Here is a 57,671-nt window from a genome sequence, read left to right on the forward strand (position 1 = left end):
TAAAGAGGTTGCGATTGTTAATATTGTAGTTTTCATGATGATTAATATTTTGATTGTCAATTATTTGTGTTTCTATTTCATTAAATACACAGATAAGACGCCCCCATTTTTAAAACGTTACAGCGGTTTCGGGCAAATTAGATGTACACCCGATTTTTATCGGTAAACAGCGGAATTACATCGGTGAAAAGCGAAAGAATTTTTGATTCTAAATGTGCAGATTTCAGTTGTGCAGATGAAAATAAAAGGAACTGCGGGATACAACGCACAGTTCTATGTATCTGACATCGAATGATTAAAACAAAAAACGCCGCCACCCTATTAAAGGTAACGACGCTCCAGAAAACAATTGAGGTCAGTTCAATTTACCACGGAAGTTCTTCGCCAAGGTGGATAAACCTGCCGTTAGGGCCGTCCTCGCCAATAAGTGCCAGTTCAACACTGGTTTTAGCACCATCGGGAACAGTCATTGGAGCATGTTCAACACTGCCCAATTCGGTTTGCACCCAGCCCGGATGTGCAGAATTCACTTTAATGTTTGTGCCTTTCAATTCATCGGCCAATAATACAGTGAATACATTCAGGGCTGTTTTTGATGCGGCGTATGATAAACGTTTAAAATCAGCTATCGGACTGCCTTCAGTTGCGTGCAATGTCAATGATCCTAATATGCTCGACAGGTTAACTATGCGACCAGCTTCGCTCTTTTTTAGCAATGGAAGCAGCTCATTAGTTAAGTATACAACGCTGAACAGGTTGGTATTAAAGATGTATTCAAACTCATCGGCAGTTGTTGCTGCTGTCTTTTTAACAAAAAGGTCATCTTCTTTAGGACCCACACCTGCGTTATTTACCAGGATATCCAGTTTACCGAATTTTTCTTCGATATAAGCAGCAACCGCTTTGCGTTCATCGGCATTGGTAACATCCAACTGAACACCGTATGCTTCAACACCTTGTACGGCTAATTGAGCAGCAGTTTCTTCAGCAACATTTAGTTTGCGGGCAGCTATTATTACGGCTACACCTTTTTCGCCTAATTGTTTAGCGGTTTCAAATCCTATTCCGCGGTTTGCGCCTGTTATTAAGGCTATTTTTTTAGTTAACATGATATTTTCTATTTATAGTTTGAATGAATGATGATTAATTAGTTTGCAGCAACATGGTCATGGTCGGTACTGGTTGACACTTCGATCCATTGATCAATTTCTTTGCTTGTTTTTTCGGCATTGGCTTTATACATACCTACAGCATCTTTGCCAATAGGCAGGTGCAACGGAGGGTTTTCATTATGGGCGATATCAACTACCACCCGGGCCAGCTTCTTAGGGTCGCCAGGTTGATTGCCATGTAACTGATCGGCAACAGCCCTCATCGGGCCAACAGTAGTTGCGTAATCAGCAATGATATTTTTTGAAGCGCTGTATGATTCGGCACTCAAAAACTCGGTACTGAACAAACCTGGTTCAACTACGGTTACTTTGATATTAAGCGGTTCAAGTTCGGCAGCAAGGCCTTTTGAAATACCTTCTACCGCAAACTTGGTTGAACCATACAAAGCCCAGCCAGGGATAGCGTCAAAACCGAATAATGAAGATACATTGATGATATGACCAGACCTTTGAGCACGCAGATGAGGCAATGCCGCGCGCACTACGTTCAATAAGCCAAATACATTGGTTTCATATTGTGCTTTTACTTCGGCATCGGTAGCTTCTTCAATAGCGGTCACAATACCATACCCCGCGTTGTTGATCACCACATCAATTTTACCGAAGCGTAATAAGCCTTCGGCTACAGCTGCTTTAACCTGTGCCTCGTTGGTCACATCCATGGTTACCACCAGCAGGTTAGGATCATTATTCAATGAGCTTGCAAGCTGATCGGCTTTGTTACGTACGGTTGCTATTACTTTATCGCCTGCTGCCAGTGCCGTTTTAACTATCTCTAAACCGAAGCCTTTTGAAGCACCGGTAACTAATATTATTTTTTGAGTTTTCATGGTTGTTATCTGTTATATTGCGCTTTGTATTTTAGACTTTTTAGTCTTTTTTAAGCTTTAAAAAAAGGCCGTTTCCGGCTTTATGCATTTGTTTTATAATTAAAATAGACCTAAAAGTCTTTTTTCAATCAAAAAAAATTATTTTACCTCGTATTGCTTTAATTCATTTTTGAGCATATGTACCAGGCTGTTCATATATTTACTGCTTCCGGTAACCCTTGATACCAGCATCCCTCCTTCCAGCGAAGAAAACATCTTGAGCGCATAATCGGCAGCATTTATCCCGGCAGCTATTTCACCATCGGCAATGCCTTTGTTTATAATCTCGGTAAAGACCCTTTGCCCCTCTTCAATCTGGATTTTAAGCCGTTGTTTAAGTATAGGGTTATTATCGTCGGCCTCTACACCGAAATTAAGTATCGGACAGCCGCCATCAATAAATGAATTTATCGGATCTTTATAAAGATCAATAAAAGCGAAGATCTTTTTTATAGCTGTTTTTTCCTTGCTTACAACAGTTGTTACTTTATCGTTCAGTTTATCGAGCAGGTAATTGACCATTACTTTGGCAATTTCCTCCTTGCTTTCAAAGTGTCCGTAAAGGCCACCCTTCGCCATTTTTGTAGCAGCCAGGATATCGTCAATGGTGGTACCGGCAATACCTTTCTCATTAAAGATCGGCGCTGCCGTCTCTATAATGAATTGCCTGGTTCTTTCTGCTTTGCCCATTGCTATTTCTGTTTGACGAATCAAAACTAGACTAAAAAGTCGAAAACGAAGATTGTATTTTGTTTGATGACATTAGGATGAAAGAAGGGTTTATAATGATATTAATAAGCTATGTCATTGCGAGGAGCCAGCCGGGGTAGTGCCTTGGGGCGACGCGGCAATCTCGTAGCTCATGCAAATCGGATATGCATTGGCTACGAGATTGCCGCGCTGCGCTCGCAATGACATGGTTTTATGTTCCCTTTAGCTCGCGCTCGCTTGAAACCTACCGCGTACCCACATCTTTTAATTATTATCATTAATAAAAGGAGATGTCTTTTCGAACGAACCGGTGAGGGAATGTGCGGAGGTGGTGAGGAGAAATCTTATACGCCAAGTTTGCGAACTATACATTGCCGCTTATAGCGCGTATAAGATTTCTCTTTCGCCCCAATGCTTAGGCCTACCCAGCTCTATCGAAATGACAATTTTTATTAAAAACTTATGGGTACACGATAGGTTTGCAACGAGTGCGTAACCCGCCTTTGCGTTTACAACGCAAACGTCAAGCAAAAAAGCCGCCCCCTTCGGGGCGGCTACACTATATATAATTGACTCAAAAAAATGGCTGTTATAAAGTAGCAAACTCATCAACTCGTGGCTTGGTTTCCTTGTTCAAAGTTTCGGTGGCGTGGGCGTATGCTAAGCCGTTGCTGTTTACATTTGAAGTTGCATTACGGGTTAAGCTATATTCATTGGTGTTGCCTTTCAGTTCGGCTTTTGCGTTACCGCTCAGGGTGATGCTTGCGCTGTAAGTATCCAGATTAAGACTGGCAGATGCATTGTTGTTCAATTTAACATCAAGCTCAATGCCCGAAATGCTGCCGAATGATTTGATCTCTGCATTATCGTAAGCATTGATGGCACTTAACTGATTTGCGGTTACCCAAACCACCAACTTTTCGTTTTTGTATGATGAAATACGCAATACACCTTTTTTTGACTGAACCAACGCGTTTTCAGAATAGTAACGATTGTAAACTTTCACCTCATCGGCAGGGCCGCTTGATACATAAAGTTCAACATTACCGTAAACTTCAATTTTGTTGATTTTGCTGATGTCGGTTAAAACGATGCCTGCATCATTTTTAACAGTATTTGCAGATGCGATGTTTGCGAAGCCAAGTACCATAAACAGTACGGTAGCGATGGCGATTGATGTAGTTTTCATGGTATTAATATTTTGATTGTCAAGTGATTATTATTTTATTTCATTGAATACATAGATATGACGATCTCAATAAAAAAACGTTACAGCAGATTTGGCCTAATTAGCTGGAGAGCAGGTTTTTGTCGGTAAGCAGGTGATTTTTCCCGGTGAAATGAGGGAGATTTTTTTTGTGGAATGAAGATAAACTAAGTAATTGTCATCCTGAGCGATAGCGAAGGATCTTCTTCAATAACCAAAGCCGCTATACAGGGCGAAGAAGATGCTTCGTTCCTACCCATGACATAATAAATGAAGGATGTTCCCGTCAGCAGGTAAGCTTCGGGTGAAAGCGGGCAGAACAATGGTGGCCTTGTGCGCAAGAAGGGGCATAGCAAGTTTTTGCAGAAGCATAGGGAGCGCGGCGGAGCAAAATAATTGCAGCCCGTGGTTCTGCCCGGTTTGCAGGGCAAAGGCTTGTGCGGCAAAGAAGCCTATCTGCTGACTTGAGTTACTCACAGTTGTTTTTCAGGGATGGTGTTCGTTATCTCGCTATCGCTCGGTCTTGGATACTTTTGTGTCAAGACAAAAGTATCTGGCCCCGCGCGGCCAAGAGCGCGACGATGTAAGTCTATAGAATAAAGTCTCTTACCTGCCTGTCGGGTTTAAACACTCAGCATGACAAACGTCTCTTTGATTTTTATGGGTAGCCCGTTGAAGCAACCTATTAACTCAAATAATAAGCCTCGCCGTCAGTTTTGATCTTTCCTGCATCAAGGAGCAGGCGTACAGCTTCCATCTTTTCCTTTTCGGTGCCGATATTGATCCCGGTAATCAGTCCGCCAATGTCTGGGTTGGAGATGCTAAGCAGTTGTACAATTTCGGTGGTGATATTATCGAAGATCTCGTCCTGGTTTACCTTGCGTTTTTCTTCCAGACAAACATCGCATACGCCGCACTTACGGCCATCAGGTTCATCGAAATAGGCCAGCAGCATCTGGCTCCGGCAACGTTTATGAATGGCGTAGGCAAAAACAGCTTCCATTTTCTGGCGGTAAACCTCCTTGCGTTGCTCAATATATTTCCTGTCGATGATGAGGTGACTGCCCTGTACCCGTGGTTTTAAATAAGTAACCTGGGGTTTATCAGTTTGCTGCATATAGCTGATCAGCCCATATTGCTGTAGTTGCAGCATCCCCTCAATAACCTGCTGAACGCTCAAGCCTGTACGCCTTGCTATATCAAATTCCTTAATGCGCACGTAATTTTCAAATGCGCCTCCGTATGAGCGAAGCAGGGTTTTAATAAAAGGGTCCCAACCAGCATTTTGGATCTGGAAATTATATAGCTGTTCATTAACCACCTCAAACTGAAAACGTGAAGGCAAAAATACACTCTCGTTAAAAGACAGGTACTCATCGCGCTCTAAAAATTTAAGGGCATTAAGGGTTTTAATAGCATCAAATTTATAGCGACTGCAAAACTCACCAAGGTCCAGGTCAAAGCTTAGCCCCTCGCCCGCTTCATAAGCCACCTGGTAATAATTGGCCAGGTTATGATACACCTGCTTAATTTCTTCAACCGATGGAAAATTAAGCTCGTACATCTTTTCCTGTTTCAGCTTGTCGGCAGGGTTATACAGCAGCACCCCAAAGGCCTTGTTGCCATCGCGCCCGCCCCGCCCGGCTTCCTGATAGTAAGCTTCCAAACTTTCGGGAATATCCTTGTGGATCACAAACCTTACATCCGGCTTGTCTATCCCCATACCAAACGCATTGGTAGCTACTATAACCTGTACCCGGTTGTTTTTCCAGGCCTCCTGCTTTTCAGAACGCTGATCAACCGAAAGACCTGCATTATAATAATCGGCCCTTATACCATTATCGCTCAGAAATTTCGCTATCTCAAAAGTTTCCTTCCGGCTGCGTACATATACAATACCGCTTCCCTTAACCCCCTTGACAATATTCAGCATTTTACGAAACTTATCTTCCTCATGCTGTACCACGTAGCTGATGTTGCGCCGTTCAAAACTTTGCTGGTAAACTACCGGATTTTTGAATTTTAGTTTTTCCTGGATATCGGCCTTAACATCGGCAGTAGCTGTAGCAGTAAGGGCAAGCACCGGCACATTCGGGTGCAGTTCCCTCAAATCAGCAATATGCAAATATGGCGGCCTGAAATCGTAGCCCCACTGCGAGATACAATGCGCCTCGTCAATTGCAAACAGGTTCACTTTCATGTACTTCACCCGTTCGCGAACCAGTTCGCTCAGCAGGCGCTCGGGCGACAGGTACAAAAACTTTACCGAACCGTAAATACAATTATCAAGCGCCAGGTCTATCTCGCGGCGGCCCATGCCCGATACTATCGAAATGGCATTGATCCCTTTGGCTTTCAGGTTCTCAACCTGATCTTTCATGAGGGCGATCAATGGTGATATCACGATGCAGATCCCTTCTTTAGCCAATGCAGGTACCTGGAAACAGACTGATTTTCCGCCACCTGTAGGTAACAACGCCAACGTATCATTCCCTAATAAAACAGATTGGATGATCTCGGCCTGCATAGGCCTGAAAGTATCATGGTTCCAGTACTGTTTTAATATTTCGTCGATGGTCATGGGCGTGTGCTGACCTCAAAACTATTAAATTTAAGGGAAATTTGGGCGGGATTGAGTTGAATTGTCCGCCCGTCATTGCGAGGAACGAAGCAATCCGCGATTTGCAGAACCGCCCTGTATAGTTTGGGATTGCTTCGTTCCTCGCAATGACGCGTTGGAGATACCATTTAATCAAAACCCCATCAACCATTTATAAAACCCTGGCCAGTCACCGTTCCATTGCTTTTCGTTGTGTGATGCGCCTTTGATCACTGTTACAGGCGCATTGGAAGCCCTTATCCCTTTGGCCTTCACGATATCGGCCATTTTTTGCATATCTGCTACCATGCTTTCGCTTTCGGCGTCGCCGCAAACAAAATAAAAACGGCTTTTTTTATTTACTACAGCCTGTTGCGCCTGGTCATAAATTTGCGGCGCTATCCAGAATGCTGGCGAAAATATACCTGCATTTCCAAACACTTCGGGATATTTAAGTGCGGCATACATGGAGATAAGGCCGCCCATAGAGCTGCCTGCAATCGTAGTGTGCGCTGCATCAGTTTGGGTGCGGTAATGGGTATCTATATATGGCTTAAGCCTTTTAATCAAAAATTGCACATAATCATCTCCCCTGCCTTCGCCATATTTTGAGCTATACGGATCATACTCTGTTATGCGGTACTCGCCGCCATGATCAATCCCTACTATGATGCTTTCTTGTTGGGTCGGTATTTTATCCATGAGCTCATCAATACCCCATTCGCCGTAGCCGGAGGTATACTCATCAAAAAGGTTTTGCCCGTCGTGCATATAAATTACCGGGTATTGCTTCCTGCCTGTATCATACCCGGCGGGCAGGCAGATCCAAACACGGCGTTGCCTGCCTAATTGCGGTATCTCAAAGTTTTCACTGATGATATGTACACGGGCGGTAGCGGTATGTTTCTTTTCGGGCTGGGTAAAATTATCCTGCCAGCCTGCTATATCAAGTTTGACACTGGTATCGCTTTTTATGATCAGGCTGCGGTTGTCAATAGCCTTCCCTGCAGCATCGCATTCAACTGTGTTCCAGCTGCCACGGGTTACTTTAAAATGAACGATACTGGCGGGGAGTTGTTTGTCTAACACGTAAACTCCTACCTCATTTTTAATCAGTTCCCAGGTCTTATCGGCAGGGTTCCAGCCATTAAAATCGCCTGCCAGAAACAGGTGTTCCAGAGGGCTTTTCGGAGCCGAAATTTTGCCGGTAAAAAATGAGATTTTCACCTGGCTAAAAAGCAAAAAATTTTGGCCAAAAAGCAAAAACGCGCAGAAAATTATTTTTTTCATCATGATAAAAAGGCTAAAACCGGGAACGTTTCCGGGAACGTTCCCGGAAATTGATTGCATAAAAGTAAAATCAGGTATTGTGTAAATATGACACTTAGGTATTTCCCAAATATGTCTTTAAATCCAAATTTCGCATAAAAACAATAATTTTTCTTCATCATTTCGATAAATTTTAATATTTCGTTAAAGTTAAAAAAGCCTTAATTAAACGCTTTAAAATTATCTTTTATATAAAATTTGCAATTGATATTTGTAAATGTAAATTAGTCGCATGCTGTTTCGGCCACAATAATAAACCAATTATAGCCGGCAAAATAAGCCTTTTTTTATCCATAAAAATCAATAAGTAAATGAGAAAAAATTACTCAAAAAAGTATGTTCTTCTTTGTGCTTTCCTGATGATGTCGTTCATGGCGTTTTCACAAACCGGGAGTATTAAAGGAAAGGTATCTGATGAAACCAACCAGCCCCTCCCCGGTGCCACGGTTACTATCGATGGTACCACTATTGGTTCAACTACCGACCCTAATGGTAACTACGCCATTAACAATGTTAAAGCCGGCACTTATACGCTGAGCATAAAATTTATCGGTTATATTACCCTAAAGAAAACGGTAACAGTTAACGGTGCTTTAATCGAAAACTTTACCGTACAGCCCGAAAGCAAAAGCCTTAATGAGGTAGTGGTTATCGGTTACGGTACGCAACGCAAAAAAGACCTGTCGGGTTCTATTACCAACGTAACAGCCAAAGATTTTCAAAAAGGTGTTATTACTACTCCCGAGCAATTAATTGCCGGTAAGGTTGCCGGTGTTTCCGTTATATCCAACAGTGGTGCACCAGGCTCAGGCAGCAAGATCCGTATTCGTGGCGGTGCTTCCTTGTCTGCCAGCAACGACCCGCTGATCGTTATTGACGGCGTACCGCTGGATAACGCCCGCAATGCTGATGGTACTTCAAAAATATCCGGCGTTGCCGACCCTTTAAGTTTGATAAACCCTAACGACATTGAGTCGTTTTCAGTGTTGAAAGATGCATCAGCTACTGCCATTTATGGTAACAGGGCGTCAAACGGCGTTATTTTAATCACTACTAAAAAAGGGAAAAAAGGTAAACCAACTGTCGACTTCAGCTCACAATTTTCGGTATCAAAATTAGGCAAGGAAGTTAGCGTTTTAACCGCCGACCAACTCCGTGATTATGTTAAAGCTAACGGCACCACTGCTCAGCAAGCTTTATTGGGCACTGCAAACACCGACTGGCAAAAACAGATATACCAAACAGCGCAAACTACTGATAACAATATCAGCGTATCAGGCGCTACAAAAGTACTGCCATACCGTATTTCAGCAGGCTATCTTAACCAGGAAGGTGTTTTAAAAACAGGTTCACTGAAGCGCTTTACCGGTGCAATTAATTTAAGCCCAAGCTTTTTTACCGATCACCTTAAAGTTAACTTAAATGTTAAAGGCGCAAACGTAAAACAACGGTTTGCAAATGAAGGCGCTATTGGTGCTGCAGTTAGCTTTAACCCTACCCTGCCGGTGTATTCAGGCAGCAACCGTTTCGGCGGTTACTATGAATGGCTTGACCCATCATCGGTTAACGGTCTTAAATCACTTGCACCTTTAAACCCGCTTGGTTTGCTGGAACAGCGTGATGATAAAAGTAATGTTTATCGCAGTATTGGTAACTTAACATTAGATTATAAATTCCACTTCCTGCCAGAGTTACACGCCAATGTAAATCTTGGTTATGATGTATCAAACGGCCGCGGTACTGTATTTGTAAGCGATAGCGCTGCTTCGGGCTACAAAAGATACAAGGACGCTAACGGTGTTTTCCATGGTGGTACAAATACGCAATACAAGCAACTGCAATCAAACAAAATATTTGAAGGCTACTTAAGCTATGCCAAGGATATTAAAGATATCAAAAGCCATATCGATGCGATAGCAGGTTATTCATACCAGGATTTCCTGACCACAAGCTACAATTTCCCGGATGTTACTGCCGATGGCACCATTGTATCAAAACCAATATATCCATATGATAAGCCAGAAAACAGGTTGATTTCGGTATATGGCCGTTTAAACTATATTTTCGATGATAAGTACATTTTAACCGGTACTATACGCCGCGATGGCTCGTCAAGGTTTGCACCGGATAGAAGGTATGGCACTTTCCCATCTGCTGCATTTGCGTGGAAAATGATCAACGAAGATTTTCTTAAAGGCTCAAAAACAGTATCCGACTTAAAATTACGCCTCGGTTGGGGTAAAACCGGCCAGCAGGATATTGGTGAAAATTACAGCTATATTTCATACTACAACCTGAGCAATAATACGGCTCAGTATCAATTAGGTAATACTTTTTATAACTTGTATCGCCCGGGTGGCTATTATCCTAACAGGAAATGGGAAGAAACCACCGCGGCCAACATTGGTTTTGACTTCGGCTTCATTGATAACCGCATTACAGGTACTATCGATTATTATCATCGGAAAACTTCAGCCCTGCTTAACAATATATCTCAACCGGCTGGTTCAAACTTCTCTAACGAGATCGTGGCTAATATCGGTAATGCTACCAGCAGTGGTTTTGAGTTTAATATCAACGCAGATATTATCAGGAGTACAGAACTTACCTGGAGCGTTGGCCTTAACGCAACTTACAACCAAAACAAGATCACCAAACTCACCATTGCTCCAGACCCTAACTATGCAGGTGCTCCTGTAGGGGGGATATCTGGTGGTACAGGTCAAAACATTCAAATTAATTCGGTTAACTACCCGCGTTACTCTTTTTATGTATATCAACAAGTATACGGCCCGGACGGCAAGCCGCTTGACGGCGTATTTGTTGACCGCAACAATGATGGGATAATCAACAATCAGGATCTTTACCAATACAAAAGCCCCGACCCTAAAGGCTACTTTGGTTTAACATCAAATGTAAACTACAAACAATGGTCGGCAGGTTTTACTGCAAGGGCAAGTGTGGGTAACTATGCATACAACAACGTATTTTCAAGCACAGGTACCCAACGAAGCATCATTAATCCTATCGGTGTGATCAATAACGGTTCTACCAATGTACTGCAAAGCGGTCTTACCGGTAGCAGTGATAAAAATGTACTTTCAGACTACTACATTCAAAATGCATCGTTTATCCGCATGGATAATATAAACGTGGGTTACAATTTTGGCAAGGTATTCAAAAATGCCGGAGTTTTAAGATTAAGCGCCAACGTACAAAATGTGTTTGTAATTACTAAATACAAAGGTGTTGACCCTGAAATAGGCACAGGTATCGATAACAACCTGTATCCAAGGCCGCGTACCTATGTTTTAGGGCTTAATTTATCACTATAACCTTATAGCTGATCATTTTAAAAGAAATCAACATGAAAAGAAATTCAATAAAACTTATAATAATTGGCGGCTTATTGGCAGCAGGCTCAATGTCGTCGTGCAATAAAAAGCTCAACTTAATTCCCACAAACGATCTGACATCGGCTCAGGTGTATAACTCTCCCGAAGGTTATAAACAGGCATTTGCCAAAGTGTATGGTGCATATGCTTTAACCGGCAACTCCGGCCCTGCAGGGAACGGCGACGTACAGGGTATCGACGAAGGAACATCTGACTTTTATCGTTTGATGTGGTGTGCGCAGGAATTACCTACTGATGAAGCTGTTGTTGGATGGGGTGATCCCGGTCTGCCTGACTTTCATAATATGTCATGGTCGTCAAGTAACCTGTTCCTTAAAGGTATTTATTACAGGGCAGTTTACCAGATAACGCTTGCTAACGATTTTATTCGTCAGTCAACAGATGCTAACCTCAGCAGCAGAGGCATTTCAGGTGCTGATGCCACCAATATAAAAATGTACGCTGCAGAGGCACGTTTCTTAAGGGCCTATCAGTATTCCATATTAATGGACCTTTTTGCTAATCCTCCGTTTGTTACCGAAAATGACGCACTGGGTTCAACCCTGCCAAAACAAATAAGCCGCAAGGATCTATTCAGTTACATTGAAAGTGAGCTTAAAGCGATTGATGGAACTTTAGCCAAACCACGGGCAAACGAATATGGCCGTGCCGATCAGGCTGCAGAATGGGCACTGTTGGCAAGGATCTATCTGAATGCCGAAGTTTATACCGGTACAGCACATTATGGCGACGCTATCACCTACTCGAAAAAAGTTATTGATAATGGCGGTTATAAGCTAATTAGCGACTACACAAAACTAATGCGTGCCGATAATAACCTCAATACCGATGAGTTTATTTTAACCATTAACTATGATGGTTTGCGCACACAAAGCTACGGCGGAGCAACCTTCATGACCCACGCTCCGGTAGGCGGCTCTATGCCGGCCGGTGAGTATGGTATCAGCGGCGGATGGGCTGGTTTACGTACCACTAAAGCTTTGGTAAACCTGTTTCCGAATGGTGCAGCAAGTGCCGATAAACGTGCGCAGTTTTACACCAATGGCCAGGCGCTTGAAATATCGGATATCAGCACATTTACGGATGGTTATGCCATTTCAAAATTCAAGAATGTAAAAATAGCCGATGGTAAACCAGGTTCAAGCCTTGATTATGCAGATATGGACCTTCCTATTTTCAGGCTTGCAGAACAATACCTGATATACGCTGAAGCGACAACAAGAGGTGGTACCGGGGGCGATCTGAGCCTTGCTGTGAACTACATCAACAAGCTGCGTGAAAGGGCCTATGGCAACACAAGCGGTGATGTAACCAGCATTACCACCGACCAGATCCTTGATGAAAGAGGACGCGAACTATACTGGGAAGGCTTCCGCCGTACAGACCTGATCCGCTATAAGAAATTTGTTGAGGATACTTACTTGTGGCCGTTTAAAGGAGGCGCTAAAGGAGGTAAAAGCGTTGAAAGCTACCGCACTATTTATCCGTTACCGACAAGTGATGTTGCTGCCAACCCTAACCTAAAACAAAACGCGGGCTATTAAAAAATACACGGGAGGTGCAGACACTATCTACCCTCCCGTTTAACGATATTTCAAATTCAATTTCAGAAAAAAACATGAAAAAATCATTTACGAAATTCCTGGCCCTGGGCGGTATTGCTGTGATGATGCTGGCATCCTGTAAAAAGGACGAAACAAAGGTTGTAGCCGACCCATCAAAAGCCAAAGGATCATTTACTGCAAGTACTACAACCCCGGCCCTGAGTAAGGCAAACCTTGATGGCGAAGCGGTGGCCTTCACCATCAAATCTCCTGATTATGGGTTTAAAGCGGCTATATCAAACAGCATTCAATTCAGTACCACTGATGATTTCTCAAGCCCTAAAGAGGTTTCTATAGATTTAAAAGCGACCGCAAAATCCTTCAATGTGCTTGACTTTAACAACATTTTGTTGGGCATGAACCTTCCAACCGGCGTTTCAACAACAGTAAAAGCAAGGTTAAAAACCCAGTTTACCGGATCGGCGGTTGCACCAACTTATTCAAGTGTGGTTTCGCTTACCGTAACCCCCTTCCCGTTAACCTCATTTATTTATCTTGGCGGTGCCTATGAAGACTGGGCTGTACCAAGTCCTAATGTTGACAGTTTGCTATCTGCAACAAGCAATGGCATCTATACCGGTATCATTAATTTCCCTGCGGGTAAACTTGATTTTAAAGTTTTACCAACCAACAAAAACTACGACGGCAATTATGGTTCGGACGGACCGGGCAAAATAACTCAGGGCACTGGTAACCCTCCAAACATTACCGCACCTGCTGCCGGCTTGACATGGGTTACAGTTGATATGAACGCCAAAACGATAAGCTTTGAAGCTGTAAAATATTATTACAGCCTTATCGGCAACGCAACTCCGGGTGTGGCCTGGAATACCGATACCGACCTCAAGTATGATAATGGTAACCAGGTTTGGCAAACTACTGTGCTCATGGTACCAGGTGAATTTAAAGTTCGCCGTAATCATGATTGGGGCACAAGCTACGGCATTCCAAAAGTAGGTGCAGACGGCGCTACACTTGCATCATCTGATAATGATAACATCCCGGTAGCTACGGCAGGCACTTACCATGTAACCTTCGCGTTAAATGCCGCCGACAATACTAAAGCTACATACACATTGGTAAAAAAATAACAGAGTTGATTGATTGATTTATGCAGCCCCGCACGGTGAAAACCTGCGGGGCTTTTTTGACCGTTGATTTTTTGAAGATGATTGCGCTGATTACGTTGATTTGATAAATTGATTTACCGCCTAAACACAACGCAGGAAAATCAACGAAATCATAAAATCATTCCTCACTATGAACGCCCAGTCAGCGGTCAAAAAAAGCGATGAGGTCATCCCCCATCGCTTTCCTGTTTTATATTTTCTATAAGCTATGATCCCATTAAACATGAACCATATCTGAACTTAGCGGTTCGCTATATCCACGTATTCTTTGCTGGTGGCACCAACGTAGATCTGGCGTGGGCGGCCGATAGGCTCTTTGTTTTCTTTCATTTCTTTCCACTGGGCTATCCATCCAGGCAAACGGCCTAATGCAAATAATACAGTAAACATATCGGTTGGGAAACCTAATGCACGATAAATGATACCTGAGTAAAAATCAACGTTCGGGTAAAGTTTGCGCTCAACAAAGTATGGATCTTTCAGGGCAACTTCTTCCAGTTTCTTAGCTATTTCCAATACTTCATCATTGATGCCCAGCTTTTCTAAAATATCATCACATGCTTTTTTGATGATCTTTGCACGCGGATCAAAGTTTTTATAAACACGGTGACCGAAGCCCATTAAGCGGAAAGGATCATTTTTATCTTTAGCCTTTGCAATCCATTTATCAGTATCGCCCCCGTCTTCCTTGATCTTCTCCAGCATTTCAATCACAGCCTGGTTAGCACCGCCATGCAGCGGGCCCCAAAGTGCCGAGATACCTGCGGATACCGAAGCATAAATGTTAGAATCAGAAGAGCCAACAATACGTACGGTAGATGCTGAACAGTTTTGTTCATGATCGGCATGTAAGATCAGCAATTTGTTCATCGCGTCAATCACAACCGGATCGATAGTTACGTCTTCTGTGCGCTGACCAAAGGTCATGTACAGGAAGTTAGTAACATAGTCATATTTATTTTTAGGATAGATAACCGGGTGGCCTAATGATTTTTTATAGATCCATGAAACCACGGTAGCCATCTTGGCAAGCATTTTAATAATGCTTTGATTAAGTTCTTCGGTGGTTTGAGAAGGCTTTAGCGATTCCGGATAAAAAGCAGATAACGCTGACACCAATGACGACAGTTGCCCCATCGGATGCGATTTTGACGGGAAGCCATCAAAAAACTTTTTCATATCCTCGTGCACCAATGTATGGCGGCTTAGCTCGTACTGAAACGCCTTCAGTTGGTCGGCAGTAGGCAATTCACCATAGATCAGCAAATAAGCAACTTCAATAAATGATGATTTTTCGGCTAATTGCTCAATGGGATAACCACGATATTTAAGGATTCCCTGTTCCCCATCTAAAAAAGTAATGGCGCTTTTGGTAGCGCCTGTATTTTTATACCCGATATCAAGTGTTACATAACCTGTTTGGTCGCGAAGCTTAGAAATATCGATTGCCTTTTCACCTTCAGTGCCCTCAATAACCGGGAGCTCAAATGTTTTATCACCAATTTTTAGTTGTGCTGTTTCCGCCATAGAAATTTGTATCTGCAACAAATGTAAATAAATCTGCGTATTAATAACCGCTAATATAATTTACTGTTTGTAAAAATTTACCGGCAAATTTATTATTTTACGACCTGTATTTTTGCTTATACACGTTAATAATTGATTAAAAAATTACTGCCAACCATGTCGCTAAAAGGTAACTCATTGGTAATGATCCAAAACGAAGCTACCGTTTACCGGCTCTTACTTATAGGTTTATTTATTGCAAGCCCCTCATTACATTATCTTTGCTCCAACAATTCTTATGATCCTTTTTGGTTAAGAGGTATAAACTGTTTTTTTTGTGCCCTTGCCTTGTTTTTTTCTTTCATAAACAACAAAACTTTTTATAAAGCGGGCATCGTTGCTACAATATCATCCTTCCTGATTGTAAACAACTGCATTTTACTCAGCAAAAACGAATTTCAACATGTGTATCTGTTTAGCGCTATAACTATTTTTATTGCCCTGACCTTATTTTGCAAAAAACGCAGGGAATTTATAATTATCAGCCAGGCTAACCTTGCAGTTATCGTAATAGCCTATTTTACAGCACCCCGGCTTGCTATTTCGCCTGCTGTGCTAATGGTACTTATCCTGTTTTTTACATTAATAGCCTATGTTTCGTTTTTGGTAGTTATGGCTTACCAGTACCAGCTCAACAGCGCTGTTGAGAGTGTGATGAGGCTTAACCAAAGCCTTATGGTTAATGATGCAAAGCTACGTGAAAGCCAAAACCATCTTAATGCATTGATCAACTCACTTAATGACATTATTTTTGAATTTGATGAAACCAAAACCTGTATCAACGTTTGGTTTAATGAAATAACCGAACGTGCTGTTGACCCACGGATAGCAGTTGGAAAAACACTTGATCTTGTTGTGGGGCCGCAAAAGGCCGAAAAATATGATAAGGCCTTAAATTATGTTATAGAAACCCACAAACCGATATCTATAGAGTTTTTATCTGATTACGATAGCGGGCATTCATTTACAGCCAATTTTACCCCCATCTTTGATATTACAACAGGCTATACAGGCCGAATTTCGGCTTCCGTAATTGATATAACAGAACAAAAGAAATATGAACAGGCCCTGAAAGAAAATGAAGGGTTATTGCTGGAAGCCCAAAACATTGCAAAAATTGGAAACTGGTGGTATGATCATGAAAGCAAGGAAACCTTTTGGTCGGCCAATCTGAATGGCTTGCTCGGGATTGAAAATATCCCCGCCGGTATGAACCGCTTTCAATATTACATAAGCCTGGTACATCCCGACGACAGACAATATGTTTTTGAATATCTTGCATCTATCCGTACCACAACACAAAACAAAATTGAGCATAAATTCATTACGCCGGCTGGGCACCTAAAATATATCCGGATACAAAGGGGCGAAAAGGCATTAAAATCAGGTACAGGTTCAAGTAAGCGTACTTTTGGTATTATTCAGGATATTACCGAAGCCCGCCTGGCCGATAAAGCAGTAAAGTTAAGCCAGCTTGAGCTTATGGAGGCCCAGGCCATTGCTAAAATCGGCAACTGGAAATATGATGTTGTTACGGGCAACCTAAGCTGGTCGGACGAGCTAAACAATATCTACGAGCTTGGCGATGACACTTCGTTATACCGGAAAACATTCGTAAACCTGCTGCTTAAGTATGTTCATCCAAATGATAAGCTTATCATCAGGAAACTGTTGCAAAGTGATGCCAACACCATGGATTCATCACACGAATATCGTGTAATAACTCCTCAGGGTAATTTAAAATATCTGAGTATCATAGCCGGGAAACGTTTGTACAATGAAGATGGCAGCGTACGCAAAATCATTGGCACACTGCAGGATATAACAGCGCGTAAACAGGCCGAGCTTGACTATAGAAGCGCCGAAAACAAATACAAATCGGTACTTGAAAAAATCAACATGGTGGCCATTACGGTTGACGGAAATGGGCTGATAACCTTTTGTAATAACTATTTGGCCAAGCTTATTGGTTATAAACAGCACGAGCTGATAGGCATGAACTGGATGGATAACTTTATACCTGAAGATCTGAAGGACTTTTTAAAGGGATGGTTTGCCAACAAAACTATTTTACCGCACTATATAAACCCCATTATTTGCCGTAACGGCGAACAGCGCACCATTAGCTGGCAAAACACCGTTTTTTATAATGAAAATGGCGATATAAAGGAAACTACCAGCATTGGCGAAGATATTACCGATCAGGAAAAAGCACGCCTGGACCTGATCTGGGCGAAAGAAATGGCCGAAAAATCGTCAAAGTTCAAGTCGGATTTTCTATCCATCATGAGCCATGAGATCCGTACGCCAATGAACGCAGTTATTGGCACAACCAACCTGCTGCTTGACGAAAACCCGCGTCCCGAACAGATAGAATACCTCAATACGCTTAAATTTTCGGGCGAAAACCTGCTGGCTATCATTAATGATATCTTAGATTATAACAAGATCGAAGCCGGGAAACTGGAGCTAAACAAGTCCAGATTCAACATTCATCACCTTATCCATAAAATAAAGCAGTCTTTTGCCCCCCGGGCTATTGAAAAGCAACTGATACTTGAGGTAATAACAGATGACGATATCCCGGAAGATTTAATAGGCGACGCCATGCGGCTGAGCCAGGTACTTAATAACTTAATCGGCAATGCTATCAAATTTACGCATACTGGTAAGGTTATTATCCGGCTTGATAAAGATGCTTTAACCTCAAACTCGGTTAGTATCAAATTTGCAGTTACCGACACAGGCATCGGTATTGCTCCCGAAAGCTTTAACATCGTTTTTGATCCTTTCATGCAGGACCAGCAGGTGATCAATAATGATTACGGCGGCACCGGTTTAGGCCTTGCTATTACTAAAAGGCTGGTTGAACTACATAACAGCACCATTGCCGTACTCAGCGAACTGGGTAAAGGCACCACTTTTACCTTTACCATAAACTTTGGTATCGCGCCGGAAATCCCCACTTCAAAACCGGCTACCGTCCTGGTAAATAACACAGTTAATAACCTGCAGGGTATGAATATCTTAGTGGTGGACGACAATAAAATGAACTTGATGATAGCCGGCAAATTTTTAAAACGCTGGAATGCACGCGTTCAGGAAGCATTAAACGGGCAAATAGCTGTCGACCTTGTTAACCACAACTCGTATGACCTGATTATAATGGACCTGCAAATGCCCGTTATGGACGGCTTTGAAGCAACCGCAGTAATCAAACAGGTACAGCCCGACCTGCCAATCATAGCACTCACGGCAGATGCTATGCCCGAAACTTATCAAAAGGCATTGGCGGCCGGCATGGTCGACTATCTGACTAAACCTTTTGTTCCGGAAATACTGTACAGCAAACTGGCCAAGTATATCAGGCAATCGGCTTGAGTTCGGATTTCGGATTTTCGATTTCGGATTTTTTATTTTTGAATTTTGAATTTTGAATATCGAATTTCACTACTATCGCAGCTATTCAAAGTCTCTGACTTCGAATCAACTCTGCATGGAGTTTGTAACTCCAGCTTTACACGCTTAAATAGGATATCCGTAGACTTTGTCTACGGGCTGCGAGGCAATAAGCATTCCCTATCGCTTTAAATATCACGAAATCCTAAAATCATAAAAATCAGGGTTCAAAATAAAAAAGCGACAGGAATCACCTATCGCTTTAAAATATCATCAACGAAATCAGCGTAATCAAAAAGGATCAGCGGTCTTAGTTAATCTGTTCCTTCACCATGCCGCACTCTTTCATATGTTCGGGAAAATACGGATTTACAATTGGTTTGGTAGATGACAGCCAATAACCACCTTTACCTTCATCGGCCATAGGGCAAAAATCAACATAAATTGGTGCCGATTTAAATTTAGCCCCTTTTACCAAAGCAATAACATCTTTACTTAAAACCAGGAAAGCACTGCGCTGCGCTTTGATATCCTTAGCGCTGCTTATTTGATTTGCAACAGCAGCAGTTTCACTGCAACCTTTGATTCCCGAAAGTTTAGCTTCCAATGCTTTAGCAGCAGTTTTAACACCTTCGGTATCCGATTTAATAAATTCATCTTTTAAAGCGATATAAGCCGTAAAAACATCGCTTGTATTGGCAGTATCGGCAACTTGCGCTTCAGCTGGTTTAGCAGCAGCCGTTGTGTCTGCTTTGGCAGCTTCCTGCTGTTTTGCCGGTTGATTGCAGGCAGTGGCGGCTATTACCGCTAAAAAACAAAATCCTTTAATTATTTTCATATTACAATTAGTTTGTGCGGATAGCTTCAACCGGATCCAGCCTTGAGGCCGAATATGCGGGGATGATACCGGCTATTACCCCTATTATAATTGAATAGCTTAAGCCCCTTGTAACATTAGCTGCGTCAAGTATCACCTGTACATCCAACGCAGCCTTTACTGCAAACGTACCAAGATACACAAAAAACAACCCGATGATCCCGCCAACAAAACAGAGCAATACCGATTCAATTAAGAACTGCAATAATATGAAATAGTTTTTAGCACCTAATGATTTTTGTATACCGATAATGTTGGTACGTTCCTTTACCGATACGAACATGATATTGGCAATACCAAAGCCACCAACTAGAATTGAAAACCCACCAATAATGGCACCGGCAATATTAACAACTTTAAAAAGATCGTCGAGCTGCTGGGTGATCATGGTTGTGCGGTTCAATGAAAAATTATCGTCGGCTCCTGGCCTCAACCTCCTGATAGAACGCATCAGGCCTTTGATCTCGCTCTCCACGTCATCTGTAGGGATACCTTTTTTACCCCGTACAATAATTGAAGGGTTATATTTTGAGCTTTGAATATCAATTAAATTGCGTGCAAAATTCATGGGAAGCAACACCTCTTTATCTGTCGATATCCCCAGCATATCTTTACCCTGTTTTGAAAACACACCTACAACGGTAACATATCGCCCCATCACTTTGATCTGCTTGCCAATTGCATCGCCGTCGGGGAATAAATTTTGAGCTATGTCATAACCTATATTGGTTATAGGGGCGCCGGTTTTTGATTCCATTTCGGTGAAATACCTACCGCTTTCAAAATCAAAGTTCCAGGTTTTGTCATGATCCTGCGATGCAGCGTCAACCTGTGCACCTTCAACCGTGTTGCTTTTATACTTTATAGTGCGGTTGTCAATATTAATTTCGTAAGATAATGCTTCGGCAGTGGTGATTCGGCGCGTAAGCTCATTAAAATCACGCAGATCAGATTCGGGCCTTTGCAGGTACTTCCACCACGGAAAATCGCTGCCGCCTACCCATGGCCACTTTTGCACATATATACTGTTATTACCCAGCTTATTAACACTGTTTTGCAAATTATTACGCAAAGTATCAACAGCCGATTGTACAGCTATAATAGTGAATATACCAATGGTTACCCCAAGCAATGACAGCAACGTACGTGTCTTGTTCTGGCGCAGGGCATCGCCGGCAAACAAAAAACTTTCCCTTAAAAGTTTTAAAAAAAGCATATAACTTATTTTGGTATTACTTGTTAATCAATCCTAATTGCACGGTTAAAGCGTGGAGGTAATGGTAATATAACGGGCGTTTTTATTACTGATACGTTAAACCGCCTGTCAATATTTTTTTAGACAACAGCATATGATTTAAGTTACAGTATTTTTCAATTAATATAACGGTAGTGTAATTAAACTTCTTCTTAAAAAAATCTGTTAAATTAACAAAAAAATTCGTACATTTGCGCCCTTGAAAATTCATAAAAACAAGCATGAAATTATCTCAATTTAAATTCAACTTACCTGAATCCCTTATCGCCCATACACCCTCTGCCACCCGCGATGAATCACGTTTAATGGTTTTACACAAAGATTCGGGCAAAATTGAGCATAAAATATTTAAAGACGTGCTGGATTACTTTCAGGACAAGGATGTAATGATCCTTAATAACACTAAAGTTTTCCCTGCCCGTTTATATGGCAACAAAGAAAAAACCGGTGCTACTATCGAAGTATTTTTGCTGCGCGAACTGAATAAAGAACTGCGTTTATGGGATGTACTGGTTGATCCGGCCCGTAAAATACGCGTAGGTAATAAATTATATTTTGGCGACGACGATTTGCTGATTGCCGAAGTTGTTGACAACACTACCTCACGTGGCCGTACCATTCGCTTTTTGTTTGACGGTACCGACGAAGAATTCCGTCGCAACGTTGAAATCTTAGGCGAAACACCGTTGCCTAAATACATTAAACGTAAAGCCACTGCCGAAGACAAAGAGCGTTACCAAACCATTTTCGCTAAACACGAAGGTGCTGTTGCTGCCCCTACTGCCGGCTTACACTTTAGCCGCGAGCTAATGAAACGCCTTGAATTAAAAGGCGTTGATTTTGCCGAAGTAACGCTGCACGTTGGTTTAGGTACCTTCCGCCCGGTTGAGGTTGAAGATTTAACCAAGCACAAAATGGATTCAGAACAGTTCATTATTGAGCAAAGACAAGCTGATATTGTAAACCGCGGCATTGAGCGTAAATCACGCATTTGTGCTGTGGGTACCACTTCAATGCGTACCATCGAATCGGCCGTGTCTGCAAACAAAACGTTGAAAGCAGCTAACGATTGGACAAGCAAGTTCATCTTCCCTCCGTACGATTTTAGTATTGCCAACTCAATGATCACCAACTTCCATACACCAGAATCAACACTGTTGATGATGATTGCGGCCTTTGGCGGTTATGAAAACGTAATGAACGCATACGAAATAGCAGTGAAAGAAAAATACCGCTTTTACAGCTACGGCGACGCGATGCTGATCATCTAATCTTTTTAGATTTAAGATATGAGATTTGAGATATGGGACCATGGTTTCATATCTCATTTTTTTTGTAGTAGTTTTGATCATTAGCCTGTTTGTAAAATGAACGTTCATGTCCGCTCAGGGTCTCTCGCAGAGGACCCTGAGGTTCTCATATCGTTTTAAACATCTAACAGGATATTTAGAACAACGGATATGCATGGTACATACCTCAGGGTCCGCTGCGAGAGACCCTGATGGGACGTTAAAATAAACATTTCATATCCCTTCCGGCTCCTCTGCGAGAGACTCTGATGGGACATTAAAAGCTATGTCATTGCGAGGAGCCGAAAGGACTTGTGCAGGGAAGCGACGTGGCAATCGCACGTGTGGCTCGTTGCCTTACTCTGTATAGCATGCAACTGCCGCGCTACCGCTCGCAATGACATAGTTGTAAAGTCTTTAATTTTCAGTAAAAAATAAATGCCCGCTAATCTCCAATCTCTAACCACTAATCTCCCCAACTACGTCATCATAGTAGCAGGTGGTTCGGGCAGCCGGATGCAATCAAGCCTGCCAAAACAATTTTTATTACTTAACGGCAAACCTGTGCTAATGCACACTATTGCCGCTTTTCAACAAGCACAAGCCAGGCCTGGCATCATATTAGTTTTACCTGCAGCTTATCACGTTTACTGGCAGCAGTTAATACAGGAACATTCTTTCACCATCCCTCACCAACTGGTTACCGGAGGCGAAACCCGGTTCCATTCGGTTAAGAACGGACTTAACCTGATCACTGACACAGAAGCCCTAATTGCTGTACAGGACGCCGTACGACCGCTTATTTCGCCTGATATTATCGACGAAGCCTACCGGTGCGCCGCCGAATATGGAACAGCCGTAGTAGCCGTTAAAAGCCGTGATTCGATACGTCAGGTAAAAGGAGGCAAATCAGTAAGCCTCATCAGGGACGAGATTTACCTGGTGCAAACACCACAAACGTTTAAAGCCTCCCTGCTAAGGAAGGCTTATGAACAGCCGTTTGATACCAAATTTACAGATGATGCCAGTGTTGTTGAGCAATATGGTGCCGAAATAAAACTCACCGAAGGCGATCACAGCAATATTAAAATAACCTTCCCCGAAGATATTGCCATTGCCGAACTCCTCTTAAGCAAAAAGCCACAACTATAAGAGTTGCGGCTTTTTTGATTTGCGATACAAGGTTAAATTCTTTAAGCCCTCCTGATCACGCCTAAAAGCAACGCTATAATGGCTATAACTAATAATACGTGAATTAAACCAGGTGCAGAGTATGCAAAAAATCCTATAGCCCATCCTATCACAAGGATAACAGCAATAATGTACAATAAACCTCTCATGTTGTAATGTTTTAGTTAAGTAAATGTGAAGTCACCTATACTAAAATCATTCCAAAAAGTAGTGGTCAATAAAAAAACCCTTATTGCTAAGGGTTTCATTATCGTGTTTAATACTCGTCTTCGTTAAAGAAGAAGTCGTCTTTAGTCGGATAATCCGGCCAGATCTCTTCAATATTTTCGTACGGTTCACCATCGTCTTCAAGTGCCTGAAGGTTTTCAATAACCTCAACAGGAGCGCCTGAACGGATAGCATAATCAATTAATTCATCTTTTGTTGCGGGCCATGGTGCATCTTCCAGGTGCGATGCCAGTTCAAGTGTCCAATACATCGTTTTTATTTATATTTATAATTATCAGTAAAATTTACTTTTTCGCAAAAGTATAACATTTTCAATTTGAATATCAATATTTTTTTTCAATTTTTTAAACCCGTGGTATCCACTGATTTTCAGTTACTTTATTAACGTTTGCAATTTTGCGGGCCAAAGTGAACAGGTAATCGCTCAACCTGTTCAGATAAATATTCACTTTTTCGTCAACTGTACTCTCTTCGGCAAGCTGAACAGTTATCCTTTCGGCGCGGCGGCAAACACATCTTGCAATATGGCAAAATGAAATTACATTACTTCCACCGGGCAAAATAAAATGTTTGAGCGGCGGTAAACTTTCATTCATAGTGTCCATTTCTGTTTCCAATGCTTCCACATCGCTTATGTGCAAGTCGGGAATAACCATACGTGACCGCTCGGGGTCGGCTGCAAGTGATGATCCAATTGTAAACAATCTGTCCTGTATCTGCTTCAATACCTCCTTATCATGTGCGTCAATATCCTGATCGCGAATTAACCCAATATACGAGTTAAGTTCATCAACGGTTCCATAACTTTCAATCCGGATATGGTGCTTGGGCACGCGGGTACCACCAATTAATGAAGTAAACCCCTTGTCGCCCGTTTTAGTATATATTTTCATACTTAATTTAATAATAAATCACAACAATTTGGTTACACAAAAAACATGTGCTGTCCGTCAGCAAATTAAATCCGGCACACAAAATCTTTTTTTCACGATTGGTGTTATTCCAAAGCTATCATCTTAAAATTTGTATTTTAAAGCATTTAGCATATTTTTTGCTAATGAAGTGTAATTTTTAAAATGTTAGCTTAAACTTGCATTAATAACATCATCTAATATACTTAGTGTTAAATCCATGAAATCAATCATATTATCATCTAAGCTTCTTTGCCTTTCACTTGTAATCCTGCTCTCAACCGGTTTTAGCTGCGGCGGCAATAGCAGCACAAAAGCGCCTGCTCAAAAAGCTACAGCCGCCCCTGCCAAAGTGAGTATGGCCAGTTTACTGAGCGAAAAACAATTTAATGACCTTTTTCCGCAGCGCGACAAGTTTTATACTTACGCCGCCTTCATTAAAGCTGCCGATGAGCTGGGCATGATCACGGTAAAAGTAACACGACGGGCAACATCTGTTTACCAACTGGAGCGCACAGATAAAAAAACCGGTAAAAGTACCGTGGTACGCCAGGATGTTGATTGGAACGAAGAATGGGCCAAAGCTAAACCCGACAGTACATATACCATTGACTACGGCGATTTTTGCACAGAATATAGTGCCGACGTGAATAAAAAAGAGCTTGCTGCTTTTTTTGCGCACATTGCCCACGAAACCCGTCACGGCATGAATGCATCTTATACCGACGGGCTGATGCTGATTCATGAAAGCAATACCAGCCTGCCCTATGTTGCCGAAAGCGACGAATACCCACCGGTTGCCGGTAAAAAATACTACGGCCGCGGACCAATGCAGCTCAGTTACAATGGCAATTATGGTTACGCTTCGGATTGCATTTTGGGCGACGATAAAATATTGCTCCAAAGCCCCGAGTTAGTAGAAACTGACCCGGTAATTGCCTTTAAAACCGCCATATATTTTTGGATGACACCGCAAACCCATAAACCATCGGCACATGATGTAATGACTGGCAAATGGCAACCCAATGCCGAAGATAAAGCAGCAGGCCGCACCCCGGGCTTTGGCATGACCATTAATATCGTAAATGGCGAAGTTGAATGTAACAAAGGCGAAAACATGTACAACATGAACGACAGGATTGGCTTTTACCAGTTTTTTCTGAAGAAACTGGGGGTTAGCGACGCTAATTGTGTTTGCTCATGCGGTAAAATGAAGCCCTATCGTTATTAACAGTTTTTTGATTTTTGTTGCTAAAAAGTTATTATTGTATTAATCTTTAATACCAAACTTTATAAAAGTGTCATCATCATTTGATACCGCGCAAATCATCACACCGGCAACTGAGATACCTGCTGTACTTACAAACCTGATGCAAAGGTTCAGAGTAGAGCAAACCGGGCATATCGATTTTCATTTAGAGCAGTTCAGCATATTTAAAAATTACAGCGAGGTGAGCGTAGCAGGCTCATATGCCGTAAAAAATAAAAATAACGACAGCTATATACTTTTAACCGATGCAATACCCAAACATGCCGATCATGGTAAAACCATTAACACCCAACAACATATTTGGGCGTTGGCATATTTGAAACACGATTTTGGCCGTGTACTTATCAGGCGCGAAACCCTTGTTGATAAAATCAAAGAGCTGATACACCCCGTTGAACTTGACTTTGCCGAAGACAAGGCCTTCAGCGATACGTTTTATATGCTGGTAAGTGACCGCCAAAAAGCAATTTCAGGGGCCGACCGTAATTTCCGTAACGTGATAATGGATATAAGGCTGGATGATTTTGTGATCGAGATTGTTGAGCACACCCTTATTATTGGTAATACTCATGCTGTTTCTGCAGAAAAGGCCATGCACCTGGCAGAATTTGTTTCGAGGCTATGCACCACTTGTGATTAGTACAAACGCCATTATCATTTATAATTTTCAGGTTTAAAAACTACGCTTCCATCCCGTTTTATCCGCCATGCTGTAACAGGGTTCATATGATACCCACCCATATCCTTTCCGCGGGCATCAATGAGTTGTTTGAGAGTGGGCTGGGTATAACCTGTTTCATCAGTAACACGGCTTAGTATTTCTGTTTCCGAACCATCCCATTGCCACAAGTGGCGAAAGTAAGTATGGGCCTTTTCCAGTATCGGGCCTTGTAGCCTTGCGTTGTTCCAGCTTTTACCTGCATCGGTGCTTACTTCAACATTAGTCACTTTCCCCCTGCCGCTCCAAGCTATGCCCCTGATCTCGATCCAGCCGCGTTCAACCTTTTGCGGAAACGACGGATAGGTAATGATCGACCTGGCATCCATCTCAAAACTAAACATCCTGATCTTATCTTTAACCGGATAGGTATATTTTGACGTTTCTTCGCGGGTAAAATACGGAGCGTCTGAGATCTCTATCCGTCTCAGCCATTTTACATTGGTGTTTCCCTCCCATCCGGGTAAAAGTAAACGTGCAGGATAACCCTGCTCCGGCCGGATAGCCTCACCGTTTTGCGCGTATACGATCATAGCATCATCCCAGGCTTTACGTATGGGGATACTCCGGGTAAGCACGGCAGCATCTCCGCCTTCGGCTAAAAACCATGTAGCTTTAGGGTCAATACCTAACTCACGAAACAAGGTGGAGAGCATTACCCCAGTCCACTCGCTCTGACTTGTTAGGCCGAGGATCTCCTGCGCGCTCATATCCTCTTTGCCCGTACGAAAGTTGCCGGCGCATTCAATAAAACAAGTTCGCGTAACGGATGGGAACCGCTTCAAATCATGCAGACTAAACCTCATAGGCCGCGCCACCATGCCATGGATCAACAGCTCGTATTGATCTGGGTTGATTGATGGTACGCCTGCATGATGCCGTTCAAAATGCAGATCGGACGGGGTAATTGTACTGTACAGGTCCTGCAGTGGTGTGCGCGACGAAATATCCGACGGCTTTTTAACAGGATTTTCAAAAGGCGAACGTGTGCCCACCTTTCCCGGCAGCGGACCCGGCTGTTTTGTTGGGTCGGGTGCGGCGGGCACCCCTACCTGTATATACTTCCCAAACACCGATGTTACCGGCAAAACAGCTGTAGCCAAAGCGCCACCCAACAAAGTACGGCGACTTATTTTCTTTTCGGTGGTTTTTACCGGCTTATCCTGCTGTTCCATACTCATTTTACTTCAGGGCCGCCTTTGCGGTCGTCAACAATAAAAAGTTTTTGCGCCGGCATCACTACTTTAGGAAGCGTGCTGGCGTTCATTATTTGATTGGTTTTGGTGATCTTGTTTTCATTTAGCAGCCAGGCACAAAGGCTGTACACCTCATCGTTAGTAAGCGATCCAGGTGCATTGTAGGGCATAGCCCTTCGCACATAATCAAATAAAGTAGTGGCATAAGGCCAGTAGTTGCCTATGGTTTTGGTTTTACCGCCACCCACCACCAATGGCGGCCCTGGCAGCTTAACGCCTTTGATCTCCTTCCCGTCGGCACCGTGGCAGGAGGCGCATTTATTGGTGTAAATTACCGCCCCTTCTGCTGCGTTACCGCTTCCGGCCGGCAACCCCTTGCCATCGGGCCGTACATCGATATCCCATTTGACTATATCCTGTTGGGTGGCAGTTTTACCATAGCCAAATGTTTCAGGCCATTTTTGCTTATCCTGAAAAAAAAGCCAAAGCCAGATCACCACCCCAATTATGGTGATCCCCCCGAAAATCAGGGCATGGCTTCGCCTTAGCTTTAACTTTTTAAGCATGATAAAAGGGTTTAAAATAATATCAGCGCTATAGCCAGCGTAATGAAAATATTAAAGGTTTGCGCAATCAGAAAAGCATACAATGGTTTCTTGCTGTTCCTGTTAAACAGATCGGCAAAGTTGGTTTCAAGGCCAATACTGGTAAAGGCCAGCGCAAACCAAAGCCCCTGCAAGTTCTTCAAGCTATCCTTAACTGTAGCAGCAGCCGATGGCGGCAGGAAAAACGAAAACAATAAAGACGCACCAATAAAGCCCAAAACAAATTTCGGGAAGCGCTCCCAGATCACCTTAAGCGTTGGCTTGGTTTCCTTATCGTTTGCAGATGGGTGCTTGGTATATGTCCAGTAAATAGAGATCGCGAAAGCAGCTAAACCAAGTAATACATTTTGCGAAAACTTCACAATAGTACTTATCTTCAAGGCTATTTCACCAACCAGCGATCCTGATGCAACAACCGCACCTGTAGTATCAATACTACCGCCCAGCCAGGCTCCGGTAACCGGCTCTGAAAATTTGAAATAATGAGCTATGATCGGCATAAAGATCATCATCGGAATAGCCGTTATCAATACCATTGATATTACATAAGATAATTTTTTCGAATCGCCTTTAATAGCTCCCGCCGTGGCTATAGCAGCAGATACACCGCAAATAGACACTGCGCTTGATATCATCATAGCCATTTCGTCATCTACTTTTAGCTTTTTACAAACCCAGTATGCAAAATACCAAACGGAGGTTACCACTAACAATGCCTGTATCAATCCTAAAGAACCGGCTTTTAAAATATCGCCAAAAATTACGCTGGTACCTAAAAGTACCAAACCAACTTTTACAAACAATTCGGTTGAAAGTGATGATTTTAACCATTCGGGCAGCTTGATAAAATTGCTGATCAGCAAGCCCAGCACAAGGCTGAATATTACAGCTTCGAGATTAAGCGATTTGGCCTGGCTGCTGCCTGCAAGCACAAGCGCCAGTATAGTAACTACATAAACCAGCGGAAAACCTAAAGCATAATTTTTAACAGATTTGCCGGTAATGAATGCTCCTACACCGCCAATGATGGCTACAAATACAAATTGTTGAAGTATTTTAACCAGATTGGCCGCGCCCAGTACGGTACCTGTTAAATCGGTACCGGTTTTCCAGCCGAAGGTTGGTACCGGTAAAAGCAGGCCTGCCAGCGATAAGATAATGATCAAAGAACCTAAAATAACTACTGCCCAGTCTTCGTGCAGGGTTAGTTTAGTAGTGGTGGTTGACATAGTTTAAATTTTATGGTGTGATAATATGTTATGATTTTGTGCTGATGTTAAAAACATCTTTTAGTGCACGTTTGGCCGAATGATAGCCGCACATGCCATGTACCCCACCGCCCGGCGGAGTAGATGACGAACAGATATAAATGCCTTTTGCCGACGTACGATAAGGCGAGCGCCGCAGCACCGGCCGGGTAAACAGTTGTCCTAAGTCGATAACCCCGCCGTTAATATCCCCGCCGATGTAGTTGGGATTATAATTTTCCAGTTGCCGGGTATTAAAGGTATGCCTGCCAATAATCCGTTCGCGAAAACCAGGAGCGAAACGCTCTACCTGTTTTTCGATAATATCGGTCATATCCTTATTTGATCCGTTGGGCACGTGGCAGTAAGCCCAGGCTGTATGCTTGCCCTCAGGGGCACGGGTGTAATCAAAAATGCTTTGCTGAGCTAATAATACAAACGGCTTTTCGGGATGTTGTCCGTCCCAGATCTGCTGTTCGCCAAACGCGATTTCCTTTAACGTACCGCCAACATGCACTGTTCCGGCCTGCCTTGCACCTTGTGCTTTAAACGGCACAAGGTCGTCAAGTGCCCAGTCTACCTTAAAAACCCCCATTCCGTAACGATAACGTTCTAACTGCCATTTGTATAGCGATGAAAACCTATGTCCGGCAATTTGCAGCAACTGCTTCGGCGTAACATCAAACAAAACCGCGTTAGCCGATGGCAGCTGATCAAAAGCGGTAATATAGGTATTGGTCTCTATCTTCCCTCCAATGGATACAAAATATGAAGCCAATGCTTCTGCTATTTTTACCGAGCCTCCTTTGGGCACCGGCCAGCCTTTTAAATGTCCGTTAGCCATCAGCACCAATGCAATGGCCGATGTGGTTAGATTGGTTAAAGGCTGTATGCTGTGCGCAGCCATGCCCGCCAAAAGCCCTTTAGCCTCTTCTGTTTTGAACCGTTTGGCCAAATGGGTTGATGAGGTAAGAGCATCGAGTCCAAAAACCGCCAAATCAACCGGATGTTTTGGAATGGTGAGCGGCCCTAATACATCAGCAGCCAAACCGGGCCATGATTTAACCAGGTGTGTCATGAGCTTAATGTAGGCATCCCTATCCCCGCCAAGCAAGTCGGCAGTTTCGATGATTGATTTTTTAAGTACCGCGGCCGTTCCGTTATCAAAAGGGTGCGCTGCGGCAATCTCGGGATAGATATATTCCAGCCCGTGTTCATGCAGCGGCAGTGTTTCAAAAAATGGTGACCCTGCTGCCAGCGGGTGAATGGCCGAACAAACGTCATGTTTAAAACCGGGCAGGGTAAGCTCTTCCGTACGTAAACCGCCGCCTATCTTATCCTTGCCTTCCAGCAATAAAACCGAAAGCCCGTGTTGCTGCAACAATATCGCTGCCGCAAGGCCATTTGGCCCTGAGCCTATTATCACTGCATCATAATCACGTTTTTCCGGTTTCATATGGTATCTGTTTTTAGTATTTGCCCGCAACCAATTTGCTATCGGCAAGTGCGTATTGACGGTTTATGCGGTCAAGCACAATATACACATCATTTTTCTTGTCGTCCTTACCGGTCAGTACAATGTGCGATCCGTTTGCATCAGCAGTGTAATTGAGCACCATATGGGCGCGCTTACGCTTATCTTTCAGCTCCTCGGGCACACCGCGCTCACGGCGCGTTGATTGCGCGGCCGGGTCAATAGCTGTTACCTCGTTGCGGATATTAGCTTTCGCTTCGGCAGGAATAAATGATTTTGCCAATTTGTTATCAGCTGCCTTATCACCGCTACGGCTGCCGCGCTTACCTTTGCGTTTGGTAAACTCAGGCAATTTATCCTGTAAATAAAGTACTTTATTCACGGTATCGGCATCGTAATAAAATACCCGTTTGCCGCCGGCAACACCCGTAAGCTCGAAATTACGATTGATATCGCGCATTGGCGATCCTCCGCCGTTAGATAGATCGAGATTTAATGGTTTGTTAACGTTAAAAGTTAATGACGACCACTTCTCGAACGTTACCCCCTGCCAGCGAACCGAATCCAAAGGCGAATAAGGGATATCCTGCCCGTTGAGTTTAAACTCACTTACATTGTAGTTACCACGCAATTGCTTTACACCACTTGTGGCTGGTTGCTTATATGGATCATATTTAAAGTTTACATACTGCAAATAGAATAACCAAACCAGGAATATGCCGATAGTAGCAGTTTTTAAAACAATGCGCGTAGTTTTGAGCCACTTTTGAGTAAATACAGGGATCAAAACCGGCGGAACGGTAAAGCGCTCTTTGACGAGCAGGTTATAAACCGGCACAATATCATACCATAATAAAAATGCCGAGAACAATACAAAATAAGATGCATAAACATGCACACCGCCATCATAAGCAAAATTCACATAAGTTATATCGCCCAAAGCACCTAACAGCAGTACCGCGCCAAAAGTGGTGGTTTTGCGGAAGAATAACATAGTACCTGCCGCCAGTTCAACAACACCGGCAAATACCTGGTACCATGGCACAATGCCTACCGAAAGCCAGTAGATTTTTTGTGCCGTGAGGTCGCCAAAATGAGCGTTGAGTACTCCTAATGAAGGATAAGGCATTTGAACCGGGAACAGCTTAGTAAAGCCGAACCCGATTATGCCTATACCTGCCCTGTACCGCACCACCACGCGCAGCCAGTAATACAGGTTATGATATTGCTTGTTTTTGCTATCAATGGCGGTCCATACCAAACCACCAACAATGCCTATGGCAAGCGCTTCAACCCAGTCAATATAACCTAACAGGTTATAGGCAGGGTTTTGAAATTTGTAAATGCTTGGCGAAAACCGCGCTATATCATACAGATCGCGGTAATGCAAATGAAACCAGTTGATGGTTACCAGGTTGTTCCACCACTCGCCCGTTACCGGGATACACATGATAATGAAAAAGATGAATGCAATACGGAAAGCCACACGTTGGGTTGCAGTCCATTCCTTTTTCACGGACGGTGCTGCTGCAGGGGCCGGTTTGCCGGGCCTACTTTCCGGTGCAACATTGTTTAGCTGTTGTGCCTCCGGATTTATTACTGTTGTTGCCATGATTAATATCTTTAAAAGTTTCTATCTTAAAGTTTAAGCGCCTTGGTCCTGCCCTGTGCAGCCTCCTGCAAAAGGTATTTTTTGTTGATCCTGTCAAGCTGAACATAAATTGAATCACGATCATGATCAACGCCTGTGAGGATGATAGTGCCGTTTGCCGGTTTGGTATAATGAAGCGTGAACTGATCGGCCTTATAATTGCTGTTCCTGTTTTTAAGCAGCAACTCCTGTTTTACGGTATCGGCCACATAACTGTAATAGGCCCGGCCAGTTGTGCCGTCAAGCTCGTACTTACGGTCGTCATTGCTGCGGCTAATCTCTTCGGTAGTAGCGGTATCTGCTTTATATCTTTTTAAAGATCCGATACTTATGGTGTTCCATTTTTCAAAAACAACATCGTTCCAGCGGGTAGTATCGGTTTGCGAGTATGGTAATTGTTTGCTGTTAACTTTAAAATCGCTCACGTTATATAATCCGGCCACACCTGCTAACCCTTTTGCCTGCGGATATTGGTAAATATCATGATGGTAAGCGGCGTATGTTTTGTAGCCGTAAAGGAATACAAAAAAGAAAATGAACAAGCTTTTCAAAACCAAACGGGAGGTGCGCCACTGACCACTCAACGAAACTTTTACCGTGTTAGGTGCTGTTGGTTTGCGTAATGCTACCAGGGTATAAATACGCTGTATATCATAAACAGTAAGGAATAAAGCAATATTGATAAGGTAAAGCGCATAAAGAGCCTCTCCGCCGTCATAGGCTATATTTGAAATAAATACATTGCCCGTAAATACCAAAATAATTACGGCACCCAATGTTGCCGTTTTACGGAACAACAGCAATACGCCAACCACTATTTCAACCAAACCCAAAAATGACTCGTAGCCCGGTACGATACCCAGACTTAATGAAAATAGTTTCCAGCGATTGAAATCGCCATAAGATGTATTAAGATTACTTAATGAAGGCAGCGGCGATTGGAGTGGAAAAAATTTAATAAAGCCGTAAGCTATAATGCCAATAGCCAACCGATAACGCAGGATCACCCGCAGCCAGTAATACAGGTTATTATAGTTTTCGCTCTTTTTATCGCGAATGCTCCAGATCACAGCACCTATCAATGCAATACCGGCTATCAGTGCCCAGTCGGCAAGGGTGCCAATGCCCCATGTGCCGGGTGTACTGCTGCCTGATATAAATTGCGGCGTGTAACGACTAATGTAAAAAATATCGCCAAAGCTGAGGCTGCCCCACTGAATGCGGAACAGGTTGCCGAAGTACTTCCAATCAAGCGGAAGGGCCTGCAGCACAAAGTAAATGAAGAAGAACCGAAAAGCCCCCTTTTCGTACTCCTTCCATTTGGTTTGGTTGGTGGTTAATGTGCTCATTGTTTGATGTTTTTAAATTGATTTAGAAGACGCCGGGGGCAGGTTCGAACTGCCGTGCAAGGTTTTGCAGACCTCTACTTAGCCACTCAGTCACCCGGCTTTATGTCCGTTAATAACCAGGGTTTTGCGTTAATGCAGGGTCAACATTCAGCTGATCAACCGGGATCGGCAATATATTTTTCGTAGCATCTGTTACACCCAATACTGCCGCCGCCCTGCCGGTGCGCACCAAATCAAACCAACGGTGGCCTTCAAGTGCAAATTCAATACGGCGTTCGTTTTCAATAGCCAACAAAACATCCGTTTGCGAAACCGCGGTTGTTGCGGTTAAGCCTGCGCGGTCGCGTACGGCGTTCAGGTCAATACGGGCATCATCAAGCTTATTAAGCTGGGCATTGGCCTCGGCGCGGATCAGGTACTCTTCGGCAATCCTGATGATGTAGGCCGGGTCAGTAGCCGGGCTGCGGTAGTACAAGTTACCATACCACAAACCTGCCGTGGTTTTAGCAACAAGGGCACTACGATTGCCACCAATTGCGGGATCATTAACCAACGTAACGAACGTATTGTTGGGGGCCCATTGCCTGGTACCATTATTAGCAGGCGGCTGCCATTGGCCCCTGTGCCCATTGGTATAGGTTGCACTGTAAGCCAATTCAAAAACCGATTCTTTTGTGCCTATAACATTATTGGCAAACCACGCACTATATGGTTTCAGCAGCGAATAGTTTTGGGTATCGCCCAATACAAGCGTAGCGTATTTTTCTGCGTTAGCCCAGTCCTTTTGGTACAGATAATACCTTGCCTTTAAAGCATAAACAGTTTCTTTATTGGCCCTTACCGGATTTTGTGCTGTTGGTAACGGAAGCAATGGCTCGGCAGTGTTCAGATCGCTAAGCACCTGAGCGTAAGTTTGTTCAACCGTGCTACGGGCTATACCATTTTTATCTGTTGCCGATAGCGTTGGCGTAGTAACTATTTGCACACCGCCCCATGTACGGGCAAGGTCAAAATAACATAAGGCCCTGATGAAATAAGCTTCACCAAGCAACTGGTTTTTTTCGGCATTAGTCAGCGATACATCGGTAACCGCCGGTAGCTTGGCAATTACATAGTTTGCACGGTTTATAGTGGTGTAAATAGCCAGCCAGATATTTGATACTGTAGCGTTATCTGCCTTTACGTTATGATCAATAAACTGCTGTACGATGGATTGCGAACCAGTCCACTGGATATTATCGCCCGATAAATAACCAACCGAAACAAAATTTACGCCATAGTAGTTATCGGCAGATAAAGCCCTGTAAATACCACGTACGGCGGTTTCGGCAGATGGCCTGTCGAAAATGGTTTGGTTGTCAGGTGCCGAATCTTTTGGCTGCACATCCAGAAATTTCTTGCAGGAGGCCAGCGTTACAAGTGTTAAAACAGGTAATGTGTATTTTATAGTTTTTAATATTTTCATGATCATGGCCCTCCTTATAAAGTAATGTTTACACCTAACTGAACTGAGCGTGGCTGCGGTGGTGTACCCAGGTCAAGTCCCTGTACATCCTGCCCACCGCCTACGTTGGCTTCAGGGTCTGGCCCGGTGTATTTTGTGAATAGCAACAGATTACTCCCAACCACATAAATGCGCAGCGCCTGGATATCTATTTTTTGAGTAAGTGCCTTTGGCAGCGTGTAACCAAGGCTTAATGATTTGAGGCGAATGAATGAGCCATCCTCTAAAAAGCGGCTGTTTTGCTCAAGTGTATAGTTGTTGCCATAAGCTGTAAGGCGTGGTACATCGGTAATGTCGCCCGGCTTTTGCCACCTGTTTAGCTGGCTGGCAAATATTACGCGGTTGGCATCGCGGGTGCCGCCGCCTTCGCCAAAGAAACGGTTAAGGTTAAGCACCTTGTTACCTTCTTCAAAAGTAAACAGGAAACTGGCATCAAAACCTTTGTAAGTAATGGTATTGCTTAAGCCACCAAAGTATTTAGGTAGTGCATTACCAACAATCTGGCGGTCGGAAGTATTGATGACGCCATCTTTATTAACATCTTCAAATATGGCGTTACCTGTTTGCGGATCAACTCCTAATTGCTTATACATCCAGAACGAAAACATAGAGTACCCCTGCTCCATCCGGATCCAGTCGCGGTTGTACTGGTTAATTGGCACCGGCAATGATTTGATCTTGTTTACGTTGCCCGAAATATTGAAACTGCTACTCCAGCTAAAATCTTTGGTTTTGATATTATTTGAGCTGATGCTTACCTCATAACCCTTATTGCTTATTTTACCAACGTTGCTGTAATAAGTGCTGTAGCCCGTAATATCAGGAACAGGCAATTGCAGTAACACATTACTGGTTTGTTTAGAGTACAGATCGACAGATAAATTCAGGTGGTTATTCAATAACCCTAAGTCGAAACCAACGTTGGCCTGCGCTGTACGTTCCCATTTCAGGTTAGGGTTTGCCAATTGCTGCGGCGCTGTTCCGGCTTTATCTCCGCCTGTTACATTGTCGGGATAGCCTGCCCCGCCACTCCATAGGCCCTGCGCTGCAAAGTTATTGATACCTGCCTGGTTACCGGTAACACCGTAGCTTGCACGCAGTTTAAGATCGCTGATAGCATTTATATCTTTCAAAAAGCTTTCTTCCTTGGCACGCCATGAAGCGCCTACAGACGGGAAATATCCCCATTTATTGTTAGTACCAAACTTTGATGAGCCATCAGCACGGGCACTCACCTCCAGGTAGTATTTACTTGCGTAGTTGTATGAAATGCGGGAGAAGAATGAAGAAAGGTTGGCCTTTGTCCAGGTTTGGTTGGCAGTACGCGTAGATGCCGATGTAATATCGGTATAGGCATTGTTAGGGAAACCCGTGCCCTGTGCCGATGTTAGTTCAACCACGTTACTTTGCAGTGTATTACCTACAACCACATCAAAAGCATGCTTTTCGGCAAATAAATGGTGATAGGTTAAAGTTTGCTCATTGATCCAGGCAGTGCTTTGGGTTATAGCTGATGTTGCAAGGCCGTTGGTTGGTGATGCGCCTAATTGCGTTTTATCATTCCAATATTCAGATTCGTTGTAGTTGTTATAATCAACACTCCAGCTTGAACGAAATTTCAAGCCTTTTAAAATTTCTATATCGGCATAAACATTGCCAATGTAACGCAAGCTTATCGTATTTACATCATAATTGTTCAGCAACACCTGCAGGTTATCAAAACCGGCATAAGTTGCGGGGGTACCATCAGCATTGGTTTCGGGCAGATAAGTTGGCGTATGCAATGCCGACTGGAATAAACCTCCGGCAGGACCATCTCCTGAGCGGGCCTGGTTACGGTATGATCGTGAAATGCTGTTGCTGGTACCTACCTGCACCCGGTCGCTGATGCGCTGGTCAAGGTTCACCTTAAAGCCGAGGCGACTGAAATCAATTGGTTTGATATCGGCCTGCTGTTTGGTGTAACCGGCACCTATGTAATACTTGGTATCTTTTGAGCCTCCTTCTAATGAAAGATCATAATTAGATAAAAGCCCTGTACGAAACAGCTCGCTCAAACGGTCATAAGTCTTTTGATCAGAAGGCAAGCCCCTCGGCGCTGGTGTAGCTGTTGGGTTATCGTCCGCAGCACGGAATGGCAAAACAGCATATTTTTTGATACCTGCAGCATCAGATAAAGCAACGGCATCAGCTTCGGAATTGCGGTAAAATTCATTCACAATTTCGGCATGTTCAGGACCTGTGGTCAGTTTCCAAAGCCTGTCTTTAGGCTGCCATGCCAACCCTTGCGAAACGTTAAAGTTTACCTTAGGCCTGCTGTTGTAATTACCGCGTTTGGTAGTAACGATAACTACGCCGTTTGCACCGCGCGAACCGTAAATAGCCGTAGCGCTGGCATCTTTCAGCACCTCAATATTTTCAATATCATCGGGGTTGATATCAGCAATTGGCGATGTAGCCCTGCCACCGGTGTTAACCGTTTGCAGACTGGTGTTATTCAAAAACACGCCATCAACTATATATAGCGGGTCGTTACTGGCGTTAATGGATGTGGTACCACGCACACGGATGAAAACACCATCGCCCGGCACACCGGTATTGGAGTTGATCTGTACACCAGATGCTTTGCCCTGAAGTTGCGCATCGAAACTGGCAACCGGGGTTTTCTTTACTTCATCGGCTTTGATGGTTGATACCGAACTGATCAGATCTTTACGGGTTTTGGTACCGTAGCCCACTACCACCACATCATTTAGTTGCTGCGGAATAGGTTTCAGGTATATTTCAATGGGGCTGCCGTTAACAACAATTTCCTGCGGATCATAACCAATAAAACGGATGATCAGTGTATAAGGGAATTTTTGACCGGTTACAAAGTCAAAACGGCCTTCGGCGTTGGTTGAAACCGCGTGCGTTGTACCTTTAATTGACACTACAGCACCCGGTAATACATCCCGGGTGGCAGCATCAAATACACGTCCTTTTAAAATTGAATTAACGGTTGCAGGCGGCTCCTGCTGGGCCGCTGCCGCAAAAGGCAAAAAGAACAAGAGCAGGAAAAGATATTTGGAAAGTACAGTTGTGTTTTTACGGATAAATATTTCCATATTTAACGAGGTTAAAATAAATGTTCAATGCGTTTAGTTTAGCTCAGATGCAAACCGGTGGAGTGATTGGCGTTACGTAGCCGGTTTGTCATTGCTATACCGGCAAGGCTTCCTTGCCGGTTATTTTAATTAGTGGGGGTATTGTTTTAGTTCATATGCTGTGTTAAAGTACCTTACAAAATCAAATCATTTTTTTTCATAGCGATGCAGGGCCGGTATGTTAACCTGCAATAATCAGTTTCACGAATAAATAGCGTTATTTACAACAACAGCACATACATGCTTTTGGAGAAGCGTGCATTCGTAGTGCTTGTTCAGGAAGTACTGTTGTGGTGGTAAAAAAAGTGTTCATCACTCTTGTTTTTTATGAGTACGGCGACAAACATAGAAATTAAAAAATAAACTACCAAATCTATAGACTATATATTTAATTTGTTACAATTGTTACATGAATCATTTTATGCAGATGGCAATGCACAAAAAAAGGCTGCCCTTGCAGGCTGCCCTCTTCAATGAAATATCTAACAAATCAAATTATACTATTTACCTACCCTTTTCAGCAAATGCTCGGGGTACCGTGCGCCTTCAATTTCAATTTGTGAGGATGCTTGTTCAATTTGAGTAAGATCATCAGCAGATAATAAAATAGCTGCAGCGCCAAGGTTTTCTTCTAAACGATGCAATTTAGTAGTTCCGGGAATAGGCGCTATCCAGGGATTTTGAGCTAACAGCCACGCCAGGGCTATTTGTGCCGGGGTAGCCTGTTTTTCCTGTGCAATTTTGGTAAGCAGATCAACCATGGCTTTGTTGGCCGCCCTCGCTTCGGGTGTAAAGCGCGGTACGATGTTCCGAAAATCATCTTTAGCAAAAGTTGTATTTTCGTTGATGGCACCTGTTAAGAAACCTTTTCCGAGCGGGCTAAAAGGAACAAAGCCAATCCCCAACTCTTCCAATAATGGCATGATCTCCTGCTCGGGTTCACGCCACCATAAGGAGTATTCGCTTTGCAGGGCAGCTACCGGTTGCACCGCATGTGCCTTACGGATAGATTGCACGCCCGCTTCAGACATACCAAAGTGTTTCACTTTACCTTCCTGTATCAGGTCTTTAACTGTTCCGGCCACATCTTCTACAGGTACATTCGGGTCAACACGATGCTGATAAAAAAGGTCGATACGGTCAGTTCTTAATCTTTTTAAAGATGCTTCGGCCACCTGCCTGATACGCTCGGGCCTGCTATCCATTCCATCACCGGGTTTGCCCTCTTTAAAACCAAATTTAGTAGCAATAATCAGTTGATCGCGGTAAGGCGCAAGAGCTTCGCCTAAAAGCTCCTCATTTGTAAAAGGGCCGTAAGCTTCGGCAGTGTCAAAAAAAGTGACTCCTTTCTCAACCGCAGCATGCAGCAGTTTAACCGCATCTTTTATTTCAGTTGCCGGGCCATAAGCAAAACTTAAACCCATGCAGCCTAATCCCAATTCGGATACTTCGAGGCCGCTATTACCTAATTTTCTTGTTTTCATATATTTAATGATGTTAACAGATCCTTATTAATTTAATTGCACAAAGTTGGGGCCTATTTTTGAGTCAAATGTTATATCAATTACGGTATTATCTACCAAAATTACTGATTACAGGCAAAAGCCCTACCAAGCAAATACAGTTGGTATAACTTTGATATGGCAAAAAAGAATAGCAATGGAAAACATCATTGATATTGATACTATAAGCCCGATGTCAAAAGCGGATATACGCACAAAGCGCCGTATTAATTACGGATGCCGGCCGCATCGATGCTTAAATCTTCCGGCATGGGCATATCTGGTGCATACCATCAATACCTACTGTAAAAAGCTAACTTTGTAATGCAGCATGATGGATAAAAAAAGCAAGCATATTCCTGTTAATACTTTACCGGCGGGTATCAGGGAGGGAATAGTTATTGGCCGAACATCTATCAATGGATTGCCAAATTTTAAAGAAGTAGAGCGATCACACCGGGATAACGGGCATTTATTTATTTTACAGGAAAAAGGGACCACGCAAATTGAAATAGACTTTCAAACCCATCATATACAAGCGTCATCTGTCATTTATATCCACCCCAGCCAGGTGCATCGTTTAATTTCGTTTGAAAATGCAACGACAAGCAGTTGGATCATTACCAGCGAAAACCTCCAGCCGGAATATGTGAAACTATTGGAAGACCTCATACCTGCAAAACCCCTGTTATTGGACACAGAAACCCTGTCTGTTATTTCGAATACAGCTTCGCTCTGCATCCAGCTTTCCGAAAGGAAACAAGAGAAATTATATGATGTCATCCTAAAAGAAAGTTGTAATACACTGGTCGCTTTAATCGTTTCCCAGTATTTAACGCATTCAAAATCAGCAGATACTTATTCGCGGTTCGAAGTTATCACCAAGGCATTCAGATCGTTACTGGAACATGACTTCATGAAAGTTAAAAGTCCGATGACCTATGCCAGGCATCTTAATATAACCACACCCTATCTTAACGAGTGTGTCAAAGCTGCCACCGGACAGCCCGTTTCATATCATATACAGCAACGTGTCACCCTTGAAGCCAAGCGACTTCTTTCGCATTCCAATAAATCAGTAAAAGAAATAGCAGGCGAACTGGGGTACGATGATTTCTCCTACTTTACCCGGCTGTTTACGAAAATCACAGGGATAACGCCCCTGGCCTTTCGGAGCAAAAACTTCGATTAGTCCTATATCCACTGCGTATCCGCATTGTTTGCCCTATCCAAATCATGTTGCTTTGTATCAATTAAAATAGCTATACAATGACAACATTAAAAACAATAGATCTTTTACAAAATAAAGAAATCGCTATAGTTGGCGGCGGCCCGGGCGGATTAACTTTGGCCCGGCTATTACAACTTAAAGGGGCAAGCGTCAAAGTTTATGAGCGTGACTTTGACCAGACGGCCCGTGTGCAGGGAGCAATTGTTGACCTGCATTTTGATTCGGGTTTGAAGGTAATGGAAGCCGCCGGTTTAATGGATACCTTTAAAGCTAATTATATGCAGGGGGCCGATAAATACCGTATGGTTGATAAGGATGCTAACATCTGTCTTGACGAAAGTAGCCAGGGAGCTGCAGATGATTTTGGCAATGAAAACTTCAGGCCGGAGATTGACCGAGGTGCATTGAGAGATCTTTTAATAGATGCTCTTTTGCCCGGAACTGTTGTTTGGGACAGTCAGTTTGCCGAAATGAAACAGATAAATAATAGCTGGGAACTTCAGTTCAAAAATGGCACAACCGCTACTGCAGATATAGTGATCGGAGCCGATGGTCATCGTTCAAATATCCGTACTTATGTAACAAACATACAGGCGCTATATTCGGGTGCAACAATTATCCAGGGAGAGGTTGAACATCCCGAAAAAGATTGTGCCGAAATGTACGCATTAGTTAATAATGCCAATTTGATTGCCATGGGTGCAGGAAAAACTATTGCTGCACAACCAAGGGGCGATGGCGGACTGACATTTTATGCTGCATCCCTGTACCCTGAAAACTGGATAAGGACAAGCGGCATAAACTTTAATGATAGCAAAGCCGTATATGCTTATTTAGTTCAATGTTATGAGGGATGGAACCCTATATTTTTTACACTCTTTAAAGCCTGCACCCAATTTACGCCAAGGCCATTGAATTATTTTCCGTTAAATCAAAATTGGAACACAAAAGAAAACGTTACCCTCATTGGGGATGCTGCTCATTTGATGCCACCGTCAGGCGAAGGGGTAAATACTGCAATGCTGGATGCCTTAGATTTAACTGAATGCCTTACAAGCGGTGAATTTAAAGATCTGCAAACGGCCGTTGCAGCATATGAAAACCGCATGCTGGCAAGAGCTATGATATTGGGACAAGAAGCACTTGATGGCATAAAAGACTTTGCGGCCCCTTCTGACGAATCATTTAAAAAACTTTTGCAACAATTTAATCAAACTGATTGATCTGAATTAAAAACCGTTGCGCACGCTGGCAAAAGAAAAGCCGGTGTGTTACATACTAACACACCGGCTTTTCACATCTTCTACAAATTCAGTGATTATTTATCACCTCGATTTAAGTTCCACAATTTGAGTGTTTTAACTACAGCTTCCCCATCGGCAAAGGCAGATAAACCTGTGGCGTCTTTGTCCGGGTAGATCATGGTTGATATTACTTTTTCTCCATCATTACCAAACACTTCAAGCGATGACCTGTCAACCAATACTTTGATCCTGACAATACCGTTTGTTATGCTCATTGGTGCCGTTTGTACCAGGTTTTCGGGCGATTTATTATTTTTTTCGGAGCCCGCGCAATCCACAAAAAGCTGTTGCTTTTCGGCATCGTAACCAACTATTACTTTTTTATCGGTGCCTGCCTTTTCAACTACATTAAAGCCTGCTTTTTTTGCATTTCTGATATCAAACTCAGCATCTATCCAATATGCATTACCCTCACCCTGAAGTTTCAATCCCGAACTATTGACAGAAACATTCTTTTTTTCAACAGGTTTGCCTACCGCATATTTAGGCAAAGCCTTAGTTACAAATACTGAAGGTAATTGATTAAGTACCAAACCCTCGCTTGTGGTTTTTAAAGAAAGGTCATGAGGGATGGACATCTGCCCTTTCCATGGATAGGTTTCCTGCCTGCCGTTTTGCAACCAGCCTAACAGGATCTTTTTGTTTTGAGGGGCATCCCGCCAGGCTATGGCCGCATAAAAGGCATCACCATAATCAACTTTTAATATTTTGCTGTTATCATTAATGTTTTTGAAAGTTGTTCCATCAAAATCACCAACAAAATATTGAATCAACGGACCATGCTCACCGCCCAGCGATACAAAAAGCACCCACTTGATATTAGCCGGATTACCATCAACCACTAACGGAAGTATAGATGGGCATTCCCACCCGTTTTTGGTAAACCCAGCCGGGCCGAAATCGCTTAGCTTAGTCCATTCTTTAAGGTTTTTTGAACCATAAAAACGGACCATATGCTCATCAACCATTGAAACGGTCATAACCCACTGTTTTGATTCCTCATGCCAGAAAACGTTCGGGTCGCGAAAATCATGCATATTCAGGTCTATAACCGGGTTTTGTGCATATTGCTTGTAGGTTAAGCCCCCATCATTGCTGTAGGCTATAAACTGAGATTCCTTTTTTTGTTTAGGCTGATCAGCAGTAAAAATAGCTACCAATGGCGGCTTGCCGTTGGTACCAAAACCACTGGTATTATTTTTATCCAATACCGCCGAACCTGAATAGATCCAGGTAGTTGTATCCTTTGTTATTATTTCGGGAATGGCAACAGGCAAATGCTTCCAGCTAATCAAATCTTTACTGGTGGCATGGCCCCAACTCATGTGCCCCCATTTATTTTCGAAAGGATTATGCTGATAGTATAAATTGAATTCCCCATTTAAAAATATCAACCCGTTAGGGTCATTTGTCCAGTTGGTTTGAGGCGTAAAATGATAAGCAGGTCGCCATTGCGGCGTGGGCACTCCTTTTTCCTGGGCTAATGCACTACCTGTCATCGAGATCAATCCCAGGCACAGTAATTTAATTTTTTTCATATTTTACAGTTTAATGTCTTGGTTATTATTTAGTAGTTGGTAATTGAGTAGGCTGGCTTTGCTTTTCGGCAATGCTGCTTTTTGCATTTTTAAATCCGTACCAATAAGTGGTTGCTGCAAAATCTGCCGACCCGTTTTCCCAGCCAATCATTTCCAGGCTATAACGGAAATCCTTTTCAAACGGAACAGCATCCAGGTTCCTGGTACGTGTAAAGGTATTATATCCAAATGAATCGGGATTATCTGCACGCGGGGCATTTGCAAAAGGCGTTTGATATAATACTACAGGTGCCCAGGATGTATTGTAGTAATCTTCGGTTCCTGTCCCAAATTCGGCCGGAAAATGTTCAGCGTCAACCCAAAGTTTCTGATCACCTTCACCATACCATTTGTGCATGTGGTTATAAACGGCCAAAGCATCCCCTATAAATACGCCTTTGCCTTTGATAGCATTCAAATCCCATTCAATCGGCTTATTTTCTTCATTTTGTTTAATAACAACATTATTTTCATTTTTCCAGCTGGCATGAAAATACATGGTCTGTACATCCCAGGTCCATTTATCGGTAACCGCCTGTACAGAAACACTCACCGGTTTATCACCCATATTAAGCAATGAAATTTGCGCTGATGAGCGATAAGGCATCACCCAACGGCTGGTCAGGCTGCTGTCTTGACCGATGGTACGGTACCAGCTTTGTAGTGGCCTGGCCCCTACACCACTTCCGGCAAAATCACCTACCGGGCACCATACGGTTTGTTCACCATCAAACTTTATCTGCAATATAGTTGAACGGAGTGCCTGATCATAATCGTCATTGTTTGGTGTTTTGAGTTTTATAACGAGATAACGAATAGCAGCCGATCCTTTTGGTAAATTAATTGTAACCTGCTTTCCTCCGGCAATGTTATTTTGGGCACTAATACGCTTACCTGCAATAAAATTATCCGGATGCAGGAGCTTTGCATTAACATCATTCACCAGCTTGTTTAACTGGTGAAGCTGCTGTAAGTTAAAAGTTTTTACACTTACGCCCGCTGCGTAGCTCCGATAGTTCACCTGATAATAACGTGGCTGGTTATCGGGGTCGTTATCCTCAAAAGTTATTTTGCAGTGTTTAGCATAAGGCATCGGCAAATAAAGTGTGCTTCCGCCCTTTTCTTTTGGTTCATAACTCGAGTGCGCCTGTAATAAAGCCGAACCTAAATTCAACCCACTCTTCATCAGGTCATAAGCAGGTACAGTAATAGTGGGCTCTTTACTTCCATCAAAATAAATCCTGATGTTGCCATTACGTTTAAAAGTAGTAAGCCAAAAACGCACAATTGCCCCCGGCCCGTCGGCGTCCATCATCACCAGTTCGCGGCGTCCGTTTACAGTTTCGGTTCTGATGTATTGTGATCTGTCGTCGTTGGCAAACCAGCCAGGCTGATTGGGCAAAACAGATTTACGATCATAACTGCTGGCCTGCATTTCGTAATAATATGGATGAGGCCACCGTGCAACAGCACTAAAATCTGCCTGTTCCTGTAGCAGGGATGCAAGTGTAACCTGCTGGCCAAAACTATTTATGCTACAGGTTAAACAACCTAACAGGCAAACAATCAGATATTTTAATTTTATCATATTACTATCAATAATGAGAACCGCCCCGATGTTCCGGAGCAGTTCCCTGTAAATTAAAACTTCCTGCAATTTACCATCCGGTATTTTGTTTGTACAGGCCTTTACTGTAATTTATTTGGTTTTGAGGAATAGGCAGGTATTCATCGCGGTTTTTCTTAAAGGCTGCGCCCGAAAGATGCGGAGTACGAGTCTTTTCGATAGTAAAATAACCATTTATAAAACTATCTGCAATACCCCAGCGTACCAGATCAAAGAAATGGTATCCTTCCATTGCAAACTCCAGTCTGCGTTCAAACCTCAATGCCTGGCGGGCAAAATCATTGTTCCACGTACAGTTTACGCCGGGTTTATAGGTATCCATTAAATAATTTGACGTGGCCGAACCGTCAGCCTGTTTCAATAAACCGGTACTGTTTTTTGCCCGTGTCCTGACCATGTTGATCAGTGGTAATGCTTCAGACTCACGACCGAGCTCGATAAGTGCTTCTGCTTTCATCAGCAATACCTCTGCATAACGGATCACCGGCCAGTCTTTTGAGCTTGACATAAACGGCGGGTATTTCATAAACGTAGGGTCGGTGTAAGCCACTACTTCTTTCAAACTCATAAACTGGTTATAAGTAGCCGGGTCGCGGCACCATGCAGCTGCAAATACCAGGTTAGTTTGATATTTGTACGGGTGACCTGGAATTGCCGCCGTGTGATCCAACCTAACATCAAACGAGTTTGTTTTATAATCGGCCGATGGCACAATGTCATGATCATTGTAAGTAGTGATCATTGGTAACCCTTTGGTATCAGTTTTAAAGGCATTAATGAGGTTACTGCTTGGCTGATGGAAACCGCAGCAGCCATACTCTACATTCATCGGATAATTTACGCCCACGCCGGCATCAACACGCCCCTGTGGGCTGCCATCGCTTTTTGAAAACTGGATAGCAAAAACAGATTCGGGGCCGTTTTCATACTGTGAGAGGAAGTTGTTGGCAAAATCGGCAGATAAAGCATATTTACCCGAATTGATCACGCTATCGCAATAGGTATTTACCTGTTGCAATTTAGCCTGATCAATAGTTGTAACATTGTTTTGATCATCTTGCTTATAAGCCTGATACAGCAATGTTTTGGCCAGGTATGATTGTGCAGCACCTTTGGTGATCCTGCCTACCTCTGCCTGGGTTACAGGCAAATTATCAGCGGCAAATTTAAAGTCGTTAGCTATTTTAGTCCAAAGGGCATCGCTCGAATAGCTGCGGTTGGAGATGGTATCGTATTTTGTTTTCGGAATACTTTCATCAATATACGGGATCCGGTTAAACAAGATCTTTAACAGGAAATAAAAGTGAGCACGTAAAAACCTTACCTCAGCAAGCCTCTGTTGTTTTTGAGGATAGTCGGTTGTGTTCATACCATTAATGAGTGTTAATGCGGTATTACAGCGTGCCACCCCAATATACAGCCTGTACCAGGTACCGTCAGATTCGCCGATGTCAACCCGGTTAAGCGAAAATAACTCATAAGCGTTAACATCGCTTTGGTCGCCGGTACCGCCGCCGCCTTTATAGGCATCACCTCCCCTTACGCTTCCGTAAGCCCACATGGTAGTATAAGGAACACTCCAATGGTCATTTCCCAAAGCCGAATATGCAGCAATTACCATGGCATCAACATTGGTCGGGGTCTCCAGGGTTTCGTTAAATACCACACCCTGCGGTAATTTATCTAAACTTTTTTTACAGGCGGCAAAAGCTAAAAGCAGTACCAGCGCTGTTATATATTTTATTTTTTTCATAGTTGTAATGATTAGTATGATAAATTGATGCCGATGGTTGTAACAACCGGAATTGGGTACGCATTACTTGGATTTTCCGGATCGGGCGCTGTATACGATGAGCTTTTGAAACGAAGCAGGTTTGAAGCCTGTACATAAATTTTAGCTCTTGACAGTTTCAATTTCTTAAGCGCATTTTTAAGATCGTAGCCCACCTGAACATTTCTGAGTTTCAGGTAACTGCCCGACTCCAGGAAGTAGGTTGACGAACGCCCCTCGTTATTGGCACCAGCCATTGACAACGCCGGTATAGTTGAGGTTGGGTTTTGCGGAGTCCAGGCGTCAAGTACCCTGGTACCCCAGTTGGCACCGGGCGCAAGTGATGTAAAATCTGTTAAACTTTTATAAGTGTTTGATACCACGCCGCCTTTTACTCCCTGGAAGAAGAATGACAGGTCGAAACTTTTGTAGTTGATGGTAGTGTTTAAACCGTAAACAAAATCCGGATCTGATGTACCGATGTATTTTTGGTCGTTATTATCAACAACACCATTGCCGTCCAAATCAGCATAACGGATCCTGCCCAGGCCTTTGCCCGGCTGCTCTGGCGAGTTATCAACCTCAGCCTGCGTAGTAAATAAACCTTCAGCTACCCAACCGTAAAATGAATGCGGGGTACGGCCAATAATGGTGTTGGTTGTGCCATTTCCAGGGTAAGCAATAATGGCATTGTTTGGCAGGTAAGTAATTTTAAGTGCGTTGTGAGCTATATTACCGGTTAACCCTATCGACAGATCATTGGTAATTTGTTTGTTATAAGATATAATAGCCTCGATACCTTTGTTCTGGAGCGAAGCACCATTGATCCATTCATTTCCGCCTTCGCCTACTACACCTAAATATGGAGGGTTCAATAAAATGTTCTTGGTGTTTTTAACATAGTATTCCAACGAACCGGTAATTGCGCTGCCGAACAAGCCGAAATCAATACCAATGTTTGATTGAGTAGTAGTTTCCCATTTCAGGTCGGGGTTACCGGTTTGGGTAGCGGTGAAGCCCGAAGGCAGTGTACCTGTACCACGACCATCAATATCATAAGCACTGCCTGCACTTGGGTTCCAGGTAAGGTCGGTTGCGTAAATGGACTGGAACAGCGAATAGGTAGCATAGGCTGGAATACTTTGGTTACCGGTTTGCCCCCAGCTATAGCGAAGTTTCAGGTCGGATATAGCAGGGATAGCCTTCATAAAGTTTTCCTGGCTAACGCGCCAGCCTACCGATGCCGCAGGAAAGTAAGCGTACCTGTTATTGGCACCAAATTTACTGGAACCATCCCTCCTGATAGTACCTGACAAAAGGTATTTATCATTATAAGTATAATTTACTTTAGCAAAATATGACTGCAGCGCATCGGCGTTGCCACTGCCGTTTGCAAGGATATTTGAAGTACCCTGTGTAAGGTAAGCATAGTCAATATCTGCAACAGCTAAGCCCTGCGCACTTGCAATAAAGCCCTGATTATGGTTATTAATGCTTTCGGCACCCAGCAAAGCGTTTATCTTATGCTTTTTGTACAGGGTAACATCATAGGTTAAGATATTTTGCCAGGTAAGCGAACCGCTGTAATCAAAATCTGTAGTTACCTGCGCAATGGTACTTGACAAAAAGCCCGACTGGTACGGCTTCAACAAGGTACGATAGTAACTGCCTGCGTAATCTACATCAAAACTTGTTTTAAAGTTTAAACCAGGTAAAATGTTCAGATCAATGTATGTACTGCTCAGTATCCTGCCGAAGTTATTGTGATTTTGCTTGTTATCTTCGATAAGCCTTACCGGGTTCTGACGATCGTCCATACCGGCTACAGGGCCGCCCCATCCACCGTCAATAGTATGTACAGGGATTATCGGGTTTTCGATGATGGAAAGGTTAGTAATATCGCCGGTTGGCAATTGGGCATCTTTAAAGTAGGTGGCATTCAGGTTTTCGCCAATTTTTAAGCGGCCATTGAAAAAGTTATAGTCAACATTAGCGCGAGCGGTTATTTTCTGGCTCCTTGTTTTTTTAATGATGCCCTGGTTATCAAAATATCCTAATGAAAGGAAAGATGTACCATTTGGCCCGCCATTGGATGCGGCGATATTATACTGCTGCAAAACAGACGGCTGCGAAATTTCATCAAACCAGCTTGTATTTGCCGACCGCATGGTCTTGGCGGCATCTACAAACTCAGGGATAATTACTTTATTTAAAACCGGATTTTTGTAATCCTTATTCCAATCGTATTTATAAACGCCATTAGTTGTTGACGGATCATAGGGGTTTGATGCCGCAGGGCCAAACAGATCGTCATTCACTACAGCCTGCCAATAAGCACGGCCGTGCTGCTCGGTATTTAAAACCGAAATCTTGCTGTTGTAATATTGTATGGAGGTAGAAGCGTCAACATCTATCCGTTTCACGCCATTCTTTCCCTTTTTAGTGGTTACAATAATAACACCTGCCGCAGCCCTTGACCCATAAATACTTGCGGCCGATGCATCCTTCAAAACCTGGATAGATTCCACGTCGTTTTGATTGATTTCCTGCAAGCCGCGCTGTGTAGGGATACCGTCTATAACATATAGCGGGTCGCTGTTAATATTGAGAGTTGTTTGCCCGCGCATTCTTACAACAACAGATCCGTTGGGTGAGCCATCCTGGGTAACGGTAAGCCCCGGTACCCTGCCCTGCAACGCTTTAATAGGGTTACCTGCCGGGATGTTTTGGATATCTGCCATTTTCACCACGGTTACAGCTCCGGTCAAATCCTTTTTACGTTCAGAAGTGTAGCCGGTAACTACTACTTCATTAAGATCATTGGCACCAAGATCAAGTATTACACTTAAATTTTCGGTATTTTTAATAACAACAGTTATGGCTTTGCTGCCAACGTACGAGAATTTAAGGGTTTGGCCTACGGAAGCCTGGATGCTGAAATTACCCTTGGCATCCGTTAGTGCTGATGATTTTCCGCCTTCTACCGTTACGGTAACTGCCTCCAGCGGTACGGAGGCTTTGTCGGTCACAGTGCCGGAAATTGTCCGGACCTGTGCGTAGCTGCTTATTGCTATTATAAGCATGATACAGCAGGTTAGTAATAGTTTTCTCATTATAGATTTATATTTGGTTAAAAAATTATTGGCTTTTGAATTTCAAGAAATCGGGAATCTGGTATTCGGGGCAACCTCCTTTCTTTGAGGCTACAAATGCACCCATAGCGGCAGCGTTGCTGATCACTTCCTGCGGAGTATAATGATTGTGCAAACCGGCAATGAATGCCGCTAAAAATGCGTCACCGCTACCAATTGTATCCGCCACTTTTACCTTTGGACAAGCTGCATGATAGTAGCCTGATCTTGAATAATAGGAAGCACCTGCTTCGCCTTTGGTGACAACTATCTCGGGGATACTGAAGGTTTCCTGCAAGAAGTTCACCTGATCCTGCTCAAGCGTAAAGTGGCTTCCAAAAAGTGCGTTGCAACGCTTTAGCTCCGAAAGATTGAATTTCGCGACATCGGCCTTATGCAAAAGCTCCTTCAGTATATCTTTCTTTACATAAGGTTCGCGCATGTTGATGTCCAATACCTTCGTTACCTCGTTCTCTAACAGATCTGATAAAGTATCGCGCGAGGTTTGATTGCGGGAGGATAAACTTCCATAAACCAGAAAAGAGGCAGCCTTAACTTCGTCGGCAGTTTTATCGTTTTTATTAATAAAATCCCAGGCAACCGGGTATAGTATTTCATACGAGGCATCATTCTGTTCGTTTAGGACAACACGAACCTCACTGGTATCATATTCATCGTCATGTTGTAGTAAGCTTTTGCCTATACCCCACTTTTCAATCAGCCTGACAAGCTGATAACCGCTGATATCCTCACCTACTTTACTGATAATACCGGTGTTTACTCCCAGTTTATTTAAATGATAAGCTACATTAAGTGGTGCGCCGCCGGGCTGAGGGCCGTCGGGCAATACATCCCACAATATTTCTCCGTAGCAAATGGCCTGATGGTTGTTTTTAACTTCATTCATTGCTTCGGCGATTAATGCATAACCATATTAGTTTCAATCTGCTCCAATGAGCGCCCCTTGGTTTCGGGCATAAAACGCCACACAAAAATGAGCTGGCATACCATCATCACACAGAAAAAGGAAAAGGTAACGGCACCACCAAGTGACTCGGCCAGGTAAGGGAAACAAAAGGCGATGATTGCGGCCATGACCCAATGTGTTGAGCTCCCCAGCGTTTGTCCCTTGGCCCTCACCTGGTTAGGAAAAATCTCGGATATAAATACCCAGATAACCGCGCCTTGCGAAAACGCAAAAAAAGCGATGAACAACATCATATACATAGGGATTGCAAACCCGTTAAAATGTCCTGAGTAAAACGTTACTGCTACTAAAAAAAGGGAAATGATAAGACCAACTGAGCCAACAAGCATCAGGGTACGCCGGCCAACCCTGTCAATAATATTGATACCCAACAAGGTGAATATAAAATTTACCAGCCCTATCCCCACTGTTGACAGCAACGATGAATGTGCCCCCAAACCAGCCATTTCAAAAATGCGCGGCGCATAGTATATAATGGCATTAATTCCCGAAACCTGGTTAAAAAAAGCAAACAACACCGCCAGGATAACAGGCGTTTTGTATTGGCCCGAAAAAAGGCTGGTATCGGCCACACTATCATGCAGGTTAGAGGCCTGAATTGCTGCAAGCTCCTGCTCACAATCAAGCGGGTTGATGATACGCAGTATCTCCAAAGCTTTACTTGCTTCGCCTTTTTTGAGGATGAGCCAGCGGGGGCTTTCAGGTATAAAATAGATCAATGTGATGAAAAGCAACGACGGAAACGCTTGTACCCCTAACATCCATCGCCATGAAGTATCTCCGCCCTGGCTAAGCAGGTAGTTGGATAAATAAGAGATCAGGATGCCCAGTACAACATTAAATTGAAACAGACCAACCAAACGCCCCCGGCGGTCGGCAGGCGAAACTTCTGAAATGTAAATTGGCGCAGTTACCGACGATACACCAACGCCAAGGCCGCCCAGCAGCCTGAAAACTAAAAAAATGTACCAGTTATCGGCAAGTGCAGTACCTAATGACGATAAGAAGTAGGCCGCAGCTACAAAGTACAAAGTGTTTTTCCGCCCGAAAATATCTGAAGGCCGCGCACCTAATAAAGACCCGATCACTGTGCCTATTAATGCAATTGAAATGGTAAGTCCGTGCTCGAAAACAGAAAGGTGCCAGAACTGCTGGATCGATTTTTCGGCCCCTGAAATAACAGCTGTATCAAAGCCAAACAAAAAGCCGCCAAGGGCTACGACCATGGACCACGCCAGGACGGAATGTTTATTCATAAATGGTTGTTTATTATAATTGGTTTAACTGACCGCAAAATATTGCCTTACCGCCTGGCGGCGGTAGCGAAATAGTATCAAAAACGTTTGAAATTGTTATTTAATTTAAATAACTAAAAATCAGATACTTAAAAAACAAACAGCATATAAACTACGGGATATTTCCAATCCTGTATCATCAATTCTTCGTTATTGTACCATAAGCACTATTGCTTAATAGTAAAAATGTCAGTACAACATTTGTTAGGTTGGATACATTATCCCTAATTTTGATATGGGAAGCCTTTTCCTGCCAATTATTACCTGTATAAACATTTTTACTTCGTTAACATGTATCAACAAAACCGCCTTGTTTATCTGTCAGGCCTGCTATTGTGTTTATTCATAACAGTAATAAGTAGCTTTAGCTGTAATAAGGCACCTAAAAATCAAACCTACACAATTGGTTTTTCGCAATGTACCGGGCTTGATTTGTGGCGTAAAACCATGCTTAACGAAATGAAGACCGAGCTATCATTGCATCCCGGTGTCAATTTCATTTATGCAGATGCACATGGCGATAGCAAAACACAGGTGAGCCAGGTATCAAAAATGCTCAGGGATAAAATAGATCTGCTCATCATTTCTCCTAATGAGGCACAACCCCTTACCCCCATTGTTGACGAAGCTTATCAAAACAATATCCCGGTAATCATTATCGACAGAAAAACTTCTTCCTCATTATATACGGCTTATATAGGTGCCGACAATTATGAACTGGGTAAACTGGCCGGTCATTATTTAGGAACTACCCATAAAGGGAACCTTAATCTTGTAGAAGTTATGGGACTTCCGGGCTCATCACCGGCTATTGAAAGAGACCGTGGCTTTATGGACGGCATTAAGCAGTTTCCAAACATCCATGTAAAAACCAAAATTTACGGCGACTGGCTCAAAGCAAACGCAGAAAAGCAGTTACTAAAAATAAAAGACAAACTAAATGATGTTAACGCCATTTTTGCTCATAACGATAATATGGCGCTCGGCACGCGCACTGTTCTCAATTCCATAAAATCGGTAAAGCCGGTTAAAGTAATTGGGGTTGATGCCTTGCCCGGCATTGGCGGCGGTATGGAGATGGTTGATAATAAATTAATTGACGCGAGCCTGGTTTATCCTACAAGCGGCAAGGAAGCTATTGTAACTGCATTTAAAATATTGAACAAAGAGCCTTTTCTGCGCGAAAACATATTGCAGTCGCTGGTTATTGACTCAACCAATGTACAGTTGATGAAAATGCAGGTTAATAAAATAAACAGCCAGCAAAATGATATCATCAAACAACAAAGCTTACTAAAAGAGCAGCAACTGGTTTACAAAAGTCAGCAGGTAGTGCTTAACATCATTGTTATTTTATTGGTAATGGCCATTGTTTCGGGGGGGCTTGCCTTTTACTCTTTAATGGAAAACAGGAAGATCAATAAAAGCCTTGAAGCCAAAAATCAAGAGATCCAGCTGCAACGAAATCAGTTGATCGAAATGTCGGCCAAAGCGCAGGCCGCAACCGAGGCCCGGTTAAATTTCTTCACCAATGTTACACATGAGTTCCGCACGCCGCTTACACTTATGCTATCGCCGTTGAATGATATGCTGAAAGATGAAAAGTTAAGCGATATAGCCGGCAATGGGTTAAAAATGGTTAATCAAAACGCTTTCAGGCTTTTAAAGCTGGTTAACCAGTTAATTGATTACCGAAAAATTGAAGTAGATAAAAACACCATCAAAGCGTCGGAAAACAATATTGTAGCTTATGTACGGGATATTATCGAAAGTTTCAGGTTCCATGCAAAAAAATTAAAGATCCAGTTTTACCTGGTACCAACCGAAAAAAATATCCCGGTATGGTTTGATGTAAACATGCTTGATAAGGTTTTCTTTAACCTGTTTTCAAACGCCATCAAATTTATTTCGGGCGAAGGTGCCATAAAAGTTTATATCCGCAGGGATAAAGATTTTGTTTATGTAGATATCCACGATAACGGAGTTGGTATTTCTGAAGAAGACGCCGCCCTCATATTCGATCAGTTTTACCAGGCAGACAATGCCCCGCGGGTTGGATCGGGCATAGGATTATCTTTGTCAAAAGAGATCATTCTTTTACACCACGGCTGTATTGAGGTAACAACAAAAAAATGGGAAGGCACCACGTTTAAAATAACACTTCCATTAGGCGATGCTCATTTAAACGATAACGAAAAAACAGAAAACAAGGATACCTGGCCCAATATGGATGAGCAGTCAAAAGCTTACCAGGCAGATATTGACAATCTGCAAACTGACCGGGAAATACACCTTGGTGCCGAGCCAAAAGAGTTATCGATTTTGCTTGTTGAAGATAACGCCGACCTGCTACAATACCTTTGCCAAAAATTCAGCGAGCACTTTGAAGTGTTTACAGCCGCCGACGGAAACCAGGCTTTTACGCAGGCTTATGAAAAAGTACCGGATATCATCATTTCTGACGTGGTGTTACCGGGATACTCAGGTAAGGAAATTGTACAACGCTTAAAGACAGACCTGCGCACTTCGCATATCCCGGTTATATTGCTTACTGCGCAAAGCAGCGACGAGCAAAAAATTTCCGGCATGCACTCCCTTGCCGATCTCTACATTTCAAAACCGTTTAACTTTGACTATTTGCTGGCAGGAGTACAGAACTTATTAAAAAACAGAAAGATACTGCGTGAACATTATTCAAGCGATATAACCGGGCCCGAAAAGTTGACAGCAGCTAAAACGCTCGATAAAAAATTTATTAATGACTTTGCAGGCATAGTAGAAAAAAATATTGCAAACGAGAATTTTAGCATTGAAGATATCTGCAGGCTCATCGGAATCTCCAGGATACAATTGTACCGTAAAATAAAAGCGCTTTTAGGCTGTACAGTAAATGAATATATCTTAACCCGCCGGCTAAAAAAAGCAAGCTATTTATTGATTAACGAAAACCTGAGTATTGCAGAGATCACTTACCAGGTAGGGTTTTCAAGTCCCAATTATTTTTCAACTGCTTTTAAAGCAAAATATGGTTGTCCCCCGTCTGAATACAAACACAGCAAAGTGAACGGGTAAACACTTTGCGGGCAGTTAAAAAGGACTTGCAGTTTTTGTAAATATGATCAATTACCAATATTTGCTTCAAAACAAATTCTTGAGATTTAAGGACCCTATTCGTTCATTTGTTTTAATTTTATAAATTACATTTGTTTAATCTTATCAAACAAGATTTTAATACCCCTGCGTGTTCTGCACCTGCCAAAGCCTGTCTCCGATGGGCTTTTTGTATTTATATCATAATATTTCAAATCGTTGAATTACTTGACCGAAAATGCAGTGCAAAATGCCTGTTTAATAACAGGAAAATCACAATTTGTTGGTTACTCCCATTATGCAAGCTTCATCAATCCTAAACGCTTTCCAGGAAACTTTGTATAAATCTGTTGTATTCTTCGCGCAAGGGTAATTCGAAATCTGTGTGCAATATTCGCTTATCAACCAAAACATGCTCATTGGTTTTGGGGTTAAATCCTTCTTTTTTTACATCTTTCCAATAAATACCTATTCCTCTTTTTTGCCATGTAGGAACGTTATTGAAGTTGATGCCATATTGAAACAACAATTCGTTTTTGGCCGCAATACTCATGCCTTCAATTTTCGAGGTAGCCTCACCTACGGTGTTATTATCTTGCCTCAAGCGCCAGTAGCAATGCGCGTTTAAAGCATTCCTGTGTGCATCTTCATTACGCCATCTGAAATAATCCTCTACCAATTTTGAGTTGGGGATTTCAGAAATACGACAATCAAAAGCCCCTACGCTTCCCAGCCCAACAGAAAATTTGGCACTGGCCTCACCTGCCAACACAGAAATATATTTCCTGATCTTTCTTCCAAAAAGGTTTTCATTGGGATGAAATAGCAAGGATATTTCATCGCTTTGTGTATAGCCATAAATCACATTGAAACCACAGGTCATCAGGTGTATTACAGTTTCAACCATTAAGTCGCGGAACCTTTCATCAAATGGCGCTTTAAATTGATGCACCTCTTTGGTGAGCCGGGTGAAGCCTCGTCCATCAATCCTGGCAATAATATACATATCAGGTAAAACGCAACGGTCTTGTGAGGTTTCGTAAACCCTCATTTTAACATCCAAATTATCAAATTTCATTTGACCATTCTTTTACGGTAAATGTGTTATTCTCGGCCGTTACATAATACAATTCATCAAACCCTTCGTCCATAGAAGGCAGGCGCAATCGCCCGTAAGTTCCCTTTATTCCAATTTCAGGAATTTTCTCGTTGCCCCAACGCTGGTTATTACGATCCAGGGCA

At 43.0% G+C, this 57,671-nt stretch carries 41 protein-coding genes and 1 tRNA gene (2 of these 42 running past the window's edge); 11 read left to right on the forward strand and 31 right to left on the reverse strand.

Going from position 1 to position 57,671, the window contains the following annotated elements; all coding sequences use genetic code 11:
• The 7 genes from MTO98_RS20540 to MTO98_RS20570 form a co-directional block, all read right to left on the reverse strand.
• Positions 1-36: the start of a GIN domain-containing protein gene (locus MTO98_RS20540; RefSeq protein WP_243480861.1), read on the reverse strand. 573 nt of this gene lie to the left of the window's left edge; the window shows 36 of its 609 coding nt (coding positions 1-36); it begins with the start codon at positions 34-36; its stop codon lies off the left edge, out of view.
• Positions 37-365: 329 nt separating this feature from the next.
• Positions 366-1,109, reverse strand: coding sequence for an SDR family oxidoreductase (locus tag MTO98_RS20545; RefSeq protein ID WP_243480862.1), 744 nt, complete (start codon positions 1,107-1,109; stop codon positions 366-368).
• Positions 1,110-1,147: 38 nt separating this feature from the next.
• Positions 1,148-2,002: an oxidoreductase gene (locus MTO98_RS20550; protein ID WP_243480863.1), complete on the reverse strand. Its 855-nt coding sequence runs from the start codon at positions 2,000-2,002 to the stop codon at positions 1,148-1,150.
• A 138-nt stretch (positions 2,003-2,140) separates the two neighbouring features.
• On the reverse strand, positions 2,141-2,731 hold the full coding sequence (locus tag MTO98_RS20555; protein WP_243480864.1) for a TetR/AcrR family transcriptional regulator: 591 nt from the start codon (positions 2,729-2,731) through the stop codon (positions 2,141-2,143).
• A 610-nt stretch (positions 2,732-3,341) separates the two neighbouring features.
• The gene (locus MTO98_RS20560) at positions 3,342-3,941 is read right to left on the reverse strand and encodes a GIN domain-containing protein (protein ID WP_243480865.1); all 600 of its coding nucleotides are present in this window, start codon (positions 3,939-3,941) and stop codon (positions 3,342-3,344) included.
• A gap of 703 nt (positions 3,942-4,644) precedes the next feature.
• The gene (locus tag MTO98_RS20565; protein ID WP_243480866.1) at positions 4,645-6,540 is read right to left on the reverse strand and encodes an ATP-dependent DNA helicase RecQ; all 1,896 of its coding nucleotides are present in this window, start codon (positions 6,538-6,540) and stop codon (positions 4,645-4,647) included.
• A 171-nt stretch (positions 6,541-6,711) separates the two neighbouring features.
• Positions 6,712-7,785, reverse strand: coding sequence for an alpha/beta hydrolase (locus MTO98_RS20570; RefSeq protein WP_243480867.1), 1,074 nt, complete (start codon positions 7,783-7,785; stop codon positions 6,712-6,714).
• 413 nt (positions 7,786-8,198) lie between these two features.
• Here MTO98_RS20570 and MTO98_RS20575 point away from each other — a divergent pair, with 413 nt between their 5' ends.
• The 3 genes from MTO98_RS20575 to MTO98_RS20585 all read left to right on the forward strand — a co-directional run bounded on the left by MTO98_RS20575 (position 8,199) and on the right by MTO98_RS20585 (position 13,998).
• Positions 8,199-11,222: a TonB-dependent receptor gene (locus tag MTO98_RS20575; protein ID WP_243480868.1), complete on the forward strand. Its 3,024-nt coding sequence runs from the start codon at positions 8,199-8,201 to the stop codon at positions 11,220-11,222.
• Positions 11,223-11,254: 32 nt separating this feature from the next.
• Complete coding sequence (locus MTO98_RS20580) at positions 11,255-12,847, forward strand: RagB/SusD family nutrient uptake outer membrane protein (RefSeq protein WP_243480869.1); 1,593 nt, start codon at positions 11,255-11,257, stop codon at positions 12,845-12,847.
• Positions 12,848-12,921: 74 nt separating this feature from the next.
• Positions 12,922-13,998: a SusE domain-containing protein gene (locus MTO98_RS20585; RefSeq protein WP_243480870.1), complete on the forward strand. Its 1,077-nt coding sequence runs from the start codon at positions 12,922-12,924 to the stop codon at positions 13,996-13,998.
• Between the two features lie 279 nt (positions 13,999-14,277).
• Here the strand turns inward: MTO98_RS20585 and MTO98_RS20590 are convergent, their stop codons facing one another.
• Complete coding sequence (locus MTO98_RS20590) at positions 14,278-15,564, reverse strand: citrate synthase (RefSeq protein ID WP_243480871.1); 1,287 nt, start codon at positions 15,562-15,564, stop codon at positions 14,278-14,280.
• A 132-nt stretch (positions 15,565-15,696) separates the two neighbouring features.
• On the opposite strand from MTO98_RS20590, the gene MTO98_RS20595 reads away from it, so the two are divergent.
• A complete protein-coding gene (locus tag MTO98_RS20595) occupies positions 15,697-18,984 on the forward strand; it encodes a PAS domain-containing hybrid sensor histidine kinase/response regulator (RefSeq protein ID WP_243480872.1) in 3,288 nt (1,095 codons plus the stop codon).
• A gap of 328 nt (positions 18,985-19,312) precedes the next feature.
• On the opposite strand, the gene MTO98_RS20600 is transcribed toward MTO98_RS20595, so the two are convergent.
• Positions 19,313-19,840 (reverse strand): DUF3347 domain-containing protein, encoded by a 528-nt coding sequence (locus MTO98_RS20600; protein WP_243480873.1) that lies wholly within the window; start codon positions 19,838-19,840, stop codon positions 19,313-19,315.
• A gap of 7 nt (positions 19,841-19,847) precedes the next feature.
• On the reverse strand, positions 19,848-21,095 hold the full coding sequence (locus MTO98_RS20605; protein WP_243480874.1) for an ABC transporter permease: 1,248 nt from the start codon (positions 21,093-21,095) through the stop codon (positions 19,848-19,850).
• A gap of 260 nt (positions 21,096-21,355) precedes the next feature.
• Here MTO98_RS20605 and queA point away from each other — a divergent pair, with 260 nt between their 5' ends.
• Complete coding sequence (gene queA / locus MTO98_RS20610) at positions 21,356-22,405, forward strand: tRNA preQ1(34) S-adenosylmethionine ribosyltransferase-isomerase QueA (RefSeq protein WP_243480875.1); 1,050 nt, start codon at positions 21,356-21,358, stop codon at positions 22,403-22,405.
• Between the two features lie 456 nt (positions 22,406-22,861).
• Positions 22,862-23,575, forward strand: coding sequence for a 2-C-methyl-D-erythritol 4-phosphate cytidylyltransferase (locus MTO98_RS20615; protein ID WP_243480876.1), 714 nt, complete (start codon positions 22,862-22,864; stop codon positions 23,573-23,575).
• Between the two features lie 41 nt (positions 23,576-23,616).
• On the opposite strand, the gene MTO98_RS20620 is transcribed toward MTO98_RS20615, so the two are convergent.
• From MTO98_RS20620 to MTO98_RS20630, 3 genes are all read right to left on the reverse strand, one after another.
• Positions 23,617-23,763: a lmo0937 family membrane protein gene (locus tag MTO98_RS20620; RefSeq protein ID WP_114940263.1), complete on the reverse strand. Its 147-nt coding sequence runs from the start codon at positions 23,761-23,763 to the stop codon at positions 23,617-23,619.
• A 107-nt stretch (positions 23,764-23,870) separates the two neighbouring features.
• Positions 23,871-24,092, reverse strand: a complete 222-nt coding sequence (locus tag MTO98_RS20625) for a DUF2795 domain-containing protein (protein ID WP_002996718.1) — start codon at positions 24,090-24,092, stop codon at positions 23,871-23,873.
• 94 nt (positions 24,093-24,186) lie between these two features.
• The gene (locus MTO98_RS20630; protein ID WP_243480877.1) at positions 24,187-24,735 is read right to left on the reverse strand and encodes a cob(I)yrinic acid a,c-diamide adenosyltransferase; all 549 of its coding nucleotides are present in this window, start codon (positions 24,733-24,735) and stop codon (positions 24,187-24,189) included.
• 238 nt (positions 24,736-24,973) lie between these two features.
• Between MTO98_RS20630 and MTO98_RS20635 the strand changes: the two genes are divergently transcribed.
• Positions 24,974-25,984 carry a chitinase gene (locus MTO98_RS20635; protein ID WP_243480878.1) on the forward strand — a complete coding sequence of 337 codons (1,011 nt, stop codon included), beginning with the start codon at positions 24,974-24,976 and terminating at the stop codon, positions 25,982-25,984.
• A gap of 67 nt (positions 25,985-26,051) precedes the next feature.
• A complete protein-coding gene (locus MTO98_RS20640) occupies positions 26,052-26,663 on the forward strand; it encodes a hypothetical protein (RefSeq protein ID WP_243480879.1) in 612 nt (203 codons plus the stop codon).
• Positions 26,664-26,677: 14 nt separating this feature from the next.
• Here the strand turns inward: MTO98_RS20640 and soxC are convergent, their stop codons facing one another.
• The 10 genes from soxC to MTO98_RS20690 all read right to left on the reverse strand — a co-directional run bounded on the left by soxC (position 26,678) and on the right by MTO98_RS20690 (position 40,397).
• The gene (soxC, locus tag MTO98_RS20645; protein WP_243480880.1) at positions 26,678-27,922 is read right to left on the reverse strand and encodes a sulfite dehydrogenase; all 1,245 of its coding nucleotides are present in this window, start codon (positions 27,920-27,922) and stop codon (positions 26,678-26,680) included.
• Positions 27,919-28,503 (reverse strand): c-type cytochrome, encoded by a 585-nt coding sequence (locus MTO98_RS20650; RefSeq protein WP_243480881.1) that lies wholly within the window; start codon positions 28,501-28,503, stop codon positions 27,919-27,921. Before MTO98_RS20650 ends, soxC begins: the two co-directional genes overlap by 4 nt.
• Before the next feature lie 11 nt (positions 28,504-28,514).
• On the reverse strand, positions 28,515-29,771 hold the full coding sequence (locus MTO98_RS20655) for a YeiH family protein (protein WP_243480882.1): 1,257 nt from the start codon (positions 29,769-29,771) through the stop codon (positions 28,515-28,517).
• Positions 29,772-29,799: 28 nt separating this feature from the next.
• A complete protein-coding gene (locus MTO98_RS20660; RefSeq protein WP_243480883.1) occupies positions 29,800-31,245 on the reverse strand; it encodes an NAD(P)/FAD-dependent oxidoreductase in 1,446 nt (481 codons plus the stop codon).
• 13 nt (positions 31,246-31,258) lie between these two features.
• Positions 31,259-32,875, reverse strand: a complete 1,617-nt coding sequence (locus MTO98_RS20665; RefSeq protein WP_243480884.1) for a hypothetical protein — start codon at positions 32,873-32,875, stop codon at positions 31,259-31,261.
• A gap of 26 nt (positions 32,876-32,901) precedes the next feature.
• Positions 32,902-34,263: a DoxX family protein gene (locus tag MTO98_RS20670; RefSeq protein WP_243480885.1), complete on the reverse strand. Its 1,362-nt coding sequence runs from the start codon at positions 34,261-34,263 to the stop codon at positions 32,902-32,904.
• A gap of 29 nt (positions 34,264-34,292) precedes the next feature.
• Positions 34,293-34,363 (reverse strand) — tRNA-Cys (locus MTO98_RS20675).
• A 9-nt stretch (positions 34,364-34,372) separates the two neighbouring features.
• A complete protein-coding gene (locus MTO98_RS20680; protein ID WP_243480886.1) occupies positions 34,373-35,728 on the reverse strand; it encodes a RagB/SusD family nutrient uptake outer membrane protein in 1,356 nt (451 codons plus the stop codon).
• A gap of 14 nt (positions 35,729-35,742) precedes the next feature.
• The gene (locus MTO98_RS20685) at positions 35,743-38,874 is read right to left on the reverse strand and encodes a TonB-dependent receptor (protein ID WP_243480887.1); all 3,132 of its coding nucleotides are present in this window, start codon (positions 38,872-38,874) and stop codon (positions 35,743-35,745) included.
• Positions 38,875-39,413: 539 nt separating this feature from the next.
• Positions 39,414-40,397, reverse strand: coding sequence for an aldo/keto reductase (locus MTO98_RS20690; protein ID WP_243480888.1), 984 nt, complete (start codon positions 40,395-40,397; stop codon positions 39,414-39,416).
• 349 nt (positions 40,398-40,746) lie between these two features.
• On the opposite strand from MTO98_RS20690, the gene MTO98_RS20695 reads away from it, so the two are divergent.
• Positions 40,747-41,607 (forward strand): helix-turn-helix transcriptional regulator, encoded by an 861-nt coding sequence (locus MTO98_RS20695; protein WP_243480889.1) that lies wholly within the window; start codon positions 40,747-40,749, stop codon positions 41,605-41,607.
• Between the two features lie 77 nt (positions 41,608-41,684).
• A complete protein-coding gene (locus MTO98_RS20700; protein ID WP_243480890.1) occupies positions 41,685-42,869 on the forward strand; it encodes an NAD(P)/FAD-dependent oxidoreductase in 1,185 nt (394 codons plus the stop codon).
• Between the two features lie 95 nt (positions 42,870-42,964).
• On the opposite strand, the gene MTO98_RS20705 is transcribed toward MTO98_RS20700, so the two are convergent.
• The 6 genes from MTO98_RS20705 to MTO98_RS20730 form a co-directional block, all read right to left on the reverse strand.
• Positions 42,965-44,488 (reverse strand): glycoside hydrolase family 32 protein, encoded by a 1,524-nt coding sequence (locus tag MTO98_RS20705; RefSeq protein WP_243480891.1) that lies wholly within the window; start codon positions 44,486-44,488, stop codon positions 42,965-42,967.
• Positions 44,489-44,513: 25 nt separating this feature from the next.
• Positions 44,514-46,115, reverse strand: a complete 1,602-nt coding sequence (locus tag MTO98_RS20710) for a glycoside hydrolase family 172 protein (RefSeq protein ID WP_243480892.1) — start codon at positions 46,113-46,115, stop codon at positions 44,514-44,516.
• A 70-nt stretch (positions 46,116-46,185) separates the two neighbouring features.
• On the reverse strand, positions 46,186-47,907 hold the full coding sequence (locus MTO98_RS20715) for a RagB/SusD family nutrient uptake outer membrane protein (RefSeq protein WP_243480893.1): 1,722 nt from the start codon (positions 47,905-47,907) through the stop codon (positions 46,186-46,188).
• Positions 47,908-47,918: 11 nt separating this feature from the next.
• Complete coding sequence (locus MTO98_RS20720; protein WP_243480894.1) at positions 47,919-51,038, reverse strand: TonB-dependent receptor; 3,120 nt, start codon at positions 51,036-51,038, stop codon at positions 47,919-47,921.
• A 25-nt stretch (positions 51,039-51,063) separates the two neighbouring features.
• Positions 51,064-51,963, reverse strand: a complete 900-nt coding sequence (locus MTO98_RS20725; protein WP_243480895.1) for a carbohydrate kinase — start codon at positions 51,961-51,963, stop codon at positions 51,064-51,066.
• An 11-nt stretch (positions 51,964-51,974) separates the two neighbouring features.
• The gene (locus MTO98_RS20730) at positions 51,975-53,300 is read right to left on the reverse strand and encodes a sugar porter family MFS transporter (protein WP_243480896.1); all 1,326 of its coding nucleotides are present in this window, start codon (positions 53,298-53,300) and stop codon (positions 51,975-51,977) included.
• Between the two features lie 330 nt (positions 53,301-53,630).
• On the opposite strand from MTO98_RS20730, the gene MTO98_RS20735 reads away from it, so the two are divergent.
• Positions 53,631-56,411 (forward strand): substrate-binding domain-containing protein, encoded by a 2,781-nt coding sequence (locus MTO98_RS20735; protein WP_243480897.1) that lies wholly within the window; start codon positions 53,631-53,633, stop codon positions 56,409-56,411.
• A 334-nt stretch (positions 56,412-56,745) separates the two neighbouring features.
• Here MTO98_RS20735 and MTO98_RS20740 read toward each other — a convergent pair whose 3' ends face one another.
• Entirely contained in the window at positions 56,746-57,507 is a 762-nt protein-coding gene (locus MTO98_RS20740; RefSeq protein WP_243480898.1) for a tRNA(His) guanylyltransferase Thg1 family protein, read from the reverse strand.
• Positions 57,497-57,671: the 3' portion of a hypothetical protein gene (locus MTO98_RS20745; protein WP_243480899.1), read on the reverse strand. 272 nt of this gene lie beyond the right edge of the window; the window shows 175 of its 447 coding nt (coding positions 273-447); its start codon lies off the right edge, out of view; it ends in the stop codon at positions 57,497-57,499. Before MTO98_RS20745 ends, MTO98_RS20740 begins: the two co-directional genes overlap by 11 nt.

This window comes from Mucilaginibacter sp. SMC90, from assembly GCF_022811725.1.
Taxonomy (GTDB): Bacteria; Bacteroidota; Bacteroidia; order Sphingobacteriales; family Sphingobacteriaceae; genus Mucilaginibacter.

Coding starts and splice junctions, on each gene's coding strand:
- MTO98_RS20545 (WP_243480862.1), bottom strand. CDS start 1,109: ATGTTAACTAAAAAAATAGCCTTAATAACAGGCGCAAACCGCGGAATA.
- MTO98_RS20550 (WP_243480863.1), bottom strand. CDS start 2,002: ATGAAAACTCAAAAAATAATATTAGTTACCGGTGCTTCAAAAGGCTTC.
- MTO98_RS20555 (WP_243480864.1), bottom strand. CDS start 2,731: ATGGGCAAAGCAGAAAGAACCAGGCAATTCATTATAGAGACGGCAGCG.
- MTO98_RS20560 (WP_243480865.1), bottom strand. CDS start 3,941: ATGAAAACTACATCAATCGCCATCGCTACCGTACTGTTTATGGTACTT.
- MTO98_RS20565 (WP_243480866.1), bottom strand. CDS start 6,540: ATGACCATCGACGAAATATTAAAACAGTACTGGAACCATGATACTTTC.
- MTO98_RS20575 (WP_243480868.1), top strand. CDS start 8,199: ATGAGAAAAAATTACTCAAAAAAGTATGTTCTTCTTTGTGCTTTCCTG.
- MTO98_RS20580 (WP_243480869.1), top strand. CDS start 11,255: ATGAAAAGAAATTCAATAAAACTTATAATAATTGGCGGCTTATTGGCA.
- MTO98_RS20585 (WP_243480870.1), top strand. CDS start 12,922: ATGAAAAAATCATTTACGAAATTCCTGGCCCTGGGCGGTATTGCTGTG.
- MTO98_RS20590 (WP_243480871.1), bottom strand. CDS start 15,564: ATGGCGGAAACAGCACAACTAAAAATTGGTGATAAAACATTTGAGCTC.
- MTO98_RS20600 (WP_243480873.1), bottom strand. CDS start 19,840: ATGAAAATAATTAAAGGATTTTGTTTTTTAGCGGTAATAGCCGCCACT.
- MTO98_RS20605 (WP_243480874.1), bottom strand. CDS start 21,095: ATGCTTTTTTTAAAACTTTTAAGGGAAAGTTTTTTGTTTGCCGGCGAT.
- queA (WP_243480875.1), top strand. CDS start 21,356: ATGAAATTATCTCAATTTAAATTCAACTTACCTGAATCCCTTATCGCC.
- MTO98_RS20615 (WP_243480876.1), top strand. CDS start 22,862: ATGCCCGCTAATCTCCAATCTCTAACCACTAATCTCCCCAACTACGTC.
- MTO98_RS20620 (WP_114940263.1), bottom strand. CDS start 23,763: ATGAGAGGTTTATTGTACATTATTGCTGTTATCCTTGTGATAGGATGG.
- MTO98_RS20625 (WP_002996718.1), bottom strand. CDS start 24,092: ATGTATTGGACACTTGAACTGGCATCGCACCTGGAAGATGCACCATGG.
- MTO98_RS20630 (WP_243480877.1), bottom strand. CDS start 24,735: ATGAAAATATATACTAAAACGGGCGACAAGGGGTTTACTTCATTAATT.
- MTO98_RS20635 (WP_243480878.1), top strand. CDS start 24,974: ATGAAATCAATCATATTATCATCTAAGCTTCTTTGCCTTTCACTTGTA.
- soxC (WP_243480880.1), bottom strand. CDS start 27,922: ATGAGTATGGAACAGCAGGATAAGCCGGTAAAAACCACCGAAAAGAAA.
- MTO98_RS20650 (WP_243480881.1), bottom strand. CDS start 28,503: ATGCTTAAAAAGTTAAAGCTAAGGCGAAGCCATGCCCTGATTTTCGGG.
- MTO98_RS20655 (WP_243480882.1), bottom strand. CDS start 29,771: ATGTCAACCACCACTACTAAACTAACCCTGCACGAAGACTGGGCAGTA.
- MTO98_RS20660 (WP_243480883.1), bottom strand. CDS start 31,245: ATGAAACCGGAAAAACGTGATTATGATGCAGTGATAATAGGCTCAGGG.
- MTO98_RS20665 (WP_243480884.1), bottom strand. CDS start 32,875: ATGGCAACAACAGTAATAAATCCGGAGGCACAACAGCTAAACAATGTT.
- MTO98_RS20670 (WP_243480885.1), bottom strand. CDS start 34,263: ATGAGCACATTAACCACCAACCAAACCAAATGGAAGGAGTACGAAAAG.
- MTO98_RS20680 (WP_243480886.1), bottom strand. CDS start 35,728: ATGAAAATATTAAAAACTATAAAATACACATTACCTGTTTTAACACTT.
- MTO98_RS20685 (WP_243480887.1), bottom strand. CDS start 38,874: ATGGAAATATTTATCCGTAAAAACACAACTGTACTTTCCAAATATCTT.
- MTO98_RS20690 (WP_243480888.1), bottom strand. CDS start 40,397: ATGAAAACAAGAAAATTAGGTAATAGCGGCCTCGAAGTATCCGAATTG.
- MTO98_RS20695 (WP_243480889.1), top strand. CDS start 40,747: ATGATGGATAAAAAAAGCAAGCATATTCCTGTTAATACTTTACCGGCG.
- MTO98_RS20700 (WP_243480890.1), top strand. CDS start 41,685: ATGACAACATTAAAAACAATAGATCTTTTACAAAATAAAGAAATCGCT.
- MTO98_RS20705 (WP_243480891.1), bottom strand. CDS start 44,488: ATGAAAAAAATTAAATTACTGTGCCTGGGATTGATCTCGATGACAGGT.
- MTO98_RS20710 (WP_243480892.1), bottom strand. CDS start 46,115: ATGATAAAATTAAAATATCTGATTGTTTGCCTGTTAGGTTGTTTAACC.
- MTO98_RS20715 (WP_243480893.1), bottom strand. CDS start 47,907: ATGAAAAAAATAAAATATATAACAGCGCTGGTACTGCTTTTAGCTTTT.
- MTO98_RS20720 (WP_243480894.1), bottom strand. CDS start 51,038: ATGAGAAAACTATTACTAACCTGCTGTATCATGCTTATAATAGCAATA.
- MTO98_RS20725 (WP_243480895.1), bottom strand. CDS start 51,963: ATGAATGAAGTTAAAAACAACCATCAGGCCATTTGCTACGGAGAAATA.
- MTO98_RS20730 (WP_243480896.1), bottom strand. CDS start 53,300: ATGAATAAACATTCCGTCCTGGCGTGGTCCATGGTCGTAGCCCTTGGC.
- MTO98_RS20735 (WP_243480897.1), top strand. CDS start 53,631: ATGTATCAACAAAACCGCCTTGTTTATCTGTCAGGCCTGCTATTGTGT.
- MTO98_RS20740 (WP_243480898.1), bottom strand. CDS start 57,507: ATGAAATTTGATAATTTGGATGTTAAAATGAGGGTTTACGAAACCTCA.